At 66.2% G+C, this 57,671-nt stretch carries 47 protein-coding genes, 1 tRNA gene and 1 other RNA gene; 12 read left to right on the forward strand and 37 right to left on the reverse strand.

Features of this window, described 5'->3' with window-relative positions; genetic code table 11:
* Window positions 1-575: 575 nt before the first annotated feature.
* The 14 genes from XnspCFBP7698_RS03390 to XnspCFBP7698_RS03455 form a co-directional block, all read right to left on the reverse strand.
* On the reverse strand, window positions 576-872 hold the full coding sequence (locus XnspCFBP7698_RS03390; protein WP_104580406.1) for a hypothetical protein: 297 nt from the start codon (window positions 870-872) through the stop codon (window positions 576-578).
* Window positions 873-1,119: 247 nt separating this feature from the next.
* On the reverse strand, window positions 1,120-2,757 hold the full coding sequence (locus tag XnspCFBP7698_RS03395; RefSeq protein ID WP_104580571.1) for a DUF5597 domain-containing protein: 1,638 nt from the start codon (window positions 2,755-2,757) through the stop codon (window positions 1,120-1,122).
* A complete protein-coding gene (locus XnspCFBP7698_RS03400) occupies window positions 2,757-5,105 on the reverse strand; it encodes a S9 family peptidase (protein WP_104580407.1) in 2,349 nt (782 codons plus the stop codon). Before XnspCFBP7698_RS03400 ends, XnspCFBP7698_RS03395 begins: the two co-directional genes overlap by 1 nt.
* Window positions 5,095-6,666, reverse strand: a complete 1,572-nt coding sequence (locus XnspCFBP7698_RS03405; protein WP_104580408.1) for an APC family permease — start codon at window positions 6,664-6,666, stop codon at window positions 5,095-5,097. The genes XnspCFBP7698_RS03400 and XnspCFBP7698_RS03405 overlap by 11 nt, the downstream gene beginning before the upstream one ends.
* Window positions 6,667-6,931: 265 nt before the next feature.
* Window positions 6,932-8,779: a DUF885 family protein gene (locus XnspCFBP7698_RS03410; protein WP_104580409.1), complete on the reverse strand. Its 1,848-nt coding sequence runs from the start codon at window positions 8,777-8,779 to the stop codon at window positions 6,932-6,934.
* Entirely contained in the window at window positions 8,776-10,596 is a 1,821-nt protein-coding gene (locus XnspCFBP7698_RS03415; RefSeq protein WP_146093223.1) for a DUF885 family protein, read from the reverse strand. The genes XnspCFBP7698_RS03410 and XnspCFBP7698_RS03415 overlap by 4 nt, the downstream gene beginning before the upstream one ends.
* 116 nt (window positions 10,597-10,712) lie before the next feature.
* Window positions 10,713-11,912, reverse strand: coding sequence for a Xaa-Pro peptidase family protein (locus XnspCFBP7698_RS03420; RefSeq protein WP_104580410.1), 1,200 nt, complete (start codon window positions 11,910-11,912; stop codon window positions 10,713-10,715).
* Window positions 11,909-13,525, reverse strand: coding sequence for an aldehyde dehydrogenase family protein (locus XnspCFBP7698_RS03425; RefSeq protein ID WP_104580411.1), 1,617 nt, complete (start codon window positions 13,523-13,525; stop codon window positions 11,909-11,911). The genes XnspCFBP7698_RS03420 and XnspCFBP7698_RS03425 overlap by 4 nt, the downstream gene beginning before the upstream one ends.
* A 221-nt stretch (window positions 13,526-13,746) precedes the next feature.
* Window positions 13,747-13,824, reverse strand: a non-coding RNA gene (locus tag XnspCFBP7698_RS03430) — sX9 sRNA.
* A 51-nt stretch (window positions 13,825-13,875) separates the two neighbouring features.
* Complete coding sequence (locus XnspCFBP7698_RS03435) at window positions 13,876-14,784, reverse strand: dihydrodipicolinate synthase family protein (RefSeq protein WP_104580412.1); 909 nt, start codon at window positions 14,782-14,784, stop codon at window positions 13,876-13,878.
* Window positions 14,781-16,094, reverse strand: coding sequence for an FAD/NAD(P)-binding oxidoreductase (locus tag XnspCFBP7698_RS03440; RefSeq protein WP_184371501.1), 1,314 nt, complete (start codon window positions 16,092-16,094; stop codon window positions 14,781-14,783). Before XnspCFBP7698_RS03440 ends, XnspCFBP7698_RS03435 begins: the two co-directional genes overlap by 4 nt.
* Complete coding sequence (locus tag XnspCFBP7698_RS03445; RefSeq protein ID WP_039563793.1) at window positions 16,087-16,332, reverse strand: 2Fe-2S iron-sulfur cluster-binding protein; 246 nt, start codon at window positions 16,330-16,332, stop codon at window positions 16,087-16,089. Before XnspCFBP7698_RS03445 ends, XnspCFBP7698_RS03440 begins: the two co-directional genes overlap by 8 nt.
* Window positions 16,329-17,621, reverse strand: a complete 1,293-nt coding sequence (locus XnspCFBP7698_RS03450) for an FAD-dependent oxidoreductase (protein ID WP_146093224.1) — start codon at window positions 17,619-17,621, stop codon at window positions 16,329-16,331. The genes XnspCFBP7698_RS03445 and XnspCFBP7698_RS03450 overlap by 4 nt, the downstream gene beginning before the upstream one ends.
* A complete protein-coding gene (locus XnspCFBP7698_RS03455) occupies window positions 17,621-18,559 on the reverse strand; it encodes a proline racemase family protein (protein WP_104580414.1) in 939 nt (312 codons plus the stop codon). The genes XnspCFBP7698_RS03450 and XnspCFBP7698_RS03455 overlap by 1 nt, the downstream gene beginning before the upstream one ends.
* A gap of 160 nt (window positions 18,560-18,719) precedes the next feature.
* Here XnspCFBP7698_RS03455 and XnspCFBP7698_RS03460 point away from each other — a divergent pair, with 160 nt between their 5' ends.
* The 4 genes from XnspCFBP7698_RS03460 (at window position 18,720) to XnspCFBP7698_RS03480 (ending at window position 23,024) form a co-directional block, all read left to right on the forward strand.
* Window positions 18,720-19,436: an AraC family transcriptional regulator gene (locus tag XnspCFBP7698_RS03460; RefSeq protein ID WP_081419243.1), complete on the forward strand. Its 717-nt coding sequence runs from the start codon at window positions 18,720-18,722 to the stop codon at window positions 19,434-19,436.
* A gap of 171 nt (window positions 19,437-19,607) precedes the next feature.
* Window positions 19,608-21,323, forward strand: a complete 1,716-nt coding sequence (gene ftsY, locus XnspCFBP7698_RS03465; RefSeq protein ID WP_146093225.1) for a signal recognition particle-docking protein FtsY — start codon at window positions 19,608-19,610, stop codon at window positions 21,321-21,323.
* Between the two features lie 326 nt (window positions 21,324-21,649).
* A complete protein-coding gene (gene mutY / locus XnspCFBP7698_RS03475) occupies window positions 21,650-22,723 on the forward strand; it encodes an A/G-specific adenine glycosylase (RefSeq protein ID WP_104580416.1) in 1,074 nt (357 codons plus the stop codon).
* 22 nt (window positions 22,724-22,745) lie between these two features.
* Window positions 22,746-23,024 (forward strand): oxidative damage protection protein, encoded by a 279-nt coding sequence (locus XnspCFBP7698_RS03480; protein WP_047695220.1) that lies wholly within the window; start codon window positions 22,746-22,748, stop codon window positions 23,022-23,024.
* A 219-nt stretch (window positions 23,025-23,243) separates the two neighbouring features.
* On the opposite strand, the gene XnspCFBP7698_RS03485 is transcribed toward XnspCFBP7698_RS03480, so the two are convergent.
* Complete coding sequence (locus XnspCFBP7698_RS03485; protein ID WP_104580417.1) at window positions 23,244-24,869, reverse strand: hybrid sensor histidine kinase/response regulator; 1,626 nt, start codon at window positions 24,867-24,869, stop codon at window positions 23,244-23,246.
* Between the two features lie 311 nt (window positions 24,870-25,180).
* On the opposite strand from XnspCFBP7698_RS03485, the gene XnspCFBP7698_RS03490 reads away from it, so the two are divergent.
* The 3 genes from XnspCFBP7698_RS03490 to cho all read left to right on the forward strand — a co-directional run bounded on the left by XnspCFBP7698_RS03490 (window position 25,181) and on the right by cho (window position 27,885).
* Window positions 25,181-25,855, forward strand: a complete 675-nt coding sequence (locus XnspCFBP7698_RS03490) for a methyltransferase domain-containing protein (RefSeq protein ID WP_104580418.1) — start codon at window positions 25,181-25,183, stop codon at window positions 25,853-25,855.
* A gap of 485 nt (window positions 25,856-26,340) precedes the next feature.
* Window positions 26,341-26,541 (forward strand): KGG domain-containing protein, encoded by a 201-nt coding sequence (locus tag XnspCFBP7698_RS03495; protein WP_123137252.1) that lies wholly within the window; start codon window positions 26,341-26,343, stop codon window positions 26,539-26,541.
* A gap of 489 nt (window positions 26,542-27,030) precedes the next feature.
* Complete coding sequence (gene cho / locus XnspCFBP7698_RS03500; RefSeq protein ID WP_123137253.1) at window positions 27,031-27,885, forward strand: excinuclease Cho; 855 nt, start codon at window positions 27,031-27,033, stop codon at window positions 27,883-27,885.
* 62 nt (window positions 27,886-27,947) lie between these two features.
* Here the strand turns inward: cho and XnspCFBP7698_RS03505 are convergent, their stop codons facing one another.
* Window positions 27,948-28,223, reverse strand: a complete 276-nt coding sequence (locus XnspCFBP7698_RS03505) for a hypothetical protein (protein WP_047695224.1) — start codon at window positions 28,221-28,223, stop codon at window positions 27,948-27,950.
* A gap of 269 nt (window positions 28,224-28,492) precedes the next feature.
* Window positions 28,493-28,568, reverse strand: a tRNA-Phe gene (locus XnspCFBP7698_RS03510).
* A 179-nt stretch (window positions 28,569-28,747) separates the two neighbouring features.
* Between XnspCFBP7698_RS03510 and XnspCFBP7698_RS03515 the strand changes: the two genes are divergently transcribed.
* The 5 genes from XnspCFBP7698_RS03515 to dxs all read left to right on the forward strand — a co-directional run bounded on the left by XnspCFBP7698_RS03515 (window position 28,748) and on the right by dxs (window position 35,332).
* Window positions 28,748-29,284, forward strand: coding sequence for a lipocalin family protein (locus XnspCFBP7698_RS03515; protein WP_123137254.1), 537 nt, complete (start codon window positions 28,748-28,750; stop codon window positions 29,282-29,284).
* Between the two features lie 102 nt (window positions 29,285-29,386).
* Window positions 29,387-29,863 carry an LEA type 2 family protein gene (locus tag XnspCFBP7698_RS03520; RefSeq protein ID WP_104580422.1) on the forward strand — a complete coding sequence of 159 codons (477 nt, stop codon included), beginning with the start codon at window positions 29,387-29,389 and terminating at the stop codon, window positions 29,861-29,863.
* Window positions 29,864-29,900: 37 nt separating this feature from the next.
* Window positions 29,901-31,694, forward strand: a complete 1,794-nt coding sequence (locus XnspCFBP7698_RS03525; protein ID WP_104580423.1) for an acyl-CoA dehydrogenase C-terminal domain-containing protein — start codon at window positions 29,901-29,903, stop codon at window positions 31,692-31,694.
* 458 nt (window positions 31,695-32,152) lie between these two features.
* Window positions 32,153-32,809: an HNH endonuclease gene (locus XnspCFBP7698_RS03530; protein WP_039410890.1), complete on the forward strand. Its 657-nt coding sequence runs from the start codon at window positions 32,153-32,155 to the stop codon at window positions 32,807-32,809.
* Between the two features lie 606 nt (window positions 32,810-33,415).
* Entirely contained in the window at window positions 33,416-35,332 is a 1,917-nt protein-coding gene (gene dxs, locus XnspCFBP7698_RS03535; RefSeq protein ID WP_104580575.1) for a 1-deoxy-D-xylulose-5-phosphate synthase, read from the forward strand.
* A gap of 190 nt (window positions 35,333-35,522) precedes the next feature.
* On the opposite strand, the gene XnspCFBP7698_RS03540 is transcribed toward dxs, so the two are convergent.
* The 20 genes from XnspCFBP7698_RS03540 to XnspCFBP7698_RS03635 all read right to left on the reverse strand — a co-directional run bounded on the left by XnspCFBP7698_RS03540 (window position 35,523) and on the right by XnspCFBP7698_RS03635 (window position 57,213).
* On the reverse strand, window positions 35,523-36,779 hold the full coding sequence (locus tag XnspCFBP7698_RS03540) for a glycosyltransferase (protein ID WP_104580424.1): 1,257 nt from the start codon (window positions 36,777-36,779) through the stop codon (window positions 35,523-35,525).
* A complete protein-coding gene (locus XnspCFBP7698_RS03545; protein ID WP_233548918.1) occupies window positions 36,769-37,350 on the reverse strand; it encodes a hypothetical protein in 582 nt (193 codons plus the stop codon). The genes XnspCFBP7698_RS03540 and XnspCFBP7698_RS03545 overlap by 11 nt, the downstream gene beginning before the upstream one ends.
* A gap of 7 nt (window positions 37,351-37,357) precedes the next feature.
* A complete protein-coding gene (locus tag XnspCFBP7698_RS03550; protein ID WP_233548919.1) occupies window positions 37,358-38,512 on the reverse strand; it encodes a glycosyltransferase in 1,155 nt (384 codons plus the stop codon).
* Complete coding sequence (locus tag XnspCFBP7698_RS03555) at window positions 38,503-39,462, reverse strand: NAD(P)-dependent oxidoreductase (RefSeq protein WP_104580426.1); 960 nt, start codon at window positions 39,460-39,462, stop codon at window positions 38,503-38,505. Before XnspCFBP7698_RS03555 ends, XnspCFBP7698_RS03550 begins: the two co-directional genes overlap by 10 nt.
* Window positions 39,459-40,307 carry an MBL fold metallo-hydrolase gene (locus XnspCFBP7698_RS03560; protein ID WP_104580427.1) on the reverse strand — a complete coding sequence of 283 codons (849 nt, stop codon included), beginning with the start codon at window positions 40,305-40,307 and terminating at the stop codon, window positions 39,459-39,461. Before XnspCFBP7698_RS03560 ends, XnspCFBP7698_RS03555 begins: the two co-directional genes overlap by 4 nt.
* The gene (locus tag XnspCFBP7698_RS03565) at window positions 40,307-41,338 is read right to left on the reverse strand and encodes a 3-oxoacyl-[acyl-carrier-protein] synthase III C-terminal domain-containing protein (protein ID WP_199680026.1); all 1,032 of its coding nucleotides are present in this window, start codon (window positions 41,336-41,338) and stop codon (window positions 40,307-40,309) included. Before XnspCFBP7698_RS03565 ends, XnspCFBP7698_RS03560 begins: the two co-directional genes overlap by 1 nt.
* A 212-nt stretch (window positions 41,339-41,550) precedes the next feature.
* Window positions 41,551-42,564, reverse strand: coding sequence for a TraB/GumN family protein (locus tag XnspCFBP7698_RS03570; RefSeq protein WP_146093226.1), 1,014 nt, complete (start codon window positions 42,562-42,564; stop codon window positions 41,551-41,553).
* A gap of 90 nt (window positions 42,565-42,654) precedes the next feature.
* Window positions 42,655-43,116: a cupin domain-containing protein gene (locus XnspCFBP7698_RS03575; protein ID WP_047695237.1), complete on the reverse strand. Its 462-nt coding sequence runs from the start codon at window positions 43,114-43,116 to the stop codon at window positions 42,655-42,657.
* Between the two features lie 34 nt (window positions 43,117-43,150).
* On the reverse strand, window positions 43,151-43,945 hold the full coding sequence (locus tag XnspCFBP7698_RS03580; protein WP_166745123.1) for a WecB/TagA/CpsF family glycosyltransferase: 795 nt from the start codon (window positions 43,943-43,945) through the stop codon (window positions 43,151-43,153).
* Between the two features lie 4 nt (window positions 43,946-43,949).
* The gene (locus tag XnspCFBP7698_RS03585; RefSeq protein ID WP_104580429.1) at window positions 43,950-44,744 is read right to left on the reverse strand and encodes a polysaccharide pyruvyl transferase family protein; all 795 of its coding nucleotides are present in this window, start codon (window positions 44,742-44,744) and stop codon (window positions 43,950-43,952) included.
* Window positions 44,745-44,786: 42 nt separating this feature from the next.
* Window positions 44,787-45,989: a glycosyltransferase gene (locus XnspCFBP7698_RS03590; protein ID WP_104580430.1), complete on the reverse strand. Its 1,203-nt coding sequence runs from the start codon at window positions 45,987-45,989 to the stop codon at window positions 44,787-44,789.
* A gap of 64 nt (window positions 45,990-46,053) precedes the next feature.
* On the reverse strand, window positions 46,054-47,547 hold the full coding sequence (locus tag XnspCFBP7698_RS03595) for a lipopolysaccharide biosynthesis protein (protein WP_146093227.1): 1,494 nt from the start codon (window positions 47,545-47,547) through the stop codon (window positions 46,054-46,056).
* 17 nt (window positions 47,548-47,564) lie between these two features.
* Entirely contained in the window at window positions 47,565-48,614 is a 1,050-nt protein-coding gene (locus XnspCFBP7698_RS03600) for a glycosyltransferase (protein ID WP_104580432.1), read from the reverse strand.
* Entirely contained in the window at window positions 48,611-49,753 is a 1,143-nt protein-coding gene (locus tag XnspCFBP7698_RS03605; protein WP_104580433.1) for a glycosyltransferase family 4 protein, read from the reverse strand. The genes XnspCFBP7698_RS03600 and XnspCFBP7698_RS03605 overlap by 4 nt, the downstream gene beginning before the upstream one ends.
* Window positions 49,754-49,821: 68 nt before the next feature.
* The gene (locus XnspCFBP7698_RS03610; protein WP_104580434.1) at window positions 49,822-50,910 is read right to left on the reverse strand and encodes an acyltransferase family protein; all 1,089 of its coding nucleotides are present in this window, start codon (window positions 50,908-50,910) and stop codon (window positions 49,822-49,824) included.
* A gap of 13 nt (window positions 50,911-50,923) precedes the next feature.
* Entirely contained in the window at window positions 50,924-52,015 is a 1,092-nt protein-coding gene (locus tag XnspCFBP7698_RS03615) for an acyltransferase family protein (protein ID WP_104580435.1), read from the reverse strand.
* Window positions 52,012-53,301: a polysaccharide biosynthesis protein GumE gene (locus XnspCFBP7698_RS03620; RefSeq protein ID WP_199680091.1), complete on the reverse strand. Its 1,290-nt coding sequence runs from the start codon at window positions 53,299-53,301 to the stop codon at window positions 52,012-52,014. The genes XnspCFBP7698_RS03615 and XnspCFBP7698_RS03620 overlap by 4 nt, the downstream gene beginning before the upstream one ends.
* 94 nt (window positions 53,302-53,395) lie before the next feature.
* Window positions 53,396-54,850, reverse strand: a complete 1,455-nt coding sequence (locus XnspCFBP7698_RS03625; protein WP_039410847.1) for an undecaprenyl-phosphate glucose phosphotransferase — start codon at window positions 54,848-54,850, stop codon at window positions 53,396-53,398.
* A gap of 243 nt (window positions 54,851-55,093) precedes the next feature.
* Window positions 55,094-56,533, reverse strand: coding sequence for a GumC family protein (locus XnspCFBP7698_RS03630; protein ID WP_139015221.1), 1,440 nt, complete (start codon window positions 56,531-56,533; stop codon window positions 55,094-55,096).
* Window positions 56,515-57,213: a polysaccharide biosynthesis/export family protein gene (locus tag XnspCFBP7698_RS03635; RefSeq protein WP_039410841.1), complete on the reverse strand. Its 699-nt coding sequence runs from the start codon at window positions 57,211-57,213 to the stop codon at window positions 56,515-56,517. Before XnspCFBP7698_RS03635 ends, XnspCFBP7698_RS03630 begins: the two co-directional genes overlap by 19 nt.
* Window positions 57,214-57,671: the final 458 nt, after the last annotated feature.

Genomic DNA, 57,671 nt, shown 5'->3' on the forward strand with positions numbered 1-57,671 from the left:
AGCGGCATGGATGCCGCGCCAGAGCCTCCAGGGACGGATTCACGGCGTGTCCCGCGATGGTGGGCGGGCAAGGGCCCTGCAGCAAACGCAAAGACGTCGAGTGCGCGGTACCCTCACCGCACCAGATAGTTGGCTGCTGCCTTTATTGAAGAGCGGAATCAGCGCACCGGACAGTTCGCAGGTTATGTTTTTTGAAACGGTACGCACCGACCAACTTGACTGGTCCTTGCCCGCTCACCGTCGCGGGACCTTGAGCGGCATGGATGCCGCGCCAGAGCCTCCAGGGACGGATTCACGGCGTGTCCCGCGATGGTGGGCGGGCAAGGGCCCTGCAGCAAACGCGAAGAACTCAAGGGCGCGTTGCCCCACCAGATAGTTAGCTGGTGGCTTTATTGAAGAACAAAATCACCGCACCAGAAATTCTGCCGGATGTTTGATCGAAAGCTATGCGCACCGACCACATCCACTAGTCCTTGCAGCCAAGCAGCAGACGGATGTCGCCGGGTGCGCGACCACACCGACAGCCGTGTACCCGGTGTATCAGGACGACAAGGCAGTCATCCACTCCGCACCGCTTAGGTCAACACGTCCAGCAAGCTACCCAACATCTCGTCGGAACGCCGCAGCGCGGTGGCGCTTGCCTGGAAATCGTTGCGTGCCGACAGCCCTTCCACCAGATCGGTGGCCGGCGCCGATGGATCCGCACTGGCATCGACGACGCTGGCGGCCACGCCGCCATTGGCCTGCGTGCTGGCGGCAACGGACTGCCGTGGGCTGCCGTCCACCGGCTGGCGCGCCACATTGCTGGCGGCTACCTGCTGGCGCAGTGCGGCCACCTGCATTCCGGAACTGGCGATGCTGTTGATGCTCATGATGGCTCCAGTGCAAAAACTACAAAAAAAAGCGAGGGCGCGCGTCTACTCACCAGCCGGCGCAGCGCCGATCACAACCGCGCCGCGCTGCTGTCGCGTTTACCGCAAGCTAACCGCTGGGCTAGCCTTTCTTACGCGGATGGACCCAGCGAACAGCAACTGCGACCCACCTGCTGCACATCCACATGTCCTACCTGGCAACTGCGACAACGCCGGCCTCACGGCCGCATGGTCGCCTCGCCCACGCTCAATACGTGCCCACCCGCACGCGCAACACCACAGGTACATTGCCGGCCGCATCCACACGCCCGAAGTTGAGCCCGTAGTCGGTCTGGTCGCCGTTGAGCTGCCTTTCTACCTGCCAGCGCCCATCGACATACCGCCCCTGCTCCACCCGCAACAGTTGTCCATGACGGGTATCGGCCGCGTCGCGGAAAAATTCAATGCGCGCAGCCATGCCGGTCACCAGAAAGTCTTCCGGCCCCAGCTGGGCTACCAGTAACCGGCCTGCATGGTCGCCGTTGCCGGGCAGAATCGGCGGCGCATCGCCCCACATGGGCGCACCGAACGACACCTTGGCCTCCCACTCGCCGAAGCGCAGCGTGCGCTGCGGCGCGCCAGGTTGTTCGGCCACTGCCTGCAGCCGGCCGTCGAAGGCGGCCTGCGCCAGAAGTCGCTGCATCGGCGCAAGCAGCTTGAAGTTGGCCGCGTGCGCAGCGATTGCGGCGCGATTGGCCTCGCTGTCGGGGTTGCCATCCATGCCGAACACCGAAAAGCCCACCCCGCCCTGCCCCAGCACATGGAACAGATAGGGCGCGGTGGCCGCCTCGAAGCCGGTTTCCGACACCCAGGCCGGGTTGTCGGGCCGCGCGTACTGGCCGATGACCTTGGTGTATTCGTTGTAATCGTTGGTGTAGATGTCGGTGCCGATGAAGTCGATCGACGGCGTGGCCGCGCGCCATAGCGCGAACATGTTCACCGTGGCACCGCCGGAGGGATAGTCCATGCCCGGATAACGCTTGCCCTTGTAGCGCAGCCAGGTGTTGACATAGAGCGGCAGCGGATACGCACGCTTGCCGGCGGCGGCCACCTGCTCGATGTAGGCGGCGGTGGCATGCGCGTTGAACGCTTCGGCCGCTTCGGCGCCGAACAGTTGCTGCCAGCTGCCTTGCGGCTTGCCCAGTGCGCGCGCAATCTCGGCCGGCACCGGTTGTGCGAACGCGGCCTCGCCGGCCGGGCCATGGTCGCGCACGGTGCCGATCGCACCGGGCTCGTTTTCCACCTGCACCAGGATCACCGTGTGGCGATCGCCATCCACCTTGCGCAGGTGCCGCATCAACGCGGTGAAGGCGCGCGCATCGGCCTGCATGTTGGCGGCCACATGCGGCGACAGCACGTCCACCGGTTCGCCATTGGCATCGCGCATGCGCGGGTACGTGGTCTCGTCGCGCTTGATCCACTCCGGCACGTAATGCATCTGGCCGTTCTTCCAGCTGCCGAACCACAGCAAGGCCACGCGTAGGCCACGCTTGCGGGCCCCGGCAATCAGTGAATCGACGTTGGTGGTATCGAAGCGGCCCTGCGTCGGCTCGAACTGCTCCCAGTACACCGGCGCTTCCACGGTGTTGGCGTGCAGCGCGACCACCTCGTCCAGCGCCTTGGGCAGCACGGCTGGCCAGGCACTGGAGTTGTGCAGCTGCGCGGCCAGCACGGTGTATGGCGCGCCATTGACAAACAGCGCATGACGGCCATTCTGGGTGACGAAGCGCGGCAGTTCTGCTGCGCTGGCAAGCAGCGGCACACCGACTGCAAGTAACACCAGCGACCACACCAAACCGGCCACCCGGCCGCAGCGTTGCACCTTGAATCCAGCAAACACACGCATCATTGCGCCTCCGATGACAGCGAATTCCAGTGCGGCGTAGGTTCGTTGCGCAGGTGGCGCACGAAGAAGTCGTATTGACGGCGTTGCACATAGTCGATCGGCCCGCTGGAGCGGCCCACCGAATGCTCGCCACCGGGCACGTTGAGCAGATCGAACTGCTTGCCGGCCTTGATCAAGGCATCGACCACCTGCGCAGTGGAGGCCGGGTCGACATTGCTGTCCTGCTCGCCGACGATCAGCAGCAGGTCGCCCTGCAGCTTACTGGCGTTGACCACGCCGGATGCCTGCGCATAGCTCGCATCCACCGGCCAGCCCATCCACTGCTCGTTCCAGCTGATCTTGTCCATGCGGTTGTCGTAGCACCCGGCAAACGCCACGCCCACTCTGTAGAACTCCGGATGGCGTTCGAGTGCACCCAGGGTGCTCTGCCCGCCGGCCGATGCGCCATAGATGCCGACCCGGCTGATGTCGTACGCAGGATCCTTCGCGGCCAGCGCGCGATGCCAGGCGATCCGGTCGGCAAAGCCGGAATCGCCCAGGTTTTTCCATGCCACATCGTGAAATGCCTTGGAACGATTGGCGGTGCCCATGCCATCAATCATCACCACGATGAAACCCAGATCGGCCTGCGCCTGCATGCCGATCTGCTTGTCGCCGCCGGAGTGGTAGCCGAACGGCCAGAACGTCTTAGGCACGAAAGCATCGTGTGGGCCGGCGTAGATGTTTTCGATCACCGGGTATGTCTTGTGCGGGTCGTAATCGCGCGGGCGCACCACCATGCCCCAGATATCGGTGATGCCATCGCGGCCCTTGGCCACGAAGGTCTCCGGCGCGCGCCAGCCGGCGGCCTGCAGCTTGCCGATATCGCCGCGCTCAACGGTGTGCAGCAGCTGCCCATCGATGGCGTGCAGCTCCATCACCGGCGGCAGATCCGGGCGCGAATACACATCCACGTAATGCCGGCCATCGTCGGCAATGGCCACATCGTGATCCGCATCGGCGTGGGTGAGCCGGGTCAAGTGGCGACCATCGAAATCCACGCGGTAGAGCTGCCGGTAGTACGGGTCCTTGCCGGCGTCCATGCCGCTGGCGGCGAACCAGATGCGGCGCTGCGCATCGTCCACGCGCAGCACATCGCGCACCACCCATTGTCCGCGGGTGATCTGGCGTTTGACCCTGCCGCTGCGGCCATCGAACAGATACAGGTGCCGCCAACCGTCACGTTCCGAAATCCACAACACCTCATCGCCGCGCCCATCCACGTCGTGGCGAAAGCTGCGATCGGCATACACGAAGGTACGCGCATCTTCGCCAACGGCCACATGCGCGCGTGCAGTGCGCGCATCCACCGCAATCACCCGCATATGCTGAAACCCACGCTGCACGTACTCGAAGCTCACACTGCGGCCATCGCTGCGCCATTGCAGCGGCGATAGCGAATACGGGGTGGCGAACAAGGCGTTATCCACCACGCGCCGGCTGCCATCCACGGCCAGCAGCACCGGCCGTTCCACATCCACCGCATCGCCCGGCTTGGGATACAGCTGGGTGTGCACCACCGGCTGAAGGCGACCGGTCGGTGCGGCCTCCACACGGGTGACCCGGCGCGCAGTGCCCGGACGTACCCGATACACCGCCAGCTGCTGCGAATCGGGCGACCAGGCAATGCTCTCCGGATCGAAATAGTCTTCCGCACGGCCATCGTCGGTGCGCTGGACCAGCTGGCCATCGGCCACCCGGCGCACGACCAGGTTCCAGCCATCGGCCAGCGCCTCCCACTGCCCGTCGGGCGAACGGCGTGGCGTGGTATCGGCCGCCACGTCCGGGTCGCGCACCACGCCGAAGCCGCGTGGCCGCTGTTGCCCCTGCGGCTGCCGGCCGGGATCGTCGGGCGCGCAGCGGTAGGTGGTCAAGGTACAGCGCCACGCAGCGCCCTCAATGGCGAACACGATCGCCCCGTCCTCACGCGCGCCTTCCTGCGCATACGCAAACCGCTCGAATGGCAACATCAACGCCGCATAGGCAGTGCCGGTGGCTGCCTGCAACGCCTGGGCCACGCGCGCCTGATCGAAGGCGGGTTGCTTGTGCAACGTGGCGACGTCCACGCGCATGAAGGCAAACCCACCAGGCACCGTCTTGCGGTAATGGAACCTGCCGTCGTCCTGCCAGTGCGCCGGCCAGGCGACGTTCTCGGTCAGCGTGCTCCAGTGCGCGCGCAGGCCCAGCGAACGTTGGTAATCGGCCACACTGGGTGCGGCTTGCGCAGCGGTTGCAAGCAACAGCATGCAGGCGGCCACGGCGCGCAACGCCCGCGCCAGCCATGCGCAGCGCAAGGCATCACTCACCATCGTCCTCCTCCAATGCCAGTTCGTCGCTGCGCAAACCGCTGCGTGCGCCCCAGTGGTAAATGAAGAACGCGATCACCGCCACGCTCAACGTGTCGAACGGATGCGCGATCCAGCCGTGTCCACCGAAGGTGCCAGCCCACGAGACCAGCATCACCAGCACGAAGAACACGATCAGCCACAACGACGCGCGCACCTGCCGCAACAGGCGGGTGCGGCCTTCGCGCGACGGCAGGCGGTATAGCACGTACAGCGCAAACGCCAGCACCTGCAAGCCAAGCAGCCACGACAAGGTGGGCCAGGTGGACCAGTACACGATCAACGCCGCCACCATGAACGACAGCGGCCCCAACACCGCCAGGCCGCGCACGAAAAACGGGCGCGGCAATTCCGGCGCGCTGCGGCGCAGGGCTGCCACCGTCACCGGCGCCACCGCATAGCTCAGCACCAAGGCGGCCGATACCACGCCGATCAGCGTTTCCCACGAAGGGAACGGCAGCGTCCAGAAGATCGACAAGCCCAGGCTCAACCACAACGCCGGACGCGGGATGCCCGACCCCGGGTCCACCCGCGTCAGCACCGGAAGGAACCCGCCGCTACGCGCCCAGCCATACACAACGCGCGGGGTGGCATTCATGTAGATATTGCCGGTACCGCTGGGCGATACCATGGCATCGCAGATCACCAGTGCGGCCAGCCACGCCATGCCCAGGGCCAGTGCGATGTCGTGGTACGGCAGCGAGAAGGCCTTGTCGATGCCGGTCCATCCTTGCGCCAGCTGTGCGGCCGGAATGCTGCCCAGAAACGCCAGCTGCAACAGCACGTAGATCACCGTGGACAGCGCCACCGACAGGATCAAGGCGATGGGGATATTGCGCTGCGGATCGCGCACCTCGCTGGCTACCGACACGATCGGGGTCAGCCCCAGATACGCGAAGATGATGCCGCCGGCGGAGATCGCCGCTTCCACCCCGGCCATGCCCGAGGGTGCGAACCCGTGCACGCTCAGATTGCCGGCATTGAAGTGCTTCATCAGCAGCACGATCACCAGGATCGGCACCAGGAACTTGAAGATGCTGACGATATTGTTGGCCAGCGCAAAGGTCTTGACGCTGAAATAGTTGAGCAGGAAAAACAGCACCAGCAAGGCCAGCTGCACCAGCCAGCCCCAGATGCTGGGGTGCGTGCTGTTGGGCTGACTCAACCACGGGAACCACGCCGCTGCATATTGCCGCGCCGCCTCCACTTCGATCGCGATCAAGCTGGAAAACGCGATGAGCGTGATGAAACCGGTCAGCGAGCCGAGCAAGGCGCCATGCGAATACTCCGGGTAGCGCACCACCCCGCCGGCGCGCGGCAACGCCGCACCGAGTTCGCAATAGACCAGACCCAGCAGCAAGACGGCGATGCCGCCGAGGATCCACGACACGATGCCGGCCGGCCCCGCAATCGAGGACACATGGCTGGCCGAAAACAACCACCCGGAACCGAAGATCGAACCCAGCCCGATAAAGGTCAGGTCGGTCAGGCTGAGCCGCTTGTGGAACTTGCCTTGCGTGGCCATGGTGCCCCCGTTGGAAAGGTTGTAGGCGATTCCTAACTACTACAGCTGTTTCCTTCTCCCACCGGGAGAAGGTGCCCCGAAGGGGCGGATGAGGGTGCGTGCGCAGCCTCGTGCCATTTCGACCCGCGCAGCTTCGCCCGTACCCTCACCCCCCCCGCTCCGCGCCCCGGCCCGCGCCAGCAGCGCGGGCGCTCCAAGGCACGCGCGCCAGTGGCGCGCAAACTGTGCCTTCCTACCCCCGGGGGCGAGAGGGGCTTCAGCATTGCTACTGCTTCGATACCTCCTGCGCCCAAGGCGACTTCCCGCCCTCGGCGATGAAGCGGTCGACGCGCTGCTCCAGCACCGGTAGCGGCACCGAGCCGGTTTCCAGGATCGCGTCGTGGAAGGCGCGGATGTCGAACTTCTCGCCGAGCGCGGCTTCGGCCTTGTGCCGCAATTCGATGATCTTCAACTCGCCCAGGTAGTACGACAGCGCCTGCCCCGGCCAGGCGATGTAGCGGTCCACCTCGGTGGTCACTTCGTGTTCGCTCAGCGCGGTGTTGTCGCGCAGATACGCCTGCGCCTGTTCGCGCGTCCAGCCCTTGTGATGCAGACCGGTGTCGATCACCAAACGGCAGGCACGCCACATCTGGTACGTGAGATAGCCGAAGCGGTCATAGGGCGTGTCGTACATGCCCATTTCCTGGCCCAGGTACTCCGAATACAACGCCCAGCCTTCGCCATACGCGGAGATGTAGCCGTAGCGGCGGAACTCCGGCAAGCCCTGCGCCTCCGCCGCCAACGGCATCTGCAATGCATGGCCGGGCGAAGACTCATGCAAGGTCAGCGCGGTCAGGTTGTACAGCGGCCGCGACGGCAGGTTGTAGGTGTTGACCAGATAGATGCCCGGGCCGCCACGACCGCCGGTATAGAACGGCGCCAGCTCCGGCGGCACCGGTTCGATCGCAAAACGGCGGCGCGGCAGCCGGCCGATGTAGTCGCCCACCTTGGCATCCACGCGCTTGGCGATCCACGCCGCCTGCTTGAGCAGCTCGTCCGGGGTCTTGGCATAGAACTGCGGGTCGGTGCGCAGGAAATGCAGGAATGCCGGAAACACCGCCTGTCCGGCCGGCGCTTTGAAGCCGCTGGCCGCGATGGTCTGGTCCATCTGCGTGCGCAGCTTGGCAACCTCGTCCAGACCGATCTGGTGGATCTGATCGGGGCTCACCTCCAGCGTGGTGAACTCGCGAATCTGGGCGCGGTAATAGTCCTTGCCATCCGGCAGCGCTTCACCGGCCAGCGTGGTGCGCGCACGCGGCTGATACTCAGTGCGGATGAAGTCCAGCAACTTGGCATACGCCGGCACCACCTGCGCGTTGATGGTCTCCACGGCCTGCGCCCGCAGCTGCGCCTGCACCGCTGGCGGCACTGTGGCCGGCATCTGCTTGAACGGTGCGTAGAACAGATTGGCCTGACCCCTGGCCTGCGCCACATCGGCGATGGATTGGTCGCGTCCTGTCAGCGTGACCTTCGGCTGGCTGAAACCACGCGCCAGCCCGGCGCGCATGTTGTCGGTGTGCTCGGCGAAATAGCGCGGGATATCGGCCAGCATCTTCAGATAGCGCTGATAATCCTCGCGCGTGCGCAACTTGGCCTCGGCGCTGAAGCCCAGGTCGCTCCAGAACGCCGAATCGCTGTTGAACGGCATTTCCCAGGCGCGAAACCGTTGCTGGTCCAGCAACACCAGCAACTGCTGGCGGTACACCTGGTAACTCACCTGATCTTCGGCAGACAACTGCGCCTGCGGGATGCCATCCAGTTCTTTCAACGCCTGTTGCCAGTACGCCGTGCGCTGGTTCTGCGTGGCCACATCCACCTTGGGCAGGTGGTCGGATTGTTGTTCCTGCGTGGCCTGGTTGTCTTCATCCACCGCGCCGGACAACTGCGCCTGCCGCCAGCGCCATTCGCGCGTGTACAGCGCTTTGAAACGTGCCGCCGCGCTGTTTTGCGTGGTTGCCGCAGATGAGGGTGCGGATGCGGGTGCTGCGGCTTGCGCCTGCACAGCGGCAGTGCCCAGACCGGAGGCAATCAACACGCTCAATGCGCACGCGCGCCAGACGCGGCTGGTCTTCATCCGCGTGCCTCCGGTGCCGCCTTGGCCTGCGCAATCCACTGCCGCACGCGCTGCTGCAACAGTGCCAGCGGCATCGCGCCGCCGCCCAGCACCGCATCGTGGAAGGCGCGCACATCGAAACGATCGCCCAGCTCTTTTTCCGCTTCCGCGCGCAATGCCAGGATCTGCAGCTGACCGAGCTTGTAGCCCAACGCCTGGCCCGGCCACACGATGTAGCGATCGGTTTCGGACTGGATGCTGGGCTCGTCGTCGGACGGATGCGCGTGGAAGAAGTCCACCATCTGCTGGCGATTCCAGTGCTTGTAGTGCACACCGGTGTCGAGCACCAGCCGGTTGGCGCGCAGCAACTCGCCAGACAGGCGGCCGTAGTCGTTGTACGGGTCCTTGAAGAAACCGATCTCCTTGCCCAGCCGCTCGGCATACAGCGCCCAGCCTTCGATATAGGCGTTGTAGCCGGCCTGCTGGCGGAACGGCGGCAGGGGCAGCGTCTGCGCAAGCGAGATCTGCAGGTGATGCCCGGGCACGCCTTCGTGATAGGCGGTGGTTTCGATATTGATCAGCGTGCGGCTGGCGAAGTCGCTGGTGTTGACCTTCACGATTGCCGGCTTGGTGCCTTCCGGATTGCTTTGCCAATACTCGGCGCCGGGTGCGCTGCGGCGGAAGGCCGGCATCGCCTGCACTTCCAGCGGCGTCTTGGGCAGATGGCCGAACAGCTTGGGCAGTTCCGGTTCCATCGCGGCGATGTACTGCCGGTACTGCTGCAGGATCTGTTCGCCGGAGCTGGCGAAGTGGCGCTTGTCGGTCTCCACCGCCTTGCGGAAGCTGGCCAGATCCGCAAAGCCCTGCGCCTTGGCGATCACCGTCATCTCCCCTTCGATGCGCGCCACTTCCTTCAGGCCGATCTGGTGGATCTCCTCCGGCGCCATGTCGGTGGTGGTCTGGGTGTGGACGGCGTAGCGATAACGGCGCTCGCCATCGGGCAGCGACCACACGCCTTCCTGCGCGCGCCCTTGCGCGGCGTATTCGTCGCGCACGAACGCGGCCAATTTGCCGTAGGCCGGGCGCACCTGTTGATCGATCGCGGCGAGCACCTGTTGACGCAGCGCGTCGCGTTGATCGGCCGGCACCGCCGCATCGAGCTTTTTCAGCGGCGAGGCGAACGGGCTCTGCTCGCCGGTCAACGCGGCAATCTTGTCGATCTGCTCGGGCAGGCGCTCCAACAGATAGCGCGGCTGGGTGAGGCCATCGGTCGCGCCCTGGCGCGACACCGCGATGACTTGCTCGATCACGGTCGGGATCGTCTGCAGGCGCTTGATGTAATCCTGGTAGTCCTTGGCGTTTTCGAACGGAAACGCATCGCCATACCCGGCCAGCGCCAACTGGATGCCGCCGATGGGTTCCAGCGGCATCGTATAGGCCTTGAGGTCGATACCTTCCAGCTTGTCGCGCAATTGGCCCAGCATCATCTGCAGGCTGAGCTGGCGTTGCGCGTCCAGCGCCTTGGCATCCACTGCTTCGAACTGCGTGAGCAGGTCGGCGGTTGCGGCGCGCTCTGCCTGCACCGCTTCCAGCGAATAATCGCTCCAGCGGTCGTTGTAGCGCTTGTCGCCGATGATGCTGGCGAACTCCGGGTTGTGCTGCAGCTGGTATTGCCACTGTTTGTCCAGCAACGCATCGAAGGCCTTGGCGGCTTGTTCGCTGCTATTCGCAGAGCCAGTGGCCGCAGCCGCCGTTTCCGATGCCGGCGGTGCCGGCTTGCAGGCAGTAAACAATGCGGCGGCAAGCAGGCCGATGGCGACAGGACGCAGGTGGTTCATGCATTCACTCCAAGATGCGAAGACGGTCGTAGGAGCGCGCTTGCGCGCGATGGGCGTTACCGATAACGCCATTCGCGCGCAAGCGCGCTCCTACGGGTACGTGAATCTGGGCAGGCTCACGCAAACGGTTGATCGATCGCCAGCGACGGCGGCGTAAACCACTGCGCGCCCGCCTCGGTGACATAAAAATGGTCTTCAAGCCGCACGCCGAACTCACCGGGCACCACGATCATCGGCTCGTTGCTGGCGCACATGCCCGGCTGCAGCGGCTGCGCATTGCCGCGCACCAGATACGGCGCCTCATGAATCGCCAGACCGCAACCGTGGCCGGTGCGATGCGGCAGGCCGGGCAAGCGATAGTCCGGGCCCAGCCCTGCGGCTTCCAGCACCGTGCGCGCGGCCTGATCCACCGCTTCACAGGCCACGCCCGGGCGGATCGCCGCAAATGCCGCTGCCTGCGCGGCCTGCTCCAGGTCCCAGATGCGCTGCTGCGCAGCGTTGGGCGTGCCATAGATCCAGGTGCGGGTGATGTCGGAGTGGTAGCCCTGCACGGTGCAGCCGGTGTCGATCAGCACCAGCTCGCCTTCGCGCAGGTGCTGCACACCGGGGATGCCATGCGGAAATGCAGTGGCATGGCCGTATTGCACGATGCAGAAGGTCGAACCATTGTCCGCGCCCAGCGCGCGATGCGCCTCGTCGATAAAGCGCACCAGTTGATCGGTCCCGATGCCCTCGTGCGCGATGCCGGCGGCCAGCCGCTGCACCAGCAGGGTCATGTCGCAGGCCTGCTGCATCAACGCCAGCTCGGCCGGCGACTTGCACATACGGCAGCCATCGATGATCGCCCCCGCGTCGCGGATCGCCGTGCCCAGATGCGCGCGCAGACCGGTGTGCACGGCGAAGGCAATGCCCGGGTCCAGCGCCAATGCATGCGCGTGGCGCTCGTCCATGGCCTGCACCACCAGCGCATACGGGTCGTCGTGCTCTTCCCACAGGTACTTGGCCACCGGGATCTTCAGCACCGCATCCAGCGAGCCTTCTTCGAACGCAGGACACAGCAGCACCGGGTCGCCATTCAAGGTCAGCAGCAACGCCACCAGGCGCTCGCTCGCGCCCCACGGCACGCCGGTGAAATAGCGCAGCGAGGTACCGGCGCCGATCAACAGCGCATCCACGCCCTGGGCGCGCATCAGGTTGCGTGCGCGTTCGATGCGGCGCTCGTATTCGTCCCCGGCGATCGGCGCGGCGCGTTGCGTCCACGGCGCCAGCTGCGCGCGCGCCTGCTCCAGCGACAGCCCGCCGATCTGTGTGCTCATGCACCTGCTCCCAGATCGGCCGTGCTCCAGTGCCCATCGACCAGCCGCGCCACCCCGCCCGGATTGCGCTGGCGCAATTCCGCAGGCAGCAGCGCATCGGGCACCGCGTCATAACTGTGCAGGGCCGCAAAACGGCCGATTGCACCGGGCATGCCCACGGCAGTGAAGCCCGGGTGCCCGGTGCTCGGGAACGGCCCGCCGTGGTTCTGCGCGGCGCTCACTGCCACGCCGGTCGGCATCTTGCTGTTGATCAACCGCCCGACCCGCGCGCGCAACACCGGCGCGATGGCCTGCCAGGCCGCATCGTCGCTGCCATCGCCGGCGCGATACAGCGTACCGGTGAGATTGCCTTCGAATGCAGCCGCCACCTGCGCCATCTGCGCTGCGTCGGCCGCGCGCACCAGCAGGCTCACCGGGCCGAACGCTTCGGCCTGCAGTGCATGCGGGTTGGCGATGAACGCCTGCGCATCCACGCTCAACAAGGTCGGCGCATAGCGGTAGCCATCCTCGCCGGTGTGCCCGCCTGCCAGTACGCTGGCACCGGCAGCGCGCAGGCTGGCCACCCCGCGTTGCACACCGTCCACACCGGCCGCCGAGAACAGCACCATCGGCATGGCCGCTTCGAAATGGGCCTTGGTGGCCGCAACGAACGCATCGCCGGCCGCACCATGCGGCACCACCACCACACCGGGATTGGTGCAGAACTGCCCGCTGCCCAGCGTGCAGGACGCAAAGAAGTCCTGCGCCAGCGCATCGCCGCGTTCGGCCAGCGCGCCGGGCAACAGGAACACCGGGTTGACGCTGGACAGCTCGGCGTAGAACAGCACGCCTGCTGCGTCCGCCGCTGCCTTCAGCGCCAGCCCACCGGCACGGCTGCCGGTAAAACCAATCGCGCCCAGTCGCGCATCGCCGGCCAGCCGCACACCGATGGCGTTGTCGAAGTGATACAGCAACTGCACGGCCGCCGCCGGCAGACCGGCCTTAACCAGCGCCTGATGCGCCAGCTGCGCCATGCGCTGGCTAGTAGCTGGGTGCAGCGGGTGCGCCTTGGCGATGACCGGGTTGCGCGCGGCGATCGCGCTGGCGAAATCGCTGCCGGCAATCGCGTTGAACGCAAACGGAAAATTGTTCGGGCCGAACACCAGCACCGGCTTGCCCAATGGCGCCAGGTGCGAACGCAGATCGGCCGCGTTATCGATGACGGGATGGGTCCAGCTGTACGTGCGCACCGCCTGCGCGGCCTGGCGCAGCTGCCCGCTGGTGCGCGGTAGTTCGTTGCCACGCAAGCGTGTGGGCGCCGGCAACGCGGTTTCGGCATGCGCCAAAGCGACCAGGGTGTCGGCATCGGCATCCAGCGCGTCGGCATAGGCATCCAGGAAGGCCGCGATACGCTCGACCGGTACGGCCGCCAGTTCCGCTGCCACCGCCTGCGCTGCGGCGACGGCGGCGTCCACATCGTCCGCACCACTGATCGGAAACTGCGGGCCGATCGGCTCGCCGGTGTTCGGGTCGGCAGCGCGGAAGCTGCCGGCCGCATCGCGGCTGGATTGCCATTGGCCTGCCAGCAGCACCTCGGCGGCGGTCGTGGGAATGGAGTGGTTCGTGTCGTTCATTGCGGCACCTTCGGTAACAGGGATGCAGGGCCTGCGCACTGTGCGCCAGCGGCCGACCAGAAAAGCGATGAGGATGCAGCACTGCATGCCACATCCGCAGCCGCCGACGCCTCGCCCCACACGCAGGCACGGCGCGTGGGGCAAATCCGCACCAGCCGCACGCTGCGTCTGCGAGTAGACGCAGCGTGCGATGGCAGTGCGCCATCAAGACAACCGAGAGCAGCTAAGCAAGACGTAGCGAGCGGTCGTCAGGCGGGTGCGGGCGGCGCGTTCAGAGCCGGAGTGTACGAGTGGTACATGCCGATGCCGAGCACCAACCGCGCCCGCCTGGCGGCGGCGCAGGAGTGTTGCTAGCTGCTCTTCGGCGCAGTGGCGATGGCATGCTCGATCACCTTCAACGCGGCATCGCGTTCAGCGCCGGCCACCACCAGCCGCGGCGCACGCACCTGCTCGCTGCCCATGCCCACCTTGGCCTGCACCAGCTTGATCAGCTGCACGAAGGTGGGCACGGTGTCCAGGCGCAGCAGCGGCAGGAACCAGTGGTACAACTCCTTTGCCGCCGGGTAACCGCCGTCGCGGGCGAGTTCGAACAGGCGCACCGATTCTTTCGGATACGCATTGACCAGGCCGGCGATCCAGCCCTTGGCACCCATGCTCAGGCCTTCAACGATGGCATCGTCCATGCCGACCAGCAGCGCCAGCCGATCGCCCAGCAGTTCCTGCAGCGCGGCAAAGCGGCGCACATCGCCGGAGGATTCCTTCACTGCCTGCAGGTTGGGGAATTCGGCGGCCAGCTCGGCGATCTGCGCCGGGCCGAAATCGGTCTTGTAGGCCACCGGGTTGTTGTACAGGATCACCGGCAGATCGGTCGCGCCGATCACCGCACGCACATGCGCGCCCATTTCGCGCCAGTCGGTGGAGTACACGTACGGCGGCAGCACCATCAGGCCGCCGCAGCCGATGTCCTTGGCCGCCTTGGCCAGCGCCACCGCCTCGCCGGTGGCCAGGCTGGCGATGCCCGGCACCACCGGCACGCGGCCGTTCAGAGCAGTGACCAGCGTGCGCAGGATCGCCAGCTTGTCTTCCACGCTCAAGGTGGCGGCCTCGCCCAACGAGCCCAGCGGCACGATCGCGGTGCAACCGGCATCCACCAGCTGGTTGGCATGCTTGCCGAGGAAGTCGTGGTCGATGTCGCCATTGGTGGTGAACGGGGTGGTGATGGCCGGCAACACGCCGTGCCAGAACGCAGCAATGCTCATAGGTGATTCCCTTGCGAGTCGGAAGTGAACGAGTCGGCCAGCGCCGCGAGGCGGACCGGGAACAACGGCGGCCGGCGGCCGGCGTCGGTGGAAAGCTCGGGCGGGCAGCGGCCCAGTTCGGCCAGCGCGGTGCCGCAGATGCGGCCCTGGCAGGCGCCCATGCCGCAGCGCGAGGCCAGCTTGGCGTCGCGTGCATCGGTGAAGTTGTCCAACGCACCCAGCGGCACGTCTTCGCAGCGGCAGATCAACGTGTCCGGTTGCGCCAGCGCGCGGATGCGCGGGTCCAGCGCGAACTGCTGCTGCAACAGGTCGGCAAATGCACGCGCTGCGCGCCGCCGTGGTTGCAGGCGCAACGCCGCCTCCGGCGCATCGGCGGCCATGTGCCCGGCCATCGCGCCTTCAATCAAGGCGCAATCGCGCCCGCCGATGCCGCAGGCTTCGCCGGCGGCAAACACCTGGGTGACGCTGGTGCGCAGCAGCGCATCCACCTGCACCTGTTGGTGTGCCCCATACGCCTGCAGCTGGCAGCCAAGCAATTGCGCAAGCTCGGTATTGGGCACCAGGCCATAGCCCACCGCCAAGTGATCGCACGCAATGCGCGTGCGGCCGCCAGGCCCTTCCAGTTCGATTTCGCGCAGCTGCGTATCGCCATGCGCGGCAACCACAACGCTGCCGGCGCGATACGCCACTGCGTGCAGCTGCAGGCGCAACGCGGCAGCCTGCGCGGCCTTGCCCGGCCAGCGCCACAACTGCAGCGCGAACTGGCGCAACGCCGCTGCCGAGGCCTGTTCGTGGATGCCAAGCACCTGGGCGCCATGCCGTTGCAAGGTGGCCGCACTGGCCAGCAACAACGGGCCACTGCCGGCCACCAGCACACGCTTGCCGGCCAGCGGCCAACCCTGCTTCGCAAGCGCCTGCGCCGCGCCGGCACCGGTGACGCCGGGCACGGTCCAGCCCGGAAACGGCAGCAGCAATTCGCGTGCACCGGTGGCCAGCACCAGGGCGGCGTAATGCAGTTGCAAGGTGCTGTCCGGGCCATCGGCCAACAACCAGCCCGGTTGCGCCAGCAGGATCTGCGTGCGCGTCAGCAGCGTGATCGCTGCATTGCCCTGCACCTGTTGCAGCAGCGCGCGCGCATCGGCCGGCGCACCGTGCTGCACATCGCTGCGCCACACCTGCCCGCCCACACGCGGCTGCATGTCCACCACGCCCACGCGCACACCGTGACTGGCCGCCGCCTGCGCCGCCGCCAACCCGGCCGGCCCGGCGCCGATCACCAACACATCGAAATGCAGCACGCGCTCAGCCATCGGTGCGCACCTGCATACCATCGCGTGCGTCCACCAGACACGCGCGTTGCTGGCCGATGCCATCGATCCGCACGCGGCATTCGAAACACACACCCATGCCGCATAACGGCGCGCGCGGTTGCCCGCTGCTCGATCGCCGGAACTGCAGCGTGGCCTGCGCCACGGCGGCCGCCACGCTGGCACCGGCCGGCACCTCGACCGGCTGCGCATCCACGTGCAACCGCACTGTCGCGCTCATGCGGCCGCGCCCTGCACGGCACGCGCCGGGGCGTACGGCGCCGGGTCGATGGCCGGCGTGCGCCCGAGCAGGCTGTCCACGATCACCCGTGCGCTCCCCAGCGCCGTGGTGACGCCCAGCCCCTCGTGACCGGCGGCCACCCACACGTCGCGCCGGCCGGGCACCGCCCCCAGATACGGCCGCCCGTCCGGCGTGGCCGGGCGCAGCCCGGTCCATGCGCGAATGGCCTGCAACTCGCGCAGCACCGGCAGATACGCAAACGCGCGCTGCAACATCTGCTGCAGCACCGGCATCGACAACGCGCGATCGTGCTCGCCGAACTGGCGCGAGGAGCCGATCAGAATCTGCCCGGTCGGCCGCGGCTGCACATTGAAGGCCACACTGGTGTCGTCGGCGCCATGCGCCGAATCGGCATAACCGAGTTCCAGCAGCTGATGCCGGATCAACCCCGGGTGGCGGTCGGTGATCACCAGATGGCCCTTGCGCGGGCGCAACGCCAGCTCGGGCAGCAACTGCGGCAAGGCCACGCCACTGGCCACCAGCACCGGGCCGGCAAGCACCTGCCCGTCGTCCAGGCGCACCGCATGTTCCTGCAACTGCGCCACGCGGCGGCCGGCAAACACCTGCGCGCCGGCCTTGCAGGCCAGGCTCACCAGATGCCGGGCCACCCGCGGCGGATACACCACCGCTTCAGCGGGCACGCGCATGCCGCCGGCCAGGCCGGGCACCAGCTGCGGCTCCAGCGCATACAACTGCGCCGCATCGATCGCTTCTGCCTGCAGACCGGCAGCGGCCAGGCGCGCGATCTTGGCCGGCACCGCCGCCAGTTCGCGTGCGTCGCGGGCCACCCACAGCGTGCCGCAACGGCTGAATTCGGCATCGCTCAGCGTGGCGAAGCGCTCCCACAGGCGCAGCGAATACGCCGACAAGGCCAGCTCGGCCGGGTCGTCGTCCATCGCCACCAGGTGCCCCATCGCCGCGGCGGTGGCGCCGCCGCCGATCGGCCCCGGTTCGACGATCGCCACCCGCAGCCCCTCGCCCGCCGCAGCCTCGGCGCAGGCGGCGCCAACAATGCCGGCACCGACCACGATCAGGTCGTAACTGCGCCGCGTGGAAGCGGCAGACGGTGCAGAGCCGGATTCGACAACGGAACCCGGCGCAGGCGCAGATGCCGTCGCGGGCGATGGCGACGCGGGCAGCGCAGCCGACATGCCGGCAATGGGATCAGGCACCAGTTCGGCCGGCGACATGGCCGACGCAACCACCGGCGCGGGCCGCACGGCCTCCATCAGGCCACGATGCCCCAGGCGAACGGGTCGGCCGGGTCGATCAGCAACTGCGCGCGCGCGGTGATGTACGCCTGCCCGCTGATGCGCGGCGCAATACCGCGCCCGCTCAGGCGATAACTGCCTTCGAACGCACTGCCCAGGATGCCTTGCTGCACCCAGCGCTCGCCCTCGCCCAGCTTGCCGTCGGCCGCCAGGCAGGCCAGCTTGGCGCTGGTGCCGGTACCGCACGGCGAACGGTCGTAGGCCAGCCCCGGGCACAGCACGAAATTGCGCGCCACGCCGCTGCCGTCGGGCGCGGCGCCGTTGACTTCGATATGGTCGATCTCGCCACCGCCCTCGCCGGTGATGCCGGCGGCCTGCAGCGCCAGCCGGATCGCTTCGGTGTAGGCAGTGAGCTCGCGTTGATGCGCCAGGTCCAGCGCACATGGCGCCTGCTCGGTGATGAAGAACCAGTTGCCGCCCCAGGCCACATCGCCGCGCACCGCGCCATGCCCCGGCACGTCCACCACCACACCGGCAGCCGCGCGATAGCTTTCCACGTTGTCCACCCACACCGTGCCGTCGTCGGCCAGCTCCACGCCCACCGTGCCCACCGGCGTTTCGATACGGTGCCTGCCCGGTGCGATCCGCCCCAGCTCGGCCAGCGTGCGCACCACACCAATCGTGCCGTGCCCGCACATGCCCAGATAACCGACGTTATTGAAGAAGATCACCCCGGTGCAGGCGCTCGGGTCGCGCGCCGGCAGCAGCAGCGCGCCGACCATGGTGTCCGAGCCGCGCGGCTCGCAGGCAATCGCGCTGCGCCACTGGTCGAACTCGCGGCCGAACCGCTCGCGACACTGCGCCAGGTCGCCACCGCCCAGATCGGGGAAGCCGGCCAGGACCACGCGGGTGGGCTCGCCGGCCGTATGAGAGTCGATCACGTCGATGCTGTGCATGGCGCATGCTCCCACTGCCGGCCCGCGCACGACTAGCGTGCAATGCGAAGTGAAAATGCGGAAATCTGCACAATTACCAACCCGATGCATCGCCGCGCGTTTGCGCTAGGATCATTGCTGGGTTGCACCTTCGTGCAACCGTCAAATCGTGACCGCTACCATGACCCTGATGGACCTCAACCTGCCCGCGCTGGAAATGCAGACGCTGTTCGATGCACTGCCGGATGTGGTGTTCTTCATCAAGGACAGCGAGGGCCGCTACACCCACTGCAACCTCACCCTGGTGCGTCGATTGGGGCGCAAGCTGCGCAGCGAGATCATCGGTCGGTCGCCGCTGGAAGTCTTCCCGCTGCCGCTGGGCGGCAGCTACATGATGCAGGACCGTCGCGTCCTGCTTGGCGAACTCATCGACAACCAGCTCGAAGTGCACCTGTATCCCAATCGCCTGCCGGGCTGGTGCCTGACCTTCAAGCGCCCGCTGTGCGAGGCCAACGAGGTGATCGGCGTGGTCGGCATCTCGCGCGATCTGGGCCAGCCCGATAGCCGGCATTCGGCCTACGAACGCTTGAGCCAGGTGATGGAACACATGCAGGCCAACTTCGGCGACAACCTGCGCGTGCAGGCGCTGGCCGATCTGGCCGGGCTGTCGGTGGCGCAGCTGGAGCGCCACTTCCGCCGCGTCTTCCAGGTCACCCCGCAGCAACTGCTGACCAAGCTGCGCATCGAATCGGCGATGCGGCTGCTGTATGGCGAGGACAGTATCGCCAGCATCGGGCAACGCTGCGGCTTTGCCGACCAGAGTGCCTTCGCGCGCCAGTTCAAGGCCACCGTCGGCATGACCCCGCGCGATTACCGCGCGCTCAAGGGTCAGCTGTAAGGCGCCAATCATGCGCTGACACACAGCCGGCACAAATGCCGAATTCGGCAGCATTGCGGGCACGAGCGTGATGCACCGCCGCCGCGGTGGCGAGGAGCGCCACTGAAGGGCGCGTCAAGGTGAGATCGGACCCCGATGGTAGAATTTCGGGTTTCCCCTACTGCGTTGCCAATGGCCAGCTTTTTTCGCCGCAACAAGCCCACCACGCCCGACAGCTCGCGTACCTCGCGCTACAGCCTGGAAGAACTGGCAGCCGCATTTCCCACCGCGCCGTCTGCCGCCACCCCGGCATCGCCCACCGAGGCCCTGCCACCTGCGCAGACCGGCACAGCGCCTGCCGCTGCGCCCACGCCCGCACCGGTAGCGGCAGACCCGCCAACGCCGGCCGCCGAGCACGCCGCGCCTGCCACACCGGCTGAGGCGTTGGCACGCGACATCGCCGCCCGCACCGGCCAGGCGCAGAGCGTGGCGGCGGTGCCGAGCACGCCGCCCGCCCCTGCGGCGCCGGCCCCATCGGCCCTGCAGGCACTGCCGGACCCGGCGCCTGCCGCCGCTGCCGCCGCCCCCGTCGCCCCGGCGCCGGTGGTGGTGCCACCAGTGGTGGCGCAGCCACACGGCGTACCGACCTCGCCGGCAACGGCGCCCGCAGAACCTGCAACACCGGCGCAGTCGCCGTTGCAATCACCACCATCGACGCCCGCAGCGCCGGTCCCGACGCCGGTCGTCGCGACGCCTGCTGCTGCTGCGCCTGCTGTCGTACCGACTGTTGCCGCTGCGCCTGCTGTCGTACCGCCTGTTGCTGCTCCGCCCGCCGTCGTACCGCCTGCCGCCCCCGCACCGCCTGCCGCCGCCCCGGCCGCGAGCGCGACGCCGGTGGTCACCGCACCGTCCATCGTCAGCAGTCCGTTGCCGGCCACCCAGGACGACAGCATCGTCGGCCAGCACGACGCCCTGCCGGCTGCGCCGGCGGGCAAACCCGGCTGGCGCGAGCGCCTGCGCAACAGCACCTTCGCGCGCAGCTTCGGTGGCCTGTTCTCGCGCAACCCCAAGCTCGACGACGACCTGCTCGACGAGATCGAGACTGCGCTGATCACCGCCGATGTCGGCATCGGCGCCACCACCGCGTTGGTCGAAGGCCTGCGCAAGCGCATGAAGTCGCGCGAATTCGCCGATGCCCAGGCCATGTTCAAGGCCTTGCGCGCCGATCTCATCGCGCTGCTGCAGCCGGTCTCCAAGCCACTGGTCATCGACCGCTCGCACAAGCCCTTCGTGGTGCTCACCGTCGGCGTCAACGGCGTCGGCAAGACCACCACCATCGGCAAGCTGGCCAAGCGCTTCAAGGACGACGGCAACAGCCTGATGCTGGCCGCCGGCGACACCTTCCGCGCCGCCGCCGTGGCGCAACTGCAGGCCTGGGGCGACCGCAACGGGGTGGCGGTGATTGCGCAGGGGCAGAATGCCGATGCCGCCTCGGTGGCGTTCGACGCGCTGCAGGCCGCCAAGGCGCGCGGCACCGACGTCTTGATCGCCGACACCGCCGGCCGCCTGCACACCCAGACCGGGCTGATGAACGAGCTGGGCAAGATCCGCCGCGTGCTCGGCAAGATCGACGCCGCCGCGCCGCACGAAGTGCTGATGGTCATCGACGGCACCACCGGCCAGAACGCCATCTCGCAACTGCGCCAGTTCCATGCGGCGGTCGGCGTCACCGGCCTGGTCGTGACCAAGCTCGATGGCACCGCCAAGGGTGGCGTGGTGTTTGCACTCGCGCGCGAGTTCAATATTCCGATCCGCTTTGCCGGCATCGGCGAACGCCCGGAAGACCTGCGCGTCTTCGACCCGGTCGCCTTCGTCGACGCACTGTTGCCGGACGCCCTGGGCGGTTGATTGGAGATGCTTGCCCGCATCTGCAAGCGCTGCGGGCTGGTTGCAGCGTGCAGCAGGTATCGCGTGACTGGTCGCAGGCACGACGTGTACTGACGTGTGCCCAGCCCTTGCCTGCAGCACTGCACACGCCAGTCCACGCAGATGCGTCGGTGGCTTACCACCGTGTGCCCACATCACCGCATTGGCCTGGGGATGCGGGATGTTTCTGCAAACGGTGCCTGGTCGGAATGACGTTTCCGCTGCGGTGAGTGGACGCGCCGCACCACGCGCGTAGCAGCTTCACTCCCGCTCCCGACACCCTTGCCCTCCACCGCCAGCAGAGCACCATGCCAGCCGACCACGCCACGCCCCTTGCTGATGCCTTCGTCGAGCGCCTGCTGCACTGGTTCGACGGCCACGGCCGCCACGATCTGCCCTGGCAGCATCCACGCGCGCCGTACCGGGTGTGGCTGTCGGAGATCATGCTGCAGCAGACCCAGGTCGCGGTGGTCATTCCGTATTTCCACAAATTCGTGGCGAGCTTCCCTACGCTGGCGGATCTGGCGGCAGCCGACAACGACACCGTGATGGCGCATTGGGCCGGGCTGGGCTACTACGCCCGCGCGCGCAACCTGCATGCCGCCGCCAAACACTGCGTCGCCCTGCACGATGGCGAGCTGCCGCGCGACTTCGATGCACTGCTTGCGCTGCCGGGCATCGGCCGCAGCACGGCCGGCGCCATCCTGAGCCAGGCCTGGAACGAGCGTTTTCCGATCATGGATGGCAACGTCAAGCGTGTGCTCACGCGCGTCCACGGCATCGCCGGCTACCCCGGCCTGCCGGTGGTGGAAAAGCAGCTATGGCAACTGGCCTGGGCCCATGTTGCGCACGTGCCGGTCGGACGACTGGCCGACTACACGCAGGCGCAGATGGATTTCGGTGCCACGCTGTGCACGCGCGCCAGACCGGCGTGTATCGTGTGCCCGCTGCAGCAGGACTGCGTCGCCCGCCGCGACGGCCTGGTGGACGCCTTGCCCACTCCCAAGCCCGGCAAGGTGCTGCCCGAGCGCGAAGCCACCGCCTTGCTGCTGGAGAACCTGCACGGCGAGATCCTGTTGCAACGCCGCCCACCGACCGGCATCTGGGCCTCGTTGTGGACCCTGCCGCAGGCGGAGACCGACAGCGGCCTGCGCAGCTGGTTCGCCACCCACATCGAGGGCAACTACGAACGCGCCGATGCGATGGCGCCGCTCGTGCACACCTTCAGCCACTACCGGCTGCACCTGCAGCCGTTGCGCCTGCGCAAGGTCGCGCTGCGCGCAGCGGTGCGCGACAATGACGACCTGCGTTGGGTGGCGCGCGCCGATCTCGGCTCGCTGGGCTTGCCGGCACCGATCCGCAAACTGCTCGACACGCTTTAAGCACGCCTTCAAAGGATTCCGCATGTCCCGCACCGTGTTCTGCCAGTACCAGCAATGCGACACCGAAGGCCTGGATTTCGTGCCCTACCCCGGCGAGCTGGGCCAGCGCGTGTTCGCGCACATCGGCAAGACTGCCTGGCAGGCGTGGCTGGCACACCAGACCATGCTGATCAATGAAAACCGGCTGTCACCGCGCGACCCCAAGCACCGCGCGTTTCTCGAGGCCGAATTGCAGAAGTTCCTGTTCGACCGCAATGCCGACAAGCCAGAGGGCTATGTGGCACCGCTGGGCGAGGAGTAGCTGGGTGGGGATTGGGGTTCGGCCGCGGTTGCGGCTGGCCTCTGCGGGAACAATCCTCGATGCGCGTGATTGCTGCCGCTAAGTGTTTGCGGCGAGGCTACAGGCAATCCAGGCGAGCGCTGCGAGGGCTACCTGATCCACGGGCATGCTGGCTCTGCCCGAGACGACGTTACACGCAGGCGATGCCGATCAACGCCATCGTTCCTGCCCCTGCGGCGCCTAACCCACGCCAGTCGGGCCATCCAGCAGCATGCGGATGCGCTTGAGCAATTCCTTCTGCGTGTAGGGTTTGTTGACCACGTCGAATTCCGCACCGCCCACGTCGGTCCGCTGGATGCTGGCGTCGGCGTAGCCGGTGGTCAGCAGCACTTTCAACTTGGGCTGCATGCGGCGCGCTTCGCGTGCCAGCACCACGCCATTCATGCCGCCGGGCATGATCAGATCGGTGAACAACGCATCCACCTCCGGGTGCTGTTCCAGTAGTTCGATCGCCTCGCGCCCGCTCGATGCGGACAGAATGCGATACCCGGCATTTTCCAGGAACATCTTGGCCACCACCGCCACGTCCTGTTTGTCTTCCACCACCAGAATGGTCTCGTCGCCACCCTTGTCAATCGCGCGGCTCTTGGCCGCCTGCAGGTCGTTTTCGAATTCGCTGGAAGCCGGGAAATACAGGCGTACCGTGGTGCCCTGGTCCACCTCGCTGTAGATGCGCACCGTGCCGCCGGACTGCTTGACGAAGCCGTAGACCATCGACAGCCCCAGGCCCGTGCCCTGCCCCTCTTCCTTGGTGGTGAAGAACGGCTCCATGACGCGGCTGGCCACTTCCGGCGGCATGCCGCTGCCGGTATCGCTCACCGCGATGCTCACGTAGCGTCCGGGCGCCAGCTGGTGATGCATTGCCAGGTCGTGGCTGGTGATCTCCACGTTCTGGGTCTGCACCGTGACCTCCTTACGCTCGGCCTGCGCCATTGCATCGCGTGCGTTGATCAACACATTCAGCAGTGCCACCTCGGCTTGCGTGGTATCGATCTGACAATTCCACAGCCCCTCTTCCAGCGACTGCCGCAAGCTGATGCCGCCACCCAGCGCGCGCTCGGCCATGTTGTTCATGCCCGACACCAGGGTATTGAGATTGACCACGCGGCCGCGCAACTTCTGCTTGCGCGAGAACGCCAGCAATTGCTGGGTGAGCGTGGCGGCCTTGGCCGCAGCCGCGGCCGCATGTTCGGCGCTGAACGCGATGCGATCGGCATTGCTGCCCGCGTTGGCGGCCGCCATCATCTGGATCACTTCCAGGTGCCCGGACATCACCTGCAGCAGGTTATTGAAATCGTGTGCAATGCCACCGGTGAGTTGCCCCAGCGCTTCCATCTTCTGTGCCTGGCGCAAGGCATCTTCGGCGTCGCGGCGGCGGCTCACATCCAGCTGCGAGCCGAAGAAGTAGACCAGGTTGCCCTTGTCGTCGAACACCGGCGAGACGAATAGCGCGTTCCAGAACGAGGACCCGTCCTTGCGGTAGTTCAGCACCTCGGTGGCGAATTCGCGGCGGTTGTCGATGGACTCGCGCACGTCCTGCACGCTGGCCGGGTCGGTCTCCGGGCCCTGCAGGAAGCGGCAGTTGTTGCCGATGATCTCGTCGGCCGAATAGCCGGTCATTTCCAGGAACGCACGATTGGCGAACACGATCGGATTGTCCGGCAGATGCGGGTCGGTCACCGTCATCGGCATGCGCGTGGTTTCCACGGCGGCAAAAAAGATATCCGAGCGGTGCTTCTCCACAGGTAGGCTGCGGGATTCGCTGATATGAGGCGCGCGCAGCTCTCCGTGACGGGAATCGTTCAAGTGGTGTTCTCCGCGGGGCCATTCCCGTGGCGACAGTTTAGTTGGGCTCGGTGAGTTGACCCGTCACATCCATGAGCCTTTGCCGTACGGCCGCGCGCGCCGATGCAACCGAATGCAACCGGCTGGGTTGCCGCGCACTCCGGCAGCTGCCCTGCCCTCGCACGCAGATCCACGCGACCGCGTGCGTGCCGTTTTGCCGTAGCATGCGCGGGCTGTTTGCAGCTCCTGCGCCTTCGCTCTGCCACTGCGGCGGTGTCGCGCGTGCGTCTTCCCTGCCGGTGCTGATGCCTGGCCACCCATGCGATGCCACCATGTCGGGCTACCAGACCCAGATTCACGAACTGACCTTCGGGCAGCAGACCTACGTCATCCGCGCCTTGGCGGACAAGCAGCAATACGCCGACCCGGACCTGGCCGCTGCCGACGCCGGCATTTCCTCGGCGCAGTGGAGTCTGTTCGGCCAGGTGTGGCCGGCAGGCCAGTTGCTGGCCGAAGCAATGGCCAACCGCCCGATCGAGGGCAGGCGCATTCTCGAGCTCGGCTGCGGGCTGGGGCTGGCGAGCCTGGTGCTGCGCCGGCGCGGCGCCGACGTGGTGGCCAGCGACCACCATCCGCTGGCGGAAGTGTTCCTGGCCTACAACGCTGCGCTCAACGGGCTGGACGCGGTGCCGTATCGCCGGCTCGACTGGGACACCGGCGCGCCGACCATGGGGCAGTTCGACATGATCATCGCCAGCGATGTGCTCTATGAAACCCGCCACGCCACCATGCTGGCCAAGCTGATCCCCGCCCTGGCCAAACCCGCATGCGAGATCGTGATCAGCGATCCGGGCCGCGGCAACGCCAACGCGCTCTCGCGCATGCTGGCCGAGATCGGATTCTCGTTGATCGCCGGCGAACGCCAGGCCTCGGCACAGGCAGCCAAGGCGCCGCGCCTGTTCGTCTATCGCCGCAACCTGGACGCCTCGCCACCGGCCCAGGCGTGATGCCGCTGCGCCACCACGGCGCAGGCGTGTAGGCGCACAGCAGCACCGGCATGCACATGTCGGCTGCACTCACCGTGTGTCGCGCGGGAGAAGCGTCGCCACCGGGCCTGTCGTCGGGATTCGCTCCCAGGCCTCGACCACGCGCTTGTGGACCACAAGGCCAGCGCGCTCACGGTCCTAGCGGAACGCCCGGCCATGCCGGCCGTGATGCATTGCATGCAACTGCACAACCTCGATGGCGTCATCGCACCGTCGACGCACGCCTGCGATGCCGGCGCTGGGTTGCACGAGCCGACTGTCCAGCGTTGCGGCAGTCCTTCGCCATACCGCGTTTTTCGGCGGTGAAGACCGATCGTCAAGGCCGCTTGCCGGCTCACGCCTGGCTGCCGATTTCGCCACGTCCGGTTGATGCTTCCATGGTGATGCTGGCCTCGCACCACACGCACCAGTGGTGCATTCCCCAGCCAACCAAATGAGAACCTGCAATGGCAAAACAGAACGACAACAAGGGTGGCACCAGCAACCGCGGCTTTGCGTCGATGGACGAAGACAAGCAGCGCGAGATCGCCTCCAAGGGCGGCAAGGCGGCACATGAAAGCGGCAACGCGCACGAGTTCAGCTCCGAAGAGGCACGCGAAGCCGGCAAGAAGGGTGGTCAGGCCAGTGGTGGCGGCAACAATCGCTGAGTAGCGCGGTGTTGATTGCAGACAGCGCTTTCGGGAAGGCCATGGCTTTTCCGAAAGCGTGCCTGCGTCGGCAGCAACGACCTTTGCATGTGAGCGGCGGCGTTGAGCTGCCCTGAGCGAACCGCAAGCGTCGATCATCGGCAGCAGACGCTGCGCGCACGGCGCGCTCAGCAGCGGATCAGTGCGCGCGGCTTGTGCGCGATGCGATGCGGACAGCCTCCCGGGCGCTGGTAGCGCACGCGCAGCCGTCGCACCTGCAGCACATGCGGCATCGGCATCGGCATCGGCATCGGCCGAGTCTCATCGGATGAGACGGCGGGTTGGCACGCTCGCGCCCGATGACACACACCACCCGGCTACGATTCCGCCCCGGCATGGGCGCACCTGCATCGCGCATCAGCGCGATTACAGACACCGCACATCGATCGGCACATCCGCATCGGCCCAGGCACGCCGGCGATTGCCACTCACTGCAGCCCCGGTCGCCCCATGGCCCGGAGTGAACGCACCCGGCGCGGCCTGAGCCCGGTGGACTACGCCTACCCCGAGCATCTGCGCAGCACGCTGGAAACCCTGCCTGCCACGCCCGGCGTGTATCTCTTCCACGGGCAGGACGACGGACTGCCGCTGTACATCGGCAAGAGCATCAATCTGCGCGGACGGGTGATGGATCATTTCCGTACGCCACGCGAAGCCGCGCTGCTGCGTCAGACGCGCCGGGTGAGCGTGATCGAAATGGCCGGCGATCTGGGCGCGCAACTGCTGGAGTCGCAACTGATCAAATCGATGCGGCCGCTGTACAACCAGAAGCTGCGCCGCGTGCCGCGCCAGTTTTCGATCCGGCTGTATCGCGGCGAGGTGTCCATCGAGCATTCGGCCGAGAGCGACCCCGCGCTGACACCGTGGCTGTACGGGCTGTACTCGAGCCCGCGCGCCGCCAAGGAGGCACTACGGCGGCTGGCCGATCGCGACCGCCTTTGCTACGGGCTGCTGGGGCTGGAGAGCGTCGCCGCCGGCCGGCCATGCTTCCGCGCCATGCTCAAACGCTGCGCCGGCGCCTGCCATGGCGCGGAAACGCTGGGCGACCACGAGGAACGTCTGCGCGACGCGCTAGGGCACCTGGAACAGGCCGTCTGGCCCTTTCCCGGCGCCGTGGCGGTGAAGGAACAGGGCCCGCATCTGACCCAGTACCACGTGCTGCGCGACTGGCACTACCTGGGCAGCACCGCCTCGTTGGCCGCCGCGCGCAAGCTCAACTCGGCGCCGGGAGACTTCGATCGCGACAGTTATCGCATCCTGCGCAAAGGCCTGCACACCCATCTACACTGCGTGGCGCTGCTTTGATGGCGCGTCGGCGCGGCGCCGCGCCGGGAGCGCACCAGGCACCTGCATCAACCGGCGATCCGTTAATCCGCTTCGGCCGGGCCCGCCCGGTATTCCTTCGGGTCCAGAAAATCCGCCAGGCACGATCCCACCCGCAATGCCTGTTCGCGCGCATCACCGCGATACTCGCCTTCGCCGGCGCCCTCGATGGTGGCCACCGGCGCCGCACGGTCGCGGTGATAGACGAACGCGGTCGACAGCCAGCGGGTGTCGCCCGGCGCCTGACTTTCCATGGTCTCCACGCGGAATTCACCGCAGTAGCCATGGATCAAGGTGCGTCGAAGGGTCTTGTGCGTCATGCGCAGAGTATTGCCGCGCCAGGTTGAAGATGACGTGGAAACCCGCTGCAACATCCGCACAGATGCGCAGCAGCAGCTGCAGCCGGACGATCTGGACAGCGGAGCAGCATTGCCACCGCGTCGATGCCAGCGCGGCGCCGATATCCGGCACGCATGAAAACGCACGCGTTAGCGCGATCGCCCCCGGGTTGGGACAACGTAACGTGCAACGAGAGGAAGACGACGGAACCGGATCTAACCGGAAAGCCTTGCGAACGCAGGCTTGAAAATGGTGGCCGAGGACGGAATCGAACCGCCGACACGGGGATTTTCAATCCCCTGCTCTACCAACTGAGCTACTCGGCCACTACCTGCAACGCGATGCCTGCGTTGCGAGGAGGCGCATCATAGCGAGCAGGCGCAGTTTGGGCAAGCGTTGTGACCAACTTTGTTGCAGCGTGGCGTCGCCGCCTGATTTCTTGCACCGGTTCACGCCGCGCAGGGAGGCGCATCGCCTAGCCTGCGCGCGTCCATCGGAGATCGTCATGCGCCTGTCTTGCCTGCTGTGGTCGTGCCTCGCCCTGCTGCCACTGGATGCGTCTGCGCAGCAACCGGTGCGCGCGGTCCCGCAGCTGGATATCTCGCGTTACGCGGGGCAGTGGCATGAGATCGCGCATCTACCGGTGTCGTTTCAGAAAAAGTGCCGCAGCGATATCACCGCCAGCTACACCTTGCGCGACGATGGCTTGATCGGCGTGCGCAATGGCTGCCGCACCGCCGATGGCAGCCTGACCCAGGCCGATGGCGTGGCGCGACCGGTCGACGGCCACCCGGGGCAGCTGCAGGTTCGCTTTGCGCCCGAATGGCTGAGCTGGCTGCCGCTGGTCTGGGCCGACTATTGGGTGATCGCGCTCGACCCGGACTATCAATGGGCGCTGGTCGGCGAGCCGGATCGCAACTATCTCTGGATCCTGTCGCGCTCGCCACAGATGCCGCGCGCGCAGTTCGAGCAGCTCAAGGCCCGTGCCACGCAGATGGGCTACGACCTGTCGCCGCTGATCGTGGCCGCGCCCGTGCTGTGAGCCGGGCACCCCGCTCCCGGGCGGGGCTGGCATAGGCGACAAGGCGGCGTCCGTACTGCGTAGTATTCTTGGCGCCGCCTCAGCCGCCAAGGACACCCTTACATGCGTCGTGCCTCCCGCCTCCTGATCGTGTCGCTGGCCTGTGGCCTGCTGTTGAGCGCTTGCGGCGGCGCGGTGCGCCGCGTGTCCGAGCCGGCCGCCAGCATCCAGCAGCTCACCGTCCGCGCCGATGGCAGCTGGTCGGTCGACCTGCGCCTGCAGAACTACAGCAGCATCCCGATGCAGTTCGAGCGCGTGGCGCTGGAGATCTCTGCCGGCGAGCAGGTGGCCGGCAAGCTCGACCAGGCGGTCGGCATGTCCATCGGCCCGGAAACCGCCGATATCGTCACCGTCACCGTGCAACCCACCTCGCTGGGGCGGATCACCGTGGCCGACGTGCTGGCCGGTGGCCGTTCGCTGCCGTACACGCTCAAGGGCACCGTCTGGGCCACTCCACAGGACAAGAAACAACGCGAGTTCGCGGTGGAATCGCGCAACACGCTCAGCCCGGCCCCCGGCCTCAACGGCGTGCTGCGCTGACGCGCACGCCCTCCCGCACCCGCTTCAAGGATCCCGCATGAGCAGCTACGCCGCCCCGCTGACCGATTTCCGCTTCGCCCTGCACGACGTGCTCGGCGCCGAAGCGCTGTTCGCCCGCCTCGGCTACACCGAAGCCAGCACCGACATCATCGACGCCGTGCTCGAAGAGGCCGGCCGCTTCACCTCGCAAGTGCTGGCGCCGCTCAATAGCGTGGGTGACGAAATCGGCTGCGCCTTCGACAAGAGCACCCATGCGGTGACCACCCCGCCCGGCTTCCGCGCCGCCTACGACCAGTTCGTGGACAGCGGCTGGAATGGCCTGACCGCCGAGCCGGAGTTTGGCGGCCAAGGCATGCCGCATCTGCTGGGTGTGCCGCTGAACGAGATGATCAACTCGGCCAACCTGGCCTGGGGCAACTTCCCGTTGCTGTCGCATGGCGCTACCGAAGCGCTGCGCCAGCATGGCGAAGCCTGGCAGCAGGAGGTCTTTCTCAAGCCGCTGATCGACGGCCGCTGGACCGGCACCATGTGCCTGACCGAGCCGCATTGCGGCACCGACCTGGGCCTGCTCAAGACCCGCGCCGAACCCAATGCCGACGGCAGCTACGCCATCACCGGCACCAAGATCTTCATCACCGCCGGCGAGCATGACCTCACCGACAACATCGTGCATCTGGTGCTGGCCAAGCTGCCGGACGCACCGGCCGGCGCCAAGGGTATCTCGCTGTTCGTCACGCCCAAGTTCAAGGTGGCCCGTGACGGCACGGTGGGCGAGCGCAACGCGCTGCATTGCGGCTCCATCGAGCACAAGATGGGCATCAAGGGCTCGGTGACCTGCGTGATGAACTTCGAAGGCGCCCAGGGCTACCTGGTCGGGCAGCCGCACAAGGGCCTGCAGGCCATGTTTACCATGATGAACACCGCGCGCCTGAGCGTGGGCCTGCAAGGCATCGGGCTGTCCGAGCGCGCTTATCAGAATGCCCTGCGCTACACACGCGAGCGCCTGCAGTCGCGCGCGCTCAGTGGCGCCAAATTCCCCGACAAGCCGGCCGACCCGATCATCGTGCATCCGGACGTGCGCCGCATGCTGCTGACCATCAAGTCGCTGACCGAAGGCAGCCGCCTGCTGGCGCTGCACGCCGCCAGCCTGGTCGACGTGGCCCACCGCGGCAGCACCGACCAGGAGCGTGCCGACGCCGAAACGCTGGTGAGCTTTCTCACCCCGATCTCCAAGGCCTGCCAGACCGAGTGGTCGATCGAAAACACCTACCACGCGCTGCAGTGCTTCGGCGGCCACGGCTACATCCGCGAGTACGGCATGGAGCAGCTGGCGCGCGACGCGCGCATCACCACCATCTACGAAGGCACCACCGGCATCCAGGCGCTGGACCTGATCGGCCGCAAGACCGCCGCCAGCCAGGCTGCCGGCCTGAAGCTGTTCCTGGCCGATCTGGAAACCTTCGCCAATGCGCAGGAAGGCAACGCGGCACTGGCCGAGTTCATCAAGCCGCTGCGCGACAAGGCCAGCGAATGGGCCATGCTGACCCGCGACGTGCTCGATCGCGCGGCGCGCAACCCCGACGAGCTGGGCGCGGCCAGCTACGACTACCTGTTTTATTCCGGCTACGTGGTGCTGGCGTATTGGTGGGCGCGCAGCGTTGCCGCGGCCGACGCGTCGGCCCATGGGGAGGAGTTCAAGCGCGCCAAGCGCGAGACCGCGCGTTTCTACTTCGCCCGCATCCTGCCGCGCACCTTGACCCACGCCGCCACCATCCGCAGCGGCGCCGCGCCGTTGATGACGTTGGACGCCGAGCTGTTCGGCGAAGGCTGAGCGCCATCATCGCGGCAGGTTGCCGCGGCCGTAGGAGCGGACCTGGCCGCGATGAGGCATTACCGATCGGCAAGACGTCACGCCCGGGTGCGCTCCTACGGCAACATCGCAAGATTTCGCCGCTGTCGTAGGAGCGGACCTGGCCGCGACGAGGCACTACCGATCGGCAAGACGTCGCGCCCGGGTGCGCTCCTACGGCAACATCGCAAGGTTCCGCCGCTGTCGTAGGAGCGGACCTGGCCGCGATGAGGCACTACCGATCGGCAAGACGTCGCGCCCGGGTGAGTTCCTATGGCTAAGTGAGGCCTGCAACGGGTCTGAACATTGGTGGCGCAGCGCGGCGGCATCGCCGCCGGGGCGGCTGGGCGGGACGTGCTGACCCTGATTGCAAGACACGCGCCAACGCCGTTCGCCGCGATACACAAACTGTCAACGATCGGGTATAAGCTGTTTTCCCGATGGAGACAGACACGCACGTAGGTGATGTGATCTTCCCCGGAGGCGCCTCCGCCCCGGTCGCGGGCAGCGCTGTCGCTGCGATCCAGCCACTTCCCAGCTTGCGCCTGCTGTCGCTCGATGCGCACGGCCGGGTGCTGGACTGGATCAACTGGCAGGACGCTGCCTGCCTGTATGCGCGCGATGCGGTGTCCTGGACGCTGGGCGAGCCCTGCATGCAGATCCACGGCGGCATATCGCGGCTGACCGGCGAGCGCAGCACACTGGAGCTGCACCCGATCATCGCCGCACGCGGCCACGCCCGCTCGCGTGCGCTGGACCCGACCCCGACGCTCAGCAATACCGCCCTGTTCGCGCGCGACTCGCAACTGTGCATGTACTGCGGCCAGCACTTCAGCCGCCCGCACCTCACCCGCGACCATGTCATGCCGGTCTCCAAGGGCGGGCGCGATACCTGGGAGAACGTGGTCACCGCGTGTTTCCAGTGCAACTCGCGCAAGGCCAACCGCACGCCGCAGCAGGCGCACATGCCGCTGCTGGCGGTGCCGTACCGGCCGAGCTGGATCGAGCACCTGATCCTGTCCAACCGCAATATCCTGTCGGATCAGATGGCCTTCCTGCGTGCGCAGCTGCCCAAACGCTCGAAGCTGTCGCTGTAGTTCACTGGTGCCTGACGGAACACGCGTCGATGCATTGCAGGGACAGCGACGGCGCAAGCGCCATGGCGATCGCGGCGGTAGCACTGGCCGCGTGCGCCACCGATGGCACACGCGGCCTAGCCAACAGACGGAAGCCTGGTTCATCGCAGCCTTCTCTATGCTGCGCATCTGTGTGGATCACGCGACACCACAGCTGTCGCTACCGGGACCGAAACAACGTCTCCCTGATGACGGTACATGGCGCAGCACTGCCGCCCGTCCTGGCCATCGCCATCGCCATCGCCATCGCGCCTTAGTGGCTTAGTGCCTGCACACATGCGGCAACCAGCTTTCGCTGCCAGCAAGACCCGCCCTCTTCCCGCCGCGCAGCAGCGCCGTGCACGGATCCCTGCCCTGCTCCGCCGTGCCTACGGCATCGGCCGCGGTCTGGACGAACGCACCCGCCGCTGACCCACGTGCGGCAGATTGCCGCAGGCGCCACCGACCACGCTACAAAGCGCTCACGACGGCGCGCTCGACCATTACCGCCGGCTGACAGCTGAACCGGTTTGCTTGCCGGGCCTTCGCCTGGGGAGGACAATGTGGTTTCAGAAGATTGACACGATGATGATCGACTCCACCCGCTACCCGCGCCTGTCCCGCATCCAGACCCCCGACGACCTGCGCAGCTTCGACGAGGCCGATCTTGCGGCGATCGCTGACGAGCTGCGTGCCTATCTCATCGAATCGGTGGGCAAGAGCGGCGGGCACTTCGCCGCCGGCCTGGGCGTGATCGAACTCACCGTGGCCCTGCACTACCTGTATCAGACGCCGGTCGATCAGCTGGTGTGGGACGTCGGGCATCAGACCTACCCGCACAAGATCCTCACCGGCCGTCGCGACCAGATCCACACGGTCAAGCAGAAGGACGGCGTGGCGCCGTTTCCCAAGCGCGAAGAGAGCATCTACGACACCTTTGGCGTCGGCCATTCGTCCACCTCGATCTCGGCCGCGCTGGGCATGGCGATCGCCGCGCAGCGCAACGGCGACGACCGCAAGGTGGTCGCCGTGATCGGCGATGGCGCCATGACCGCCGGCATGGTCTACGAGGCGCTCAACCACGCCGGCGGGATGGATCCGGAGCCGAACCTGCTGGTGGTCCTCAACGACAACCGCATGTCGATCTCCGAGGCGGTGGGCGGGCTGACCAAGATGCTGGGCCGTGCCAGCGGCAGCCGTACCCTCAACGCCATCCGCGAGGGCGGCAAGAAGATCCTCGGCGACAAGAAGAACAATCCCACCGCGCGCTTCGTGCGGCGCTGGGAGGAGCACTGGAAGGGCATGTTCGTGCCGTCCACCCTGTTCGAGGAAATGGGCTTCCATTACACCGGCCCGATCGACGGCCACGACCTGCCCAGCCTGGTCAGCGCGCTCAAGACCCTCAAGACCCTCAAGGGCCCGCAGCTGCTGCACGTCATCACCACCAAGGGCAAGGGCTACGAGCTGGCCGAAGGCGACCAGATCGGCTATCACGCCGTCGGCCCGTTCGACCCGAGCAAGGGCCTGGTGGCCAAGGCCGGCGCCAGGAAGCCGACCTATACCGACGTGTTCAGCGACTGGGTCTGCGACATGGCGGCGGCCGAGCCCAAGCTGCTGGTGATCACCCCGGCGATGCGCGAAGGCTCCGGCCTGGTGCGTTTCAGCAAGGAATACCCGCAGCGCTATTTCGACGTCGCGATCGCCGAGCAACACGCGGTGACGCTGGCCGCCGGCATGGCCACGCAAGGCGCCAAACCGGTAGTGGCGATCTACTCCACCTTCCTGCAGCGCGGCTACGACCAGCTGGTGCACGACGTGGCGGTGCAGCAGCTTGACGTGCTGTTTGCGATCGACCGGGGCGGCGTGGTCGGCCCGGATGGCGCCACCCATGCCGGGAACCTGGATCTGAGCTTCCTGCGCTGCGTGCCGCACATGGTGGTCATGGCACCGGCCGACGAAGCCGAATGCCGGCAGATGCTGAGCACCGGCGTGCGTTACGAAGGCCCGGCCGCAGTGCGTTACCCGCGTGGCACCGGCCCCGGCGCGGCGCTGGACGCCTCGCTGGCCACCCTGCCCATCGGCAAGGCGCAGCTGCGTCATAGCGGGTCGCGCATTGCGCTGCTGGGCTTTGGCGTGACCGTGGAAGCCGCAGAAGCGGTCGGCCGCGAACTTGGCCTGACCGTGGTCAACATGCGCTTCGTCAAACCGCTCGACAAGACCATGCTGCTGGAGCTGGCCAGGACCCACGATGGCTTCGTCACCATCGAAGACAATGTCGTTGCCGGCGGTGCGGGCTCGGGTGTGTCCGAGTTGCTCAATGCCGAGGGCGTGACCATGCCGATGCTGCAGCTGGGCCTGCCGGACAGCTTCCAGCATCATGCCAGCCGCGAAGACCTGCTGGCCGAAGCCGGCATCGACCAGGCCGGCATCCGCGCCGCGGTGCTCAAGCGCTGGCCGCAACTGATGACGACCCACACGCCGCCGTTGAACGCAGCGGCGGGTTGATTTCAACCGGCGTCCCGCGAGGTTCGACCGGCGCGTCGGGAACGCCGGGGCAGCACTGACCAGGCCTGCCTGTGACGCGCGTTCTGTCCCTGGCCCGCATGCGGGGGCTTGCCTGGGCGTCAATGGGCGCGGCCAGACTGTGCCCCCTGCACGCCACCATGCCGCCGCGAGCGGCGCTGGCGCGGTGGCATCACCCCTGCAGCAGCACGCCGGTACCTGCGAACGCCTGCACCAGCTGCACGACGCGCTGCTGCGCGTACGTCGCCTGCAGCTCCGCCTGCAGGCGACGTACGCCGCACGGCGGCTCGGTCGCGGCAAGGGCCTCATCCAATCGCGCCGGCAGCTCATCCAGATCGCGCAGCCAGGTTGCCGCACCGGCGGCCTGCAGACGCGCGGCGTGATCGAACTGGTCGTAGTCCAGCGGATACACAATCGCAGGCAGCCCCGCTGCCAGACAGGCGTAGAGGATGCCGGCACCGCCGTGGTGGACCACCAGCGCGTACCGCGGCAGATGCTGCGCGTAATCTACGTACGGCAGCCGCTGGTAATTGCCCTGCCCCTGCTGGTGCGGCGCGGCCGTATCGCCATCGCTGAAATGAAAGATCACCTCGGGGAACCGCGGCGCCAGCGCGCGCAATACCTCGTCCACGCGCTGTTTGACCCACTGCAGATGCGTGCCCAGCGTCACCAGCACATGCCGGCGCCCGTCCACGAAGCCGGGAGGCGCTACCTCGGACGGCGGCGTGCACAGTTGTGGCCCCACAAAGCGCAAGGCGGCGGGCCAGCGCTGGGCGAACTCGAACGCGGGTACGCCCAGCGCCAGGATGCACTGCGGCGAATACACCGCCTCGCTGCGGTCGCGGCGGTACAGCGCCGGCAACCCGCACGCGCGCATCTGGCGGCGATAGCAGGCATGCAAGCTGCGCTTGAAGCCGCGCGTCAGCCGCCGTGCCAGCGCATGCCACATGCGCTGGCGCAGGGTGGTAGCCGGTAGCAGCCCACCAAAGTAGGCCGGCGGCCCGTCGCCGGTTTCGATCACGCACGGCGACGGCATGCTGGTCCACCACGCGATGCCCATCGCCTGCGCGGCCAGCCCGGCGCTGGGCAGGGTGAAATCGACGATCACCAGATCCGGCCGTCGTGCGCGCCAGTCCGTCTTCAGCGCATCGCCCAGCTGCGCCATCAGGCCGAGCGCGGCGTGCAGCTGCCGGCGCAGGCGCAACGGATGATGGCCTACCGCATGCGGTGGGTTGGCAATGTCCAGCAACACCCGATCGGCCTGCGCGTCCAGCACGCTGACCGCGCGCAGCCCGCACGCCGCAATGCGCGCCTGCGCCGCCGGCGTACTGATGACGCGCACATCGTGGTCAGGCGTCAGCTGGCGCGCAATGGCCAGGATCGGATGCAGGTGGCCACTGTACGGCGGGGCGACGAGATCAATCCGCATGCAGGCTGCTCCGCAAGCGCTGCTCGACCTCGGCGACGAAGGCCTGGCAGCTGGCCAGCACGCTCGCGCTGCGCAGATAGTCCATGTGGCCACAGCGCGGCGCGTGCGCCACCGCACCATCGAACAGCGCGCGCGAGAGCCAGTCGCCGCGCCCCTGCACCACGCGGACCTGCCCGAACGCGCCAGGCGCGCGGCAGACCGGCCCATAGGCGAACACGGCCAGGTGCGCACGCGCCGACTGCGGCAACTGCAGGGCCGTCAACAACTGCAAGCCGCAACTGCCGGCCAGCAGCACGGTCATCGGGCTGTGCTGCAGCAACGTAGCCACGCGCGCGCGATCGGCAGATGCGACGCGCCCGGCGCGCGCGCCCAGATACTGGCGCGCGTTGGACAGGCTCGCGCGCCACAGCGGGGTGCGCCGATGCGGCGCGCTGTCTGGGCGATACGGGTAATTGCAGTCGATCAGCCGGCGGCCCGCACCCTGCAACGCCTGCAGAAACTGCTGCTGCTCCGCGCTCAAGGCGCAGCGTGCCCGGTCGCTCTGCCCGGTCAGGAACGCAATCTGCAGCAAGGGGCGCTCATTCGGCACGAAAGCGACCGTTCGCGAGTACGCGGTAGCGGCGGGTACGCCAGCGGATGGTGCGCACCCCTGCAGCGTGCAGCAGGTGCAGCGGCTGCAGACACTCCGCGCACACCGACAGCAGCGGACGGTGGCGCAGCGCACCGGTCACGCGCCACTGCACGGCGCACAGCAGCAGTGCGCGGAGCAGCAAGGTGGCAACCGCAATGGCTGCCCCCGGCCAGGCGGGCGGCATGCACGCACACAGCAGCATGGCCAGCAGCACGACCGGCGGCAATCCCTGCAGCAACACGATGGCCCCACGCACGCGCACGGGTTGCTGCCGCAGCAGGATCAACCCGAACAGCATCCACCGGTGCATCTGGCGTGCATAGCTCGCCAGGTCCGGCAGTGCGGTGCGCATCTCCACCGGCGCGGTGGATTGCCACAGGCGCCCTCCCCGTTCGCGCACCAGCGACGCGACGGCAAGATCGTCGGTCAGCTGGTCCAGCAGTGCGGCAAAGCCGCCCCAGGCACGCAGCTGCGCAGTCCGCGCGGCATAGCACATGCCATTGAGTGTCACCGGCGCCGCAAACGGCAGCCAACCCAGGTAGGTGAGCGCTGCATTGTTGTTGACGAATTGCGAGAGCAGGCGCCCCGCCAGCGTGTCGCTGTCGCGGTAATACGGCAACGCGGTCACGACGTCAGCATGGGTGAGGTCGTGCAACATCTGCGTCAGGGCGTGGCTGCCAAGGTGCGCGTCATCGTCCAGGATCAGGCTGATCGGCGCACGCACCCCCGGCAAGGCGTGCTGCAGTTTCCAGGCCTTGGGGTTGATGCCCGGTGGCGCCGGCGGCACCAGCATGCGGGCAATCCGCACCTGTGGAAACCGGGCGATCAGCGCATCGGCCACCGTGTTGCCTGCGATGTCGTCTGCATCCAGCAACCACACGAACTGCGCCCGTGGCAGGGCTCGCAGGTTGGACGCCAGCACCTCCTGCAGGTGCGCATCACCGCCGAGAATCGGTTGCAGCACGGCCACCTCGGCCTGCGTTGCGGCGATACCGCCAGCCAGGTCGGGGCGCGCGCCGCGCATGACCCGCAACGCGGCTGCAGACTTGATCAGCAGCAGGCCCAGATACGCGGCAGCCAGGGCGAGCGTGGCTAGGCCCACTGGGCAGCCTGCCAGCGCACGAACGCCTCGATGCCTGCGTCCAGATCAACACTGGGCGGGCCCAGATCGGCCAGCATGCGGTGTGGATTGAAGGTCTTGGAATAGGCAAAGACACCCACGCCAAACCGGGTGATCGGCGGCTCGCCACGTAAGCGCAGCACGCGGTAGAGGCCTTCGACCACGCTGGCCATGCGCAGCGCAGTGCCGATACGGACCTGGCGTTGCGGCATGGGGAGACGCAGCCGCGCCAGCACCTCCAGCAACAGCTGCTGCACATCCACCGGTTGCGCGTTGGTGAGGTTGTAGGACCGCTGCAACTGCGGCGCCATGGCCGCGCGATAGAGGTAATCGCAGAGCGTATCGATGTAGATCAGATCGCCGATCACCGGCTGGGTCTGCCCGATGAAGCGCGGCAGCGCGCCCTTGCGTGCGGCGGCGATCACGCGCGGAAACAGCACCGTGTCGCCCGGCCCGAACACCGCTCGCGGACGCAGCACCGACGCCTGGCCCGGATAGCGCTCCAGCAGGGTTTCGCCCAGGTATTTGGTCTGCGCGTAGGTATTGACGAAGTACGGGCCGATCGGACTGTGTTCGTCCAGATCGTATTGATGCGCTTCCCGGTAGAACACCGAACTGGAGGACACGTACAGCAGACGCGGGCAGCCGTGTTGCTTGCAGAAGTCGATGACATTGGCGGTGGCCTGCACGTTGTGCAGCTGGAACTGCGCGCGCGTCCCCCAGGGCGAGGCCAGCGCCGCCGCGTGGATCACCACGTCCGGTTGCCACTCCAGCGAGAACGGCTGACTCAGGTCGATGCGATGGTAGTTGGGCAGATCGCTGGCACGTCGACCGATGCCATGGATCTCCAGCCCGGGCTGCCCCTGGAACCGGCGCAGGAAGGCGCCGCCGACAAAACCGGACGCGCCGGTCACGAGAATGCGCAGCGTCATCGCCACTCCGGCTGGTAACGGTCAAGACTGGGTTGGCAGTGCGACGGCAGGATGGCCAGCTCCGGGTGCGCCTGCGCCAGGCCATGCAGGTCATGCACGGTGCGCTGGAAGGCGCGCCAGTCGTGCATCAGCAAGCGCGTCGGCCACGCCGGCCACTGCAGGGTGGCCAAGGTTGCGTGGGACCACACCGCATCTGCGCACAGCAGTACCTGCCGGTCATGCGCATCGCGCAGCCACAGGCCCATTTGTCCCGGGACATGCCCGGGCAGCGGCACCGCCAGCACGCTGCCGTCCTCGAACAGGTCATAGGCAGCCCCCAGCCCCTGCCAGGCGCCACTCAGCGCGCGCTGCGGCGCCTGCTCGGCAAATTGCAGGCGCTGATCGAAGTCGTCTGGCAGCAGCTGCGGCAGCAGGGCACGTCGCAAGCCGCCCAGGCGCGAACAGCTGCGCAGCTGTTGGTAATCGCCACGCAGGCAGATGAAGCGCGCATTCGGCAGGTCGCGCAGACCGCCGACATGGTCGGCATGGAAATGCGAAATCAGGCACCAGGCAATGTCCTCCAGCTGCACGCCGCGCCGCGCCAGTTGCGCGCCCAGGGTCTCGTGCGCGGGCAGGGTCACCGGTGTCGTCCAGCGATACATACGCTCCGGCCAGGGATCGGTGGCATCGAAAAAATGCGTGGCATAGCCGGTGTCGTAGAGCAGCGCTCCGCGCTGCGGATGCCGGATCAACACGCTCAACGCGGGGAACTCCACCGCATGCCAGTGACCATCCGCACGCACCATGCGCTCGCAATGACGGCAGTGGCCGACACGCAACAGCGCAATGGACACGCGCGTGGCCATCAGTACCGCAACACCATGCCACCGATCGCCAGGCCGGCGCCGGTACCGAGCAGTGCGAACACGTCGCCGCGTTGCAGCTGCCGGTCCACGCATGCGTGATGCAAGGCATGCGGGAGCGAGGCAGCCACCTGGTTGCCGGTGTCGTGCAGGATGCGCACGATCTGCTCGCTGCGCAGCCCCAGCGTCTGCACGACATGATCCAGCCCACCGCCGGAGGCCTGATGCGGCACCAGACAGCGCAGCTGCGCCGTGCTGGTGCCGGCCTCGCGCAGCAACTGGTCCCAGAATGCGGGCAGATGGCGCGCTGCAAACCGGTAGGCGCCGCGGCCGTCCATCCAGAACAGGCCTGAGGCAGCGCGTGCGTCGTCGTCGCCCTGTGGTGCGCGGGTGCCGCCGCCGCGGATGCGGCACAGGTCCGCGCCGCTGCCGTAGCTGGACAGCCGGCTGGACAGCAGTGCCGAGCCGTGGTCTGCGCTGCTGCGCCCGACCACCACCGCAGCGGCGCCATCGCCAAACAGCCCGGCAGTGGCCGGCACCGTATCGTCCAGGCCGGCCGATGCCACTTCGCTGGAGACGATCAGCACACGTCGATAGCGGCCAAGCGCCAGCGCATTGGCCGCCGTGTCCAGTGCCACCAGAAAGCTCAGGCAGGTCGCGTTGACATCGAATGCCGGAATGCCGGAATCGCCCAGCCCCAATGCACGCTGGATCAAGACCGCCTGGCAGGGAATCGGCTGCTCCATCACGCTGCAGGCCGAGATCAGGCAATCCACCTCGCCGGCATCGATGCCGGCGTTTGCCAGTGCCTGCTGCGCGGCAGCGGCACCCATCGAAGATGCCGTCTCGCCCTCACCCACGTAGTGACGCGTGGCGACACCCAGCCGGGCAAGGGTGGTTCCCGCCGGCAGTTGCCAGCGCTCGTCCAGCGCCTGCGAGGTCACCTGCCTGGCCGGGACGTGGCGTCCGGTGCCCAGGATGCGCAGCGGCAATGCGTTCAACACGGAGCTCTCGGCGAAGAAGGCGCGCAGCATACCTTGGCCGGAACAGTCGGCCTAACCGTCCCGGATGGCGAGGTGCCCGTTCCTACGCAGTGTCATTCCACACCGCAGTGCGGCATCGCTCCCAGGCACGCCCTGCTGGCACGGCTGCAAGCCTTGCGTGTCCGGCATCGCGCGCGAACTCCGGCATACACTGCGTGCGTAACGGTGCCGTGCACCTGCACGCCCATTGCCGCGTCAGGCGCTCAAGGCGCCTCCACCGCATACCCGAGCGCCTGCAACCGGTCCAGGTATCCATCCGGGGCCGTCAGACGGCTGATCGGCAGCACCGCGAAGGTACTGCGATTGCGTTGCAGCGCCGTGGTGGCGATCGCGAGCCAATGCTCGCGCATGCGCCGTTCGAGATCGTCGATGCCGCGTTTCCTGGCCGCATCGGAACTGGCCATCGCGCGCATGCACGCCGCCTGCGGATCTTCGCGCGGCAGCTGGCGCAATGCCTCGATATCGCCTACCGACCAGGCATTGGCGCGCTCGACCATGGTGGGCAGGTCGCGCTCCACCGTCACCAGGATGCTGCGGAAACAGGCGATATCGTCCAGGCCGCCGGCGCGAAACTCCTTCAGTGCCTGGCGCGGGTCGGTGATCTTGTAGTCCAGCGCCGTGGGAGTGGGCTTGATGCCGGCGCGCTTGGCGGCGCGCTCCACTACCGACCAGATCACCGGCGAGCGGGCCAGGCCCGCACGCTTCAGCGCCGCCTGGTACAACTCGCCGGCGGCCAGCATCGGGCGTTTGCGTTCCACGCCACGATCGCTGCCGATGTAGCGGGCCTTGGCCACCTTCCATCGCGCGTACAGGTCGGGCGGCAGGACCTCGCGCAGCTCGCGGCCGTCCTCGTTCTTCATCGCCTGCATCGCCGATGGCAGCAAGGTGAGCTTGCCGAAAAAGCCCATGTCCGCGTCGACCTGCACCGTCGGCGCCATCAGCACCTGCTGCGACTGGCCGATGATGGTGGCCACTTCCGACGATTGCCATTGCAGGCGTTTGGGCAACGGCGACTGCGTGCCAAGGATCCACAACACGTGCTCGCCCTTGCGCACCTTCCACAGGCCCGGCCCGGGCTGGACCCCGCGGACAACGAGCGCCTCCAGCTCGACCACCGGGGGCGGCGCGGCCGCGTCCTGTATCGCCAGATCGCTGGCGGTCGCCAGCATCGACACCAGCAGCAAGCCGGCGCCCCATCCCACTGCCCTGTGTCGCATCACGTGGTCGCCCCCTGTTTGCGGCGGACATTACGCCAAGCCTGCGACCACTGCGTTAGGGAAGCGTTCGGCCGAGCATCGGCAACACTGCTAGCGCGTCGCCAGCGTTGCCAGATGCGCTGCCAGGGGAGACGCCTGGTCGAGCAGCGCAAAGCCGTCCCACACGAATCCCGGCGACACCGTGCATCCCACCAGGGTGAAGTCACCCAGCGAGCGCGCCGCCTGCCAACAGCCCGCAGGAACCACATGCATCGGCTCGCCGCGTTCGGCCGCGTCCAGGATCAACCGCCGCAGTTGCCCGTCACGTTCGTCGTAGACCAGCAGTTCCAGCGCATCGCCCTGCTGCCAATGCCAGCTTTCTTCCGCATCCACGCGGTGCCAGGCGCTGCATTGGCCGGCAGTGAGCAGGAAACGGATCGCAGTCAGCGCCGGGCGCGCGACGCCGTTGTCGCTGACCTGGCGCGCAGAGGCGTAGACGCGCCGGAAGTGCCCGCCTTCCGGGTGGGGTGACAATGCGAGCGATCGGATCAGGGCGGCGGCAGTGGGATGCATGCACGCATGTTAGGCCAGCCGCCGCCGCTACGCATCACGGCAGATGCTTGCCCGCACGCAGACAGGTACGGAAGAACACCAGCAGATCCCAGCTATAGCGCTTGAGCAGCCGGCGCGGCTCGTTGAGCAGGCGGTACATCCATTCCATATGCAGGCGACGGACCCAGTCCGGTGCCCGCTTGGCGGTGCCGGACAAAAAGTCCAGCAGCGCGCCCACACCGAACACCAGCGGCACCCGCAGCGCGTGGCTATGGTCGAGGATCCAGCGCTCCTGCAACGGGTTGCCGAAGGCCACCAGCAGCACGTCCGCACCCGAGCGATTGATGCGCTCGGCCAGGCCCTCGCCGGCAGCGGCAAACTCGCCGTAACCGTCGCACATGCCCACCACCTGCTGCCCCAGCGTGCCGGTCAAGGTGGCAGCGGCGGTCTTGCCGACCCCGGGCCGGCCGCCCAGCAGGAAGAACTTGAGCGGCTGCGCGCTCTCCCGGCACAGGTACGGAATCAGGTCGGTGCCATTGAGATTGCCGGCGAACCGGCGGCCATGAATCATCCGCGCCGCCAGATCCATCCCGATGCCGTCGTTGACGATGCGCACGCCGGGCTCGCGCATGCGCATCCGCAGCGCCTGGCACTGCACGACAAAGTTGGTGTTGGCAAAAAAGACCCGGCGCGGCTGCTGTGCAGCCAACGCGTGAAACAGGTCCAGCGCGAACGCTTCCTGGGTGGTGGACAACACCGGAAAGCCACCCAGCGGAATCAATACTCCGGCCGGAGTGCCGGCGGCGGCGCCGCTCGTTGTGTCCCTGTCCACGCGCTGGCCCTGCATCATCGAATCACCAAAGGTCGTAAGGGAATGCGGCCAGCAAGCCGGCCTGCAGTTTTTCCAGATCGAAGCTGCCGTTGCCGCCCAGCGCCAGGCACTCTTCCACGTTGTTGCCCGAGTGCCACTGGGTGCGCCCGGTGCCGTAGTAATAATCGTCGTACTTGAAGCGATCTTCGCCGTTGCCCCAGTCCAGATACACGGCCGGAATGCCGTATGCCTCGGCCAGGATCAGGCCGTGCAACGAACTGCTGACCACCAGTTCGGCGCCCAGCAGCTGGCTCATGAAGGTTGCCGGCTTGACGTTCGGAAACACCAGATGGTCCGCGTACGCGCTGTATTTTTCGACCGGCTCATTGAAATGCGGAACGATCGCAAACGGACGTTTTTCCACCACACCGAGCGCTTCGGCCGGGAAGAACATCGGCGTCAGCAGCCCTGGGTCGCCGTAGACTTCCGGCACCGCGATGCCACGGTCCAGCAGGAACTGGCGCGTCTTGGGCCCGCGCACCGCACGCACATCGAGCGTGCTGAAGGTATTGCGCTCGGCAGGAATCTTGCCGTTGATCCCGCTGCCCCAGACGGTATCGCCGTCCTTGGCAAAATGCAGCACCGACCCGATCGCGATGAGCTTCTTGCTGAGGTCACGCTTTTCGATCAGCGTCTTGTCCTGCAGCGAAAGCACGCAGGACACGATCACCTTGGACAGGTGGTCCCCCATGTTGACGCCAGCGTTTTTCGGCTGCCACCAGAACAATGCACGACGTTCTGCATGTTCTATCCATTTCTGCAGCAAAGCGTTGGCCATGACAAAGGGTCTCCTGAACTCGAACGGGTGAGGTGCGCCGCATCAATGCGAGAGCGCGGCCTCCGAAGATGCACGCGCGGCTGCGCCGGTGTGCTGCGGATACAAGCGGGTTTCCGGGTACGCGGCCGGGTCCAGCACGCGATCGGTGGTGTCAGACCAGTTCAGGCACTGACGGTAACGCACGTGCGGCGCTTCCAGCGCCTGACTGATTGCGGAAACGATCGACTCGGCATTGCCCGGCGTATAGCCGAAGCGGGACTGCTGATACGGCCCGACAACCGCATTCGGGCAGACCGCCGGCAAGCCGAAGAAGTCGTACTGCAGCAGCTTCATCGAGCTGTCGGCCAGATACACCGGCACCTGTTCCGAGGCGTAGGGCGCGATGCCGAACCGCGCATGCTTGATGTAGCCAATCGTCTCGACGTGCTTCATTTCACCATAAACGACGACGTTATCGCCATAGCCGGGATGCCGCCCCATGCCCGAACCGATCACGTGGAAGGTGACCTGCGGGAATGCCTTGCTGGCCACCACGAAAAATTCAGGATCGAACAACATCGATCCGACCGCCACGGCATGGATGCCCTCCCCGTACGGCGATGGGTCGCCCAACTGATCCAGGTTGTGATCCACACCGTGCCCGACGTGATAGACGTTGTCACGGCTGGCGATCTCCTCGGCCATGGCCGGCGACACCAGCGCAATCACATCCAGCGTCGGTGCGACGCGGTCGAACTCGCGCTCGATGTAAGAGGCAACGTTGATCGTGCTCAGGCCGTCGGATGCGCGATACACCAGCTTGGCTGCCGGGTTGATGCGCTTGGCGAGCTCGATGAAGGCCACCGCAATTCCGCTTTCGAACACGATGACGTCGGCCTCGCGCATCCAGTCCATCAGCTGACGCGGCGGATGCGCGGCATACCAGCGAAACATCGCGTCTTCCACCGCGCGCAGCCACGCCCGCCGGGTATTGAACGGGTGTACCGTCGTGCGCCACAGATAGCACTCGACCCCCTTGTGCGAGACCACCGTGTTGGCGGTGTCGTCCAGCGGCAGGCGCATGTCACCCTTCATCCGCGACAGGCGGCTGTAACGCAGCGAAAAAAACCGCGTCGTGCCGCGCTGCGCCAGCTGGTCGGTGATGAAGTGGATGTTGGCGCGGCGCGGGGTGCGGTAATCGTGGGCGGACAAGACCAGATAGCAAGGCCGGCGAATGCCGGCAGCGGCGGCGGGTGTAGCGCTCATGGGCCGTGTCCTATGAATGAGTGGAAGAAAGCATGACCGAGCGCGGGCGAAGACGATGTCGATCTCATCGACGTGCCTTGGCCTGCGTCAGCAACTTGCGGATATTGACGATGGAGATCACATCGCGACGGAATGCCGGCCAGATGCCAAGCATCAGCAGGCACACCGCGGCCATCACGGCTGCGCCGACTGCCAGTTGCTCCCACAGCGGGCCACCGACCGTCACCGAGGCGTAGTAGGCGCTGACACCGGCGATACCGTATGCCGCCATTGCGCGTACCGCATTGGTGAACAACGCAGCGACCGGCGTATCGGAGATCCTGCCGACCCAGATCAATGAAAGCGGCCAGGTCACCAGCAAACCGAACGAATACCCGATCGCCACGCCCATCGCACCCCAGCGCGAGCCGACGAAGATGCAGGCGATCAACACGATGCGGCTGACCAGCGAATACACCAGTTGTTGCCGCATCAATCCCCTGGCCAGGAACACCCAGTACGTGGCGTAGGACGCGGTCTGGAAGATGCCGCCGAGCGTGAGCACCTGGAACAGCGGCACCGCCTCGCGCCACTGCTCGCCCAGCACCAGCACGATCAGCGGCATCGCCAGCGCACAGGCGAACGAAAACAGCGCCACGATCAGATGCACCATCACCGTCTGCCCACGCAGCAGGAACGCGCTGAAACGTTCGCGGTCGTCCTGCAACTGCGACAGCACCGGCAACGCCACGCTGGTGGCCGGCGCATTGATCTGGTTCAACGGCATCATCAACAGCTGGAACGCGCGGTTGTACAAACCCAGCGCGTCCGGGCCGGTGCGCCAGCCGATGATCACCTGGCCCACGTTGCGGCTGGCGTATCCCAGCAGCTGCGCCGCCATCAGGTTCCAGCCGAAGCTCATGAAGTCGCGCATCGGCGCGCTGCGCTGATAGCCGCCAGGCAACCAGCGCGCACAGCTCGCGGCAATGACGAGGTTCACCACCGCCTGCACCACCTGCTGCACCACCAGCGCCCAGTAACCCCAGCCAAGCAACGCTGCAGCCACCGCAGCCAGCAGGCCCAGCACCTGCGACCCCACATCGCTCAGCGCCACCTGCCCGAAGCGCAGCCCGCGGCTCAGGTGCGCGCGGTATTGGGTGGTCATGCCGTTGATCAGGAACGTCACCGCCAGCGCCTGGGAGATGGTGACCAGCGCCGGCTCCTTGTAGAAGTTGGCGATCAGGTGCGCCGAGGCGAACACCAGCACCGACAACGTCAACCCGATGCCGCTATTGATCCAGAACAGGTTGTCGCGTTGCTCGCGGCTGACGTGCTTGGCCTGCACCGCGGCGGCCGACAGGCCGAAGTCGCGCAGGATTTCCGCCGCACCGACGATGGCGGTCACCATCGCCATCAGCCCGTAGTCGTACGGGGTCAGCAGGCGCGCCAGCAGGATGATGCCGCCAAATTGCACGACCATCTTGGCCGACTGGCCCAGCATGGTCACCGCCGCTCCGCCCGCAGCACGCGAGCCGAGGCTGCGCTGCGGCGGCGTCGGAGGTGTGGGAGAAGATGACATCGAGGGGGGTTCTGCGGTCACAGCGCGGCTTCTCCGTCCTTGCCCAGCGCTTCCAGATAGGTGCGGTAATGCAGCTGCCCGATGCGCGGCCAGTCGCGTTGCGACAGATCCGGGGCCGGACCGCGCGGTGCAGCGCGCACCGTGTCCAACATGCCCGTCAGCAAGGCCGCATCGAACTCACCTTCATACAGGAATACCCAGCCCCGGCCCACTTCCTCGGCGATGGCCGCGTTGGATTCACTCCATGGCGCCAATACCGGACGCGCCAGCGACAAGGCCAGCAGCAATGTTCCGGAGTTATGCATCTGCCGATACGGCAACACCACCAGCTCGGCCTCGCTCACCTCGCGTGCCAGCACCGGCTCTTCGACATAGGCCAGCAATGCGCTGATGCGCGGATCCTGCGCGCAGGCGTCTTCCACCAGCGTACGCATCTGCGGCGTGGCGGGGTTACCGACAATGCGCAGATTCAGGCGCGGGTCGCCGACATCGCGCATCACCTCCAGCAGCGTTTCCACCCCCTTGTACGGGCGGATCAGGCCGAAATGCAGCAGCCGCCCTGGCACCGTGGTGCCCTGTGGCATCGTCGCAAACCAGTCGCGGTAATGGCCGTGCAGGATGGTGTCGGTGAACGGCGGACGTGGCGGCGTGGTCGCATTGATGCGGATCCAGCGGCGTGTCAGGCGGTCGATCCAGCGCAACAGGCTGCGCTCGCGCCAGCCACGGTCTTCGTGTGGCGCCAGATTGTGCAGGGTGCGCACGACCGGCGTGCCGGTGACCTGCAACCTGAGCAACAACAACGCCGCACACACCTGCTTGGCCAGGGTGCCGGCAGCACTGGGGTGGCGCAGCAGGTATTCGGGCCAGTGCAGATGCAGCACGTCGTAGCGCGACAACAAGGCGTCGCGCATCGAGAAGAAGCGCGGCTGCACCGCATCGGGCAATGCGTCGTAGAGCTGGGTCAGATACGGATTGGTGCTGGCGTTAGGCTTTTCGGTGGAGAACAACACCGTGACCTGCGGCCGGGCCGCTGCACGGGTCAGCGATGCAGATGCGTGCGCGCTCATCGCCGCGTCTCCTGCGGACGCGGCGTACCCAGCGCGGCGTGGTACTCGTCCACGTAACGCCCGACCACATGCTTCCAGTCGTAGCGGCTCACATAGGCCATCGAGGCCGCACGCCGCGTGGCGAAGTCGGCATCAGCGGTCAGCGCAAGCGCCTGCACCTGGTCGGCCGCCGCGTCGATCCTGTCGCGATTGACGATCACGCCCTGCCCTGACTCGGTGGCAAGCCGCACGAACGGCGGGATATCGCTGAGGATGGGAATCAGCCCTGCGCTCATCGCCTCGACGGCGGCAATACCGAACCCTTCATGGCGCGACAGGCAGACAAAGAACTGTGCCTGCTGCATCAGCGTGCGCAACTGCTCCTGCGAGGGCGACATGCTCAACTGCACCTTGTCCTGCAGACCACGCTCGGCAATGGCCTTGCGCAGGTCGGCCTCGTTCAGATCGTACTCGCGGCCGGCGATGATCAGCCGCCACTGCGGGTCGCGCTTGAGCGCGGCCTGCAGCAGCTCCAGCGTTTCGATCAACCCCTTGTTGACCGACCAGCGACCGAAATACAGCATCGTCCGGCCAGGCGCCGTCGCGCCCTGCCCTGCATATTTTTCCACGTCCACGCCGTTTTCGATCACGCGCAGGCGCGCTGGTGATACCACCTTGGCAAACAGGTCACCATCGTTTTCGCTGGTGGCAATCACCCGCGCATACGCCAACGCCGATGCCCGGGTCAGGGTCTGGAACCAGATCTGCTTCATGCGCGATGCGTAGGCGGTGTGGAAGAACCCGCCGTGGGTGGAAACCACCATCGGCTTGCCATGGAACGGTCTGGTCAGCGCAAGGTAGTCGTAGAAAAAATCGATGCCATGCAGATGCACCACATCGGCAGAGCGAATCGCGCCCAGCACCGATGGTGCGAGCGGGTAACGCGACGAACCGCGATAGCCGATTCGCCGGATCGGCAGGCCCTGATAGGTTTCCTGCGGCGCAAGCTGCGCACCCGGGTCGGTAAACACGCGATCGAGCGTCACCACCTCCACCGTATCGGCACTAGTGGCCTGATGCTGGCGGGCGACATTGAGGACGACTTCCTCCATCCCCCCGATCGAGGGGTGGAATTGGCGGACGACATGCACCACTTTCATTTACGCCAATCTCCTGTGCCGGCGACGCGCACGCAGGTGCTGCGACGACGGTCGATTCTGAAAACGCATCATTGACGCTTCAACCCCAACATCCATGGCGCACTACGCACCAGCACCATGCGCATCGGCACAGCGCAGGCGATCGCGAACGCACTCAACGCCATCGCCCAGGCCGGCGTACCGATCAGGTTGCGATCCACCACGCCGGTGCGGACCACCACACTGGTGATCACCAGAAACACCAAGGTATGCGTGCACAGGATCAGCAGCGTATTGGTACCGATCCATTGCACCCACCGCCAGTTGCGAACGAAGTAGGCCACGCACAAGGTCATCGCGGTTCCCAGCAGGCTGACCAGCACGAACAGCGCGGCCGAATTCCCGAACTGCAGGTTGTTGACGTCCACCTGCCCGTTCCATCCGGCCAGCAGTCCCCAGGCCGCCGCCACGCACAGCAAGACCACTGCCCAGGCCCCTGCACCGAAGCCACGCAACCGCTCGGCAAAGCGCGACAGCCAGCCGCCGATCGCAATGAAGAACAAGGCAATCGGCAGCACGTCCAACGCGAGCGGCAGCCGCAGCTGCAGCGCGGGAAACCATCGCGCCCATGCCAGTGCCAGCGGCAAACTCATCGCCACCACCACGCCCGTACCCAGGCGCGCGCGCAATGCAATGTAGGCCAGTGTCGTGACAAACAGTGCCGGCAAGAACCACAACGCCGGCAGCACGTACAGACGCGTGCCATTGGCCCAGAGCACGCCGGTCAACGGATCCCACCACGCACGTGCGCCCGGCTGCTGGAAGGCGTGATTGAGCACCGCCATCAACAGCCACACACCGTAGGCCACCAGGAAAAAAGCCAGGTACGGAACCAGGAGCGTGCGCGCCAGCTTGGCCGCTGTCGCTGCGTTCAACGCACGCCGCCCGAATCGTTCGCCCACCCATCCGGAGAGCACGAAAAACAGCGGCACATGAAAACTGTAGGCAAACAGTTTGTACGCGGGCGGCATGCCGCTGGCATGCCCAAGCACCACCAGTACGATGGCCAGGGCCTTTGCTGCATCGATCTGCCAGTCGCGGGTCGCCGCAGCCACCGGCCGCACGACCGGGCCTGCTGTGTCGCGCCCCACCTCGGGCAAGTACGGGGCCATGGTCATGCCGCAGCGCCGCTCATGCCGTCACCGTGCGCGCACCCAACGCCCAGGGAGCAAACCGCATCAGCACCCAGCGCATCGGCACGCATGCAACCAGCGCAAAGACCGTGACGAACACCGCCCAGCCCAGCCCGGGACGCGCCGAGCCGAACCCGCCAGCGACTGCGGCAACGCCGGACAAGACGAAGAACACCAACATGTGCGTGCACAGGATCAGCAAGGTATTGCGGCCGATCCACTGTACCCACGCCCAGCCCTGCACCAACCGCGCCGCGCAGATCACCATCAGCGAGCCCAGTACCGCACTGAGCAGGAACAGCGCATGCTCGCGACCGAACTGCAGCATGTTCACGTCGATGCGTCCATTGCGCTGGGCCAACCACGCGACTGCGAACGCCAGCACCACGGTTACCAACGCACTGATCGGCAGCGACGTCGGCAACCGCGGCGACAGGTGAATCAACAACGCGCCCAGCGCGTAGAAACACAACGACACCGGTAGCACATCGAGGCCGAAGAAAAGTCGCACGCCCTGTCCCGGGAACCAGTTCATCCAGATCCAGGCCAGCACCAGCGACGCCAGCGCAATGAGCAACGGGGGCAGCACGTGGCGCAGCAGGATGTAGGCAATCACGGTCACCAGCATCACCGGCAAAAACCACAGTGGCGGTTGTACGTACAGGTCCGGGCCGATTCCGGTGAACAGCGACACGATCGGCTCCCACCACGGATGGCTTCCCCACCGCGCCGCCTTCTCGCCGATGTTGCGGGTCAACAACCAGTACGCATAACCCAACAGATAGAACGTCACGTAGGGCAGCAGCAGGCTGCGTGCATGCCTGCCCAACGAGCGCCTGTCCAATCCCGTGGTGCGGGACGCATAGCCAGCCGCCAGCCACCCCGACACCATGAAAAACAGCGGCACGTGAAAGCTGTAGGCGAACAGGGTCATGCCGTGCGGCACGCCCTTGGCATGGCAGAACACCACCAGCAGGATCGCAATCGCCTTGGCCGCATCGATCCGCTGATCGCGCGCGCGACCCGCTGTCGTGGTCCGGTCGCCAGCGGCAGGTGTGACCGGCGACGTGGCTGCCGCGGCAGCGCTCATCGTGCTGCTCCCGCGGGCAATGGCAGCTGCGCGCCATCTGCCGTTGGATCATCCTTGATCGAGGTCCGGGGAGCAGCCGACGCGGACCAGGTCGGACGCATGTGCCATAGGCAGCCACAGACGAACCACCACAGCGCCGAGGTCTTGATCGAAAAGTAGCCGTTGGACACCAGCAAACTCAGCGCGAACGCAAAGATGGCCAGGTTCTTGAACAGCTGCCCTTCCTTGCTGGGCATCAGCAGCAGGAACGAATACGACAACAGGAACGCCAGCACCCCGACAATCGACTGCGAGGCGATGAAGTAGGAAATGCCGCTATCGAAGTAGCGATACGCCTGTGCAAAATCCAGGCCCATCCAGGACTCGAATGACAGGTTGTTCATCGAATACACGGTGAAGAACACTCGGCCCATCGTCGTGTCCTGGTAGGCGGTGATCCCGGTCACCCAGACCAGCAGCCACGCACTCATGATCACCAGCAGGAACACCAGAAACGCCAATCGTTGATCGAGGCGCTTCAGCAAGGGCGTCAGCAGCACCATCAACACGCAGGTACCCGCGGCCAAGCGTCCGTCGGAAGCGACGATCATGAAGCCGATCAGTCCGACCGACAGCATCAAGGCGGCCGGACGCATCCAACGCCAGAACACCAGCACGATGGCGGTGAAGAAGCAGATGTAATTGCCCATCGTCACCGGCTCGATGAACATCGAGGAGGCGCGTGGCAGGTTGGAACCCGGCAGGAAGTTACGCTCGCCCGGGCGCGTGGCGCTGACGAACAGGTTGCTGTCCTCGTTCCAGAAGCCTTCGGCGCTCATCCCGCGCGCGTTGACGAAGAAACTCTTGGGATTGACCAGATCGCCGTAGGCGCTTGGCATGGCCAGTTCGAACGCGGCGACCAGCGAGACGATGATGGTCATGCGGATGAACAGCTTGGGCAGCGAGCCGGTGTACGCGGACCCCAGCACCACGAAGGCGAAGACCACCAGCGCGTCGCGGAAGAACTTCGGATCGATCTGCCAGTTCACCAGGAACCGCACGAACATCAGCAGCACGATCAAGCCCAGCCCGCTGATGATCAACGCGATGCGCTTGCGGCTGAGCGAGCCCAGGCCCAGCAGGAAACACGCCGCATACACCATGAACTCGACCGCGTAGGTGATCACCGGGCGGACGGTGAACACATTCGCATTGATCAGGGCCAGCACCAGGTTGTAACCGACGCCGACCAGCAAGGTCAGCTCGATCAGCAGGTTGTGCCAGCGAATGCGGGTCGCCTCGCTCATTCGAATCAGCATGCAAACGCCTGCCTGAAAGGGGCGGCTGCAGTGCAGCCGCCCGCGGCGCCGGACGCGCCCGCTCGCACGCTCCCCGCCTTCATCAGTACGCGGTCTTCTGTCCGAGCACGCGCACCGCAGTCAGCACGATGATGCGGATATCCAGCCAAAGCGACCAACGACGGATGTAGTCCAGGTCGTACTGAATACGCTTCTTCATCGTGCGCAGCTCCGGGGTTTCGCCGCGGAAGCCGTTCACCTGCGCCCAACCGGTAATACCCGGCTTGACGTAGTGGCGCTGCATGTAGTGATTGATCAGCTTTTCATAATGCGTGTTGTGCTGCGCTGCATGCGGGCGCGGACCCACGATCGACATGCTGCCGCCGAGGACGTTGAAGATCTGCGGCAACTCGTCCAGGCTGCTGCGGCGCAGGAACGCACCGAAACGGGTAATGCGCGTGTCGTTCTTGGTCGCCTGCTGGATCGTGGTGCCATGATCGTCATGCACGCGCATCGAACGGAACTTGTACATGTAGAACTCGCGACCGCCCAGGCCATGGCGGCGCTGACGGAAGAACACTGGGCCTGGCGAGCTCATCTTGACGCCCACGGCGATGGCGGCCATCAGCGGCCACAGGCCCATCAGCGCGATCACGGCCAGGATCTTGTCCTGCAGCGCCTTCGCGACGACGAAGTAATTATCGCGATCCACACCACCCTGGCGCAGATTGATCACCGGCGTGTTGCCGATCTGCTCACCGGACTGATTCAGCAACCCGAAATCAAACAGGTCGGGCACCAGCTTCACGTTGATCGGGTAACGGTCCAGACGCTGTAGCAGCTGCTTGATGTGGTCACGCTCGCCCAGCGGCAACGAGATCCACACCTGCTCGACCTGGTTGTCCTTCAAATAGTCGATCAGCGCATCGGGCTCGCCCAGGCACGGCAGCGACTGGCGCTGCTCGGTCACGGCAATGTCGTAAGGCGTGCGGAAGTAACCCACCAGGTTCATGCCGACCCACGGGTTGCGGCTCAGGTAGTGGTTGATCTTCATCACCGGGTGGCGCAAGCCCACCACCACCACCCGCTGCACGTCCACGCCCTGGGCGCGCAGGTGGTTCAGAAAGCCGCGCAGCAGGGTACGTGCGGCGACCAGCGATGCCAGGCCGCCGACGAACCACAGGCCGATCCAGCCGCGCGAGACCTGCTCGCCCACCTGCACGATCAGCGCATGCACCGCGAACAGCGCAAAGACACCGCCGAAGGCACCACCCAGCACCATCAATTCGCTCAGCAGCCCGCGACCGCGCCAGCTGCGATACAGCGGAAACAGCGCGAAGCAGATCACCGAGTACAGCAGCGTGGTACCGATCGCAACCCGATAGGGCGCGGCGGGGACCCAGGAGCCGAACACGATGCGATAGGCGATCAGGCCCGACACGACCACCATGGTCAGGTCGAACACGCGCAGCACCAGGTCGGCCGCGGCCGAATACTTGGACAACAATCGCGGCGAGGATGTCGTGTAAGTCGCGCTACTCAGGTCTGCCAAAAGCATGGGGATGTCCTCCAAACTCGATACGGTGCATGCGGGGGAACATACGAGTCGCACGCGAGCTTTCAATCATCTCCGTCGAGCGATCACCGCGGTAATACTTACCGACCCCAGATCGCCCGACAGCCCTTTGTTTCAACAGAGACAAACTTTCAAACGAAGGAGCCCGAAACATACGGGATCCAACCTTTTCCACGCTGAATCGGTTGTCACTTTAATTAACCACTGTTTTGCAACACCACGATGTCAGTTCAATCGTGTTTCCGGCCCGGTCCCGCGCAGGAAATAGCGCACCAGCGCCACCGCCAGACCCAGGAATACGCCAAAGATGAAGCCCAAAGCGAGGTTCAATTTGAGTTTCGGCGAAGTCTTCGACGTAGGCACATCTGCAGTGTCGACGATGGTCACGTTGTTGGCGCCGACGTTGCCCGCCACGCCGATTTCCTTGTAGCGCTGCAGAAGCGCATCGTAGAGCTGGCGGTTGGTGTCGACGTCGCGCTTGAGCATGTTGTAGCGGATGCTGCGGCTTTGCAGGTCGAGCTCGTTGTTGCGCAGGCCGGCGATACGTTCGTTGAGCAATTGCTCCTGATGCACCGATGCATCGTAGGTCGCCTTCAGCGACTGGCGCACGTTGATGATCTCGCCGTTGATCTGCCGGCGCGATTCTTCGATCTGCGCTTTCAGGCGCTGCATTTCCGGGTAATCCGGCTTGAACGTCGACAGCTTCTGCTGGTACTCGCTGGTCAGGCGCACCTGCTCGCCACGCAGGGTCTGGATCAGCGGGCTGCTGAGCACCTGTGGCAGCGACATGGCATCGCCGGAAGCGGCCTGGCGCCAGGCCGCCTCGGCCTTGATGCGTGCGTCCTGTGCCGACGCCAGCAATGCATTGAGGTCGGTCAGGTTCTGCGCCGGCAGCGATGGCTTGTCGTCGCCGACCGAGACGATCTGCTCGTCGGTCGAATACGCCACCAGGGTCTTTTCCGAATCTTCCACCTTGGAACGCAGCTGCTCCAGACGCTCTGCCAGGAACTTGGTCGCAAACGAAGACGCCTTCATGCGACGCTGCTGCGTGCTGACGATGAACACTTTCGGATAGGTATTGGCGATCTTCGCTGCCAGTACCGGGTCCGGCGAATCGTAATTGACGTAGACCAGACGCGAATTGAGGATCGGCTCGACCACCAGACCTGCGAGCAAGGTGTCGGTGAGGCTGCGCTCGATGATGGCCTGGCGCGAATCCACCGTCTTGCCCGCTTCCGGGTTCTTTGCCGCTGCTTTTTCCAGCGCCTCTTCAACCTGCTGCTTGAACGCCGGCTCCTGGTCGAGCTTGGCTTCGCGGATCACCGCACGTGCCAGCGATCGGCTCTGCAGCAACTGATACTGGGTCTGGTAGAAGTCGCGGTCCTGCGGCGATTCCACCGGCATCAGGTTGTCGACGTTGACCACATTGAGCGAGTCACGCTCGATCTGCAGCGTGCTGGTAGCACGATACTTTTCCGGCATCAGCAAGGTGATCACCAGCGCCAGCAGTACCGCACCGATGGTGATCAGGATGATCAGCCACCGCTGCGACACCAGGGCGCGCCAGTAATCCATCAGGCTGACGTCTGCCAGTTCGAGGTGTCCGTGGCGATGCGACGGCGAAGAACGATTGTCGGAATTCATACTCATCGGTAAGCGCGCCACACCATCACCAAGGGGGTCAGTTCCAGCATGGTGCGCAACCAGACGCGCGCATCCGAGCGATACACCACAACGATGTCGCCGCCGTAGATTTCAGGGTCCGGGTTGGCGCCCTTCTCGATTTCGGTCAGGTCGAAGCGCGCGATCATCTTCTGCCCGTTGACCGTACGGAACACGATGACATTGCCGCGGCTGGCCACGGTGCTGACGCCCTTGGCCTGCGCGATGGCCTGCTGCAAGGTCAGGTTGGCACCGATCACCGGATAGATGCCGGGTTCATCGACCGCGCCGGTCACGGTCACGCGACGGCCGTTGGATTCCTGCACGAAGACCGACACCTGCGGGTTCTGCAGATAGCCACCGCGATAGCGATCGGCGACCATCTTTTCGAGTTCCCCCACCCCCATGCCGGCGGCGTTGACGTCGCCGATCAACGGCAGCGAGATGTGACCGTTCTGATCGATGCGGACCTGCCGCTCCAGATCGTCGACCTGGAACACCTTGACCAGCAACAGGTCGCCTGGGGAGAGTCGATACTCGGGTTGCACCGCCGACATTGCGAGCGGATCGGGAAGCGGCAACGACGTCGCCATGTCCTTCCCGGTGCTGCAAGCGCCCAGTGTCATCGAGCAGATCAACGCCAGGCTAAGGCCTTGGCAGAATCGTCCGATCAGTTTCTTCATGCGTGTGGCTGGCTGCCTCGGTTGGGTGGGACAGGAGCTCGCGCAGCATTCAACCGGCCAACACGCCAGCACGAACGTACGACAGAGAGGTTTATCCCAGGACATCGGGATCACGACAGGGATGACGTGTTGCACTGCACTATGGCACAGAAAGAATCCACCGCAAGACGCAGCTCGCCATTTTTTTGACGGCGTTGGCCTATTGATTCAAGTTCGTCGTTAGCGCGTTAACAGAACGTGATCCACGTCCTGATCTTTCGCTAATGATCTGGAATGTTTTCGGGCACTTAGCATCATTCCGTGACCCAAGTCCATAGCGAACCGGACCGCAAAAACCGGGCGCTAGCGTGCGGTTCATGCTGCAATGCGATATGCCGATCTGCGTATCGGCCAGGCCATGCCAGGACATAAAAATGCAATGTTGCAACGCAACAAAAAAGCCCATGTCCTGAGGACAT

It is taken from the genome of Xanthomonas sp. CFBP 7698, assembly GCF_003600855.1.
Taxonomy (GTDB): domain Bacteria; phylum Pseudomonadota; class Gammaproteobacteria; order Xanthomonadales; family Xanthomonadaceae; genus Xanthomonas; species Xanthomonas cannabis.

Excerpts from the sequence above, each read along its gene's own strand:
- XnspCFBP7698_RS03390 (WP_104580406.1), bottom strand. The coding sequence starts at position 872 with ATGAGCATCAACAGCATCGCCAGTTCCGGAATGCAGGTGGCCGCACTG.
- XnspCFBP7698_RS03395 (WP_104580571.1), bottom strand. The coding sequence starts at position 2,757 with ATGCGTGTGTTTGCTGGATTCAAGGTGCAACGCTGCGGCCGGGTGGCC.
- XnspCFBP7698_RS03400 (WP_104580407.1), bottom strand. The coding sequence starts at position 5,105 with ATGGTGAGTGATGCCTTGCGCTGCGCATGGCTGGCGCGGGCGTTGCGC.
- XnspCFBP7698_RS03405 (WP_104580408.1), bottom strand. The coding sequence starts at position 6,666 with ATGGCCACGCAAGGCAAGTTCCACAAGCGGCTCAGCCTGACCGACCTG.
- XnspCFBP7698_RS03410 (WP_104580409.1), bottom strand. The coding sequence starts at position 8,779 with ATGAAGACCAGCCGCGTCTGGCGCGCGTGCGCATTGAGCGTGTTGATT.
- XnspCFBP7698_RS03415 (WP_146093223.1), bottom strand. The coding sequence starts at position 10,596 with ATGAACCACCTGCGTCCTGTCGCCATCGGCCTGCTTGCCGCCGCATTG.
- XnspCFBP7698_RS03420 (WP_104580410.1), bottom strand. The coding sequence starts at position 11,912 with ATGAGCACACAGATCGGCGGGCTGTCGCTGGAGCAGGCGCGCGCGCAG.
- XnspCFBP7698_RS03425 (WP_104580411.1), bottom strand. The coding sequence starts at position 13,525 with ATGAACGACACGAACCACTCCATTCCCACGACCGCCGCCGAGGTGCTG.
- XnspCFBP7698_RS03435 (WP_104580412.1), bottom strand. The coding sequence starts at position 14,784 with ATGAGCATTGCTGCGTTCTGGCACGGCGTGTTGCCGGCCATCACCACC.
- XnspCFBP7698_RS03440 (WP_184371501.1), bottom strand. The coding sequence starts at position 16,094 with ATGGCTGAGCGCGTGCTGCATTTCGATGTGTTGGTGATCGGCGCCGGG.
- XnspCFBP7698_RS03445 (WP_039563793.1), bottom strand. The coding sequence starts at position 16,332 with ATGAGCGCGACAGTGCGGTTGCACGTGGATGCGCAGCCGGTCGAGGTG.
- XnspCFBP7698_RS03450 (WP_146093224.1), bottom strand. The coding sequence starts at position 17,621 with ATGGAGGCCGTGCGGCCCGCGCCGGTGGTTGCGTCGGCCATGTCGCCG.
- XnspCFBP7698_RS03455 (WP_104580414.1), bottom strand. The coding sequence starts at position 18,559 with ATGCACAGCATCGACGTGATCGACTCTCATACGGCCGGCGAGCCCACC.
- XnspCFBP7698_RS03460 (WP_081419243.1), top strand. The coding sequence starts at position 18,720 with ATGACCCTGATGGACCTCAACCTGCCCGCGCTGGAAATGCAGACGCTG.
- ftsY (WP_146093225.1), top strand. The coding sequence starts at position 19,608 with ATGGCCAGCTTTTTTCGCCGCAACAAGCCCACCACGCCCGACAGCTCG.
- mutY (WP_104580416.1), top strand. The coding sequence starts at position 21,650 with ATGCCAGCCGACCACGCCACGCCCCTTGCTGATGCCTTCGTCGAGCGC.
- XnspCFBP7698_RS03480 (WP_047695220.1), top strand. The coding sequence starts at position 22,746 with ATGTCCCGCACCGTGTTCTGCCAGTACCAGCAATGCGACACCGAAGGC.
- XnspCFBP7698_RS03490 (WP_104580418.1), top strand. The coding sequence starts at position 25,181 with ATGTCGGGCTACCAGACCCAGATTCACGAACTGACCTTCGGGCAGCAG.
- XnspCFBP7698_RS03495 (WP_123137252.1), top strand. The coding sequence starts at position 26,341 with ATGGCAAAACAGAACGACAACAAGGGTGGCACCAGCAACCGCGGCTTT.
- cho (WP_123137253.1), top strand. The coding sequence starts at position 27,031 with ATGGCCCGGAGTGAACGCACCCGGCGCGGCCTGAGCCCGGTGGACTAC.
- XnspCFBP7698_RS03505 (WP_047695224.1), bottom strand. The coding sequence starts at position 28,223 with ATGACGCACAAGACCCTTCGACGCACCTTGATCCATGGCTACTGCGGT.
- XnspCFBP7698_RS03515 (WP_123137254.1), top strand. The coding sequence starts at position 28,748 with ATGCGCCTGTCTTGCCTGCTGTGGTCGTGCCTCGCCCTGCTGCCACTG.
- XnspCFBP7698_RS03520 (WP_104580422.1), top strand. The coding sequence starts at position 29,387 with ATGCGTCGTGCCTCCCGCCTCCTGATCGTGTCGCTGGCCTGTGGCCTG.
- XnspCFBP7698_RS03525 (WP_104580423.1), top strand. The coding sequence starts at position 29,901 with ATGAGCAGCTACGCCGCCCCGCTGACCGATTTCCGCTTCGCCCTGCAC.
- XnspCFBP7698_RS03530 (WP_039410890.1), top strand. The coding sequence starts at position 32,153 with ATGGAGACAGACACGCACGTAGGTGATGTGATCTTCCCCGGAGGCGCC.
- dxs (WP_104580575.1), top strand. The coding sequence starts at position 33,416 with ATGATCGACTCCACCCGCTACCCGCGCCTGTCCCGCATCCAGACCCCC.
- XnspCFBP7698_RS03540 (WP_104580424.1), bottom strand. The coding sequence starts at position 36,779 with ATGCGGATTGATCTCGTCGCCCCGCCGTACAGTGGCCACCTGCATCCG.
- XnspCFBP7698_RS03555 (WP_104580426.1), bottom strand. The coding sequence starts at position 39,462 with ATGACGCTGCGCATTCTCGTGACCGGCGCGTCCGGTTTTGTCGGCGGC.
- XnspCFBP7698_RS03560 (WP_104580427.1), bottom strand. The coding sequence starts at position 40,307 with ATGGCCACGCGCGTGTCCATTGCGCTGTTGCGTGTCGGCCACTGCCGT.
- XnspCFBP7698_RS03565 (WP_199680026.1), bottom strand. The coding sequence starts at position 41,338 with ATGCTGCGCGCCTTCTTCGCCGAGAGCTCCGTGTTGAACGCATTGCCG.
- XnspCFBP7698_RS03570 (WP_146093226.1), bottom strand. The coding sequence starts at position 42,564 with ATGCGACACAGGGCAGTGGGATGGGGCGCCGGCTTGCTGCTGGTGTCG.
- XnspCFBP7698_RS03575 (WP_047695237.1), bottom strand. The coding sequence starts at position 43,116 with ATGCATCCCACTGCCGCCGCCCTGATCCGATCGCTCGCATTGTCACCC.
- XnspCFBP7698_RS03580 (WP_166745123.1), bottom strand. The coding sequence starts at position 43,945 with ATGATGCAGGGCCAGCGCGTGGACAGGGACACAACGAGCGGCGCCGCC.
- XnspCFBP7698_RS03585 (WP_104580429.1), bottom strand. The coding sequence starts at position 44,744 with ATGGCCAACGCTTTGCTGCAGAAATGGATAGAACATGCAGAACGTCGT.
- XnspCFBP7698_RS03590 (WP_104580430.1), bottom strand. The coding sequence starts at position 45,989 with ATGAGCGCTACACCCGCCGCCGCTGCCGGCATTCGCCGGCCTTGCTAT.
- XnspCFBP7698_RS03595 (WP_146093227.1), bottom strand. The coding sequence starts at position 47,547 with ATGTCATCTTCTCCCACACCTCCGACGCCGCCGCAGCGCAGCCTCGGC.
- XnspCFBP7698_RS03600 (WP_104580432.1), bottom strand. The coding sequence starts at position 48,614 with ATGAGCGCGCACGCATCTGCATCGCTGACCCGTGCAGCGGCCCGGCCG.
- XnspCFBP7698_RS03605 (WP_104580433.1), bottom strand. The coding sequence starts at position 49,753 with ATGAAAGTGGTGCATGTCGTCCGCCAATTCCACCCCTCGATCGGGGGG.
- XnspCFBP7698_RS03610 (WP_104580434.1), bottom strand. The coding sequence starts at position 50,910 with ATGACCATGGCCCCGTACTTGCCCGAGGTGGGGCGCGACACAGCAGGC.
- XnspCFBP7698_RS03615 (WP_104580435.1), bottom strand. The coding sequence starts at position 52,015 with ATGAGCGCTGCCGCGGCAGCCACGTCGCCGGTCACACCTGCCGCTGGC.
- XnspCFBP7698_RS03620 (WP_199680091.1), bottom strand. The coding sequence starts at position 53,301 with ATGAGCGAGGCGACCCGCATTCGCTGGCACAACCTGCTGATCGAGCTG.
- XnspCFBP7698_RS03625 (WP_039410847.1), bottom strand. The coding sequence starts at position 54,850 with ATGCTTTTGGCAGACCTGAGTAGCGCGACTTACACGACATCCTCGCCG.
- XnspCFBP7698_RS03635 (WP_039410841.1), bottom strand. The coding sequence starts at position 57,213 with ATGAAGAAACTGATCGGACGATTCTGCCAAGGCCTTAGCCTGGCGTTG.